This window comes from Streptococcus sp. P25B114 (genome assembly GCF_053010325.1).
The window spans coordinates 55,280-112,950 of record NZ_JBRKNW010000003.1 but is presented as its reverse complement, the minus strand read 5'-3'; the positions used below and the strand labels follow the sequence as shown (position 1 = coordinate 112,950).

Below are 57,671 nucleotides of genomic sequence, written 5' to 3'. Positions count from 1 at the left end.
ATGACTACGAATTGAAATAATTTCTCGCAAATCTTGAATTAATCTTCTTCCAAACGATATATTATTTGAAGACTGAACTCTTTTTATTGGATAATCAATCCCTTCTTTATCACGTTTATATAATCTATATGCTAACTCTTCATGAGTATGCCTATAATGCGATTCTTGAGATTGATATATCTTTTCAACATCCACAATATCTAGTTTTATCTTACCTAAATTTAAGGACTCACGAATAATTTTATCAAGAATCGTATTACGAACAATAATAATATTATTACCTTTACTATCTGAAGTATATTCTGGAAGCCAGGCGTCACCTAATACAATATCAGCTGTTTCATTAAATACATCATCTGAATAATCTGAAGCAAACGTTTTAAACCAACCTTGACCCCAGTCTTGTCCCATTAAATCAGAGATTGGAGAGATTTTTTCTACATAACGATTGTTTATATATCCATGTATCTCAATTCCATAGTCTGACGAACGTCTTCCTTCTAGTTTTTTTCTATAGTTTATATATGTAATATCACCCGGTTTAAATCCTAGCTGCCATCCTAAAAAATCCGTAAATTTACTACTTTTTTGATGACCGCACACTAAACCAATCATAAATTTCAATCTTTTGTCAATTATAGGATCTTTCTTTGAAAGCAACCTTAAAGCATATATAAAACTTGGAATTCCAATAACAGCATATCTACCTGGTGTTTCTTTAACAATTTTTAAAATATTTGAAAGTTCTACAGGGTAATATTTGGTCTTTGCACCTTCTCTAATCTCATCTAAACTATTTGAAATTTGATAGGAAAACATGACATCTGTACCATTTTTATTTTCTTTAACATGAATTACACCATCAATCAAATCATTTTCAAAGAGTTGTTTGAAAATCCAAGTACCAAAACCACCTGAACTCGCTTTCTCTCTGTAACTTCCCTCCAAAACATGACCAATATAAAGCGAAGTATAGTAACCGATTTTTTTATCAAAATTAATATCTTCTGTACTACCGAAAAGCTCTGTTGCAACTAATGACTCATTTAGATTAATGGTTGCATTGGGCGATAAGCCTTCTGTCATAATCGAATCATCCTCTTCATACACTCCAAATTCATTCAATTTTATGTCTGAATTGTAGAAGTATGAACACACTCCGCTAGCTTCATTATAGGACTTTAAGCTACTCCCATATCTAAAACACTTTTTCAAAATTTTTTCCTTTCACTATTTTATAAAACTACGCAATAATAATTTTTCTTCTGAATTTAATCCAAAAACTAACAAAAAGAATGCATACAAAATGGAGTAAAATAGAGAAAAAATTAAAAAATTATATATATTATTTATATCAAAAAATGATAAAGTTACTATTCCAGCTATCACTGGAAAAATGAGTGCTTTAAAAATATTTAAGATTTGAATCCAAAATTGTTTGATATCCAGTTTAATTATATTTTTATAATACCAATTCATTATCAAACCGTTTCCAACGATATAAGAAAGACTTGTTCCAATTGATGCGCCAATTGCACCATAATCTGGGATTAAAATGAATGAAATTGTAACATTAAAAATAGCGATTACAAAATACAACCACGATCGAAACATATGTAAATTCTTTGCTCTTTGTATTTCAATACCAATATTCTGAATTAGTGGGATTAATATCGGAAACATTAATAGTAATGCAACAAAGTAAGCATCAGCAAAATCTTCACCTGCCCAAATTTTTATAAAAAATTTTCCAACAAATAAGAATAATGAAACTACAAAAAATAATAGCATAAACTGAATTCGACCTAACTTTATAAATAGATCAGAAAACTCACTATTCGATACCCTCGCTTCCTCCATCTTATGCACTCTAGGAATATATAAAGTCGATATCGTTGTCGAAATTTGAACAAAATATGTTTGTAAATTATAACCAATATTATAAACAGCTACACTTGAACTTCCAATAAGTCGTCCTAACAAAATAGTATCTACATTATTATTAATCTGATCTACAATCAAATTGATAAAGATAAATACTGAATATTTACCTACCTCAAGAACAGTTGCTATATGTAAATTTGAAAAATCAAATTTCATATTTAGAAATTTTAATGAGTAGATTAAATAAAGTATTGAAGCCAAAATATTTGAAAAGATAAGAGAAATAATGACACCAGTAGAGGCATATCCCATAAATAACAAAGGTAAGCTAATAAATGGACTAGAAATTTGCTTAACAATTTGAATACAATTTTGCACTATGAACGACTCTGTAGCAATAACATAATTACTAAATATTAAAGTTCCAAACGAAACAAAAAGATTAAATATCAATAGGTATAGTAGAATTTTTGTTTTTTCAAGCTCCTCACTATTTAAACCAGATCCAAAAATCACTCCTAAATTTTGTGAAATGATAATTCCACAAATAGTAGCAATTGCTCCTAATATCAGAAACAGAATTAAAAAAGTTCCGTTGATTATTTTTGTAGTATTTTCTTTTATACTCTTAGAATAGAATCTAACGTATGCACTTGAAAAGCCAAAATCTAGTATCGCTAAATACGATACTATAGATTGAGCAATACTATAAATGCCGTACTCTGTAGTTCCCAATACTCTAATCATTATGGGTAAAAAACCAAAATTTATTGCCATACCAATTATCTTTGAAATGTAGGAAAGAATGACACCGAATTTTATTTGTTTAGTATCCAATTGAACTCCAATCTAGCTATTTTATTTTCTACAATCTATAATTTAAAAGCATTTTTTAGATAATCACTTGCTTTTTTTTGTTCACTTTGTAATACTTGACTAACATTTTTATTTACGAAACAACTAAAAAATGTTTCAATTTCTTCAAATTTCATCGTTTCCCATTTGCGATTTTCTAATTGAAATTTACTAAGTAGAGTTTCAATTCTTGAGTTCATTGATACACCTATATTTATTCTACCACAAACAATAAAATTCTTTTGAAAAATTATTGAAAAGACTACTCCATGAAATGAGTCTGTGAAAAAAAGATCAGTATTTTTAATATAATTAATAAATTCAATAGGAGTAATTGAGAAATACTCTACATCAGAACGATTATTTAAATTAATAATTTTACGACCTGTTTTTTGAGCAATAAAATTTATCTTTTCTTCAACCTCACTTGATATAGGTCCTAAAAAATATGTTAAAATGTAATTTGTTTGTCGAGTCAATGATTCTGATAAAATTAATTCTTCCCAGTTTTCTTTTGGCAATATCATTGTAGGATCGAGTAGAACTTCAGCATTTCTATTACTTAATTCTCTAATAATATTTTTTCCTTGCTCTTCCCTAACTGATAAATGAGAAAATTGGGCTAACCATTCTGAATATTGCTTAACAAATTCACTTGGTATACTAGATACTCCAAAACTTGCACTAAAAGCTATTTTTTTTTGATTGTCGGCAAATGTTAAAAAATCGATTTTGCTACCAAATCGAAATTCTGGATTCCAAACTTGGTCACTCCCCACAACAAAGTAATCATAATAATTATTGAAATCACTTGGAATATTATCAGGACTTATTGTGAATTGTGTCTCAGGAATATACTTGTTTGTAAAATCTTTAAATACCTCTATCCTTTCCGAGTAAATCTGTTCATAAGACTCTTTTCGTAATATTTTCTTTCCTAATTTTTTTATCTTGCTTAATAAATTATTATTTATAATAACTGGTGAATTTTTAATCGTCTCACACTCTAATCCAAGATTTGAAATGATTTTATGAACTGCATAGTTTTGGAGTCTATTCCCATAATTTGCATAATCATTGATTGTAATGATACCTATTTTTTTCAAAATTTAATCCTCCTAAATGTATCATTTATTTTTTTATTTTACTTATTACAAATAAATATACAGTTTTATTTGTTTTATAAAGTAAATAAATAAGAATATGTTTCCACTTTCTTATGGATGTTCCAATTAAATATTTATATGCTACTTTATCGAGTAAAAATAACTGCTTTGTTAAACTGTCCTCTTTAGAACTCAAATAAACATTATTAATATATGATGCTGCAATTATAAACAATCTGGTTCTTAAATAAGATCCTATCTCGGAAATATCACTGAGTTTATTTTCATAATAACAAATGTATAGATAAATCGAATCTAAAAGTTCAGATGTCAATTCCCTCCTACTTAACGTATTATCAAATAAAATTCGATTTACATATAAATTACTATCAATAATTAATGCAGTTTGTGAATTTAATACAACATCCAGCTTAAAGCAACTATCTTCACCCAATATAATATTTTCAGGGAAAAAACAATTCTCAAGAACTTTTCTCTTGTAGATAGCTCCCCAAACCAAGGATTTAATTCCACCATCTTTCAACAAACTCTTTAAAAGATTATTTCTACCAACAACTACCTCTTTTACAGTATCAAAAGACTTCACTTCCGTATTTTGGGAAGAACCAAACTCTATAAAATCTACATCATATTCTTGAAATAATGAGATTAAGGATGGAATCGCATTTTCTGCTAGAAAATCATCTGCATCAAGAAATAGTATATAATCACCCGTAACGTTCTTCAATCCAACATTCCTTGCGCTTGAAGGACCAGAATTAACTTGACAGAATAAAGCAATATTCATACAAGATGCCTGCATTTCCTTGACTAGTTCTGCACTCCCATCTGTCGATCCATCGTCAACTACAATTATTTCAATATCTTTATGTAGTTGGTTTAAAACAGACTCTAAACATTCCCTAATGTATTTTTCTTTATTAAACAGTGGGATAATAATACTAACTTTCATATTTACTAAATCCTATCCTCTTAACAATCGAATTAGTTTAACTTTCAAATTCATAATTCTTAGTCTAAAATAGTGTAAATTAAAAAAATATGTCCTCACTATTTTGAAGTTCTCCTCTGTTAGAGAATCAAGTCCTTCAATTGAATATAAACGATTTGCTGCAATAATAAATTTATCATTGTTCACAATTCCAATAGCCATTTTCCTTTTCTGAAGATGAATATAGCAGTATTCATCAGTAATCAGTTTATCTCCTTTTTTGTAAGTGCCATAAACGTGACCATTGCTAAACGAAAAGACTCTCTTTGTTTTATCAACCATATGAGTATTACTATCAAAATCATATTTGTCAATGAATAGCTTCTGACTTTTTGTATATATATCAGCTTCTAACTGTTTCTTGTAAATATTCAAATCAAAACTCTCTGCATACTTGTTTATGGAATCACCTTTTTCCTCATCAAATTTTAGGTTACGTTCAGAAAAAAAAATACTTTTTTCACCTTTCTCTTTAATCTCTTCTAAAAATAACTTATTGATTTTTTCAATATTGCGATAAAAAGTCAAATGTCCCAAATTAAATACTTTATCATATTGCTCACTTTCTAGAATGGGAGCAACTAAATTATCTAAATCACCAAAAATTAAATCAAGGTCACTATGTCCCCAATAAGTATAGCCTTCAATATATTCCGAAAAAATATAACCATATGTTGGTTTATAATCACATAATTTTTGTGGATGTGTAATTTTACACTTCTCATCGATTCTAAACTTTATCTCCTCAACTATTTTTTCAAATTTTTTGTTTATTACCTTGACATTCGAAGGATAATCAAATTCTTTTACATTATCTGTAATAATAAAGAAATCAAAGCACTTTTGATAGGAAACAGAGTTTAAGAACAATTGAAAATAGTTTGGGAATTCTCCGAAGTACGGAATGATTATACAATATTTATTCATCAATCTCTCCACATCTTTAATAATTTACTAATAAATTTTAATCCAAAAATACTAATAAGTACATAAATTAATCGATACTCTAGTTTGTTAGATTTCCACAGAATTTTCCTTATTTCTTCTAATTCGCTAATGATATCGTTATTCTCAAGTTTTATTTTGGATAATAAGTATACCGCTATAAGATACTCATAAGATAAAAATGAATACAAACTTTCCCTAATATCTTGAGCGAATGGAAAATCTATGTACTTTTTTAGTATATAAAGTAATGAATCTATATTTTTTTGGCTTATTGTATTTGTTATCGATCCTTCCCGATTACAACGATAATAATAATACACTTCATTATCTACTGAATCGAAAATCTTTGCAACATTAAATAAACGGAAAGACCACTCTAAATCCTCAGAATATAAACCTTCTTCAAAGTAAAGATTATTATCAATTAAAAAGTCTCGCCGAACTAATTTATTCCAAGCTGACCCTGGGAATTTTCTAAAACCAGATAGATATTTTAATACCTCTACTTGACTCTTTTTAAAAATATCGTCTCTATTATAATTTTCTCCAAAATCTTTAATATTATTATTCCCGTAATACTTAACTGCTCTTAAAAATATAATATCCTTAGGCGATTTTATTCTATCTATTAAGCTATCAATAACTTTTCCATTAATAAAATCATCGGAATCAATAAAGAGTATATATTCACCATTTGAAGACCTTATTCCAGCATTTCTGGCTGCCGATAAACCTTGATTAGTTTGATAAATATATTTTATATGTTTAAATCGCCTACAATAATCTAAGCAAATAGACTCACTGTCATCAGTAGAGCCATCATTAATAATAATAACTTCTATTTCAGAAGTTAAAAACTCGACTATACTATCCAGACATTCTTTTAAATATCCTTGAACATTGTAAACTGGTATTACTATAGTAATTTTTTTCAAATTTCAATCCTTCTTTTATTTGATTAATGTAAAAACAGCTCTATAAGTAAATTTTCAATAAAAATTGGTTTTGCAACCATATCCCAACCGAGACCAAAAAGGTATGATACTGAAAAATTTATCAAAAGTAGAACTATTAAAATAAAATAGTAAATATTCAATCTTCCTTGTAAAATCCTTTCCATATTTTGAACAGAAATAAGCGAAGAACAGTAAAATAGTATTAGTAAATTTCGGTAAATTCTAACAAAATTCGAACCAAAAAAATATGTTGTTATAAATAAAAAAGAAAAACACAGGAATTTAAATGCCCATTGCCTATTGACATCATCTTCAATAAATTCAAAAAGTTTTAAAAAAACAAAAAAAATTGACAATTGCATCAACATAAAAAATAATGCCTTTGAAAAGTTAAGACTCATTGCTTCATCAACAAAATAAGTATAAAAGACACCTTCACTCATAAACAAACGAGCAATATTCGGAATAAGTGGAGTTGCTATTATGATCAGGGGAAAAATTCGCCATATCAAAATCCTAAACCTATCAATCTCTATTTTGGGAATTAACAAAACTAATATATAAACAATAAAAGAGCTATGTATATAACTTGCAATTACAGTACAAATTATATAAATCAGTTTATTATTTTTCTTAAAATTCAACAAGGCATTAATACCAAAAAGTAAAATGAATAATGCCAAAGTGTTACGTTTTTGTATGACTAACTCAATTCCAGGATAAACCATTATAAATGACATTACAAGTGAAGGTAATTTTGAGTTTTTTAAGACGAAATATAAAAGTATGGGTGAGAAAGCACAAATGATTATCGAGTTAAAGCCAACAAAATCAAAATTTCTCTGATAAAACTCAAACTCTAACCAACTATATAGAAACTCTTTTGATAATGGATCAAAATGAAAATTTCTTCCATTATATAGGAACATACTTTTATAATTATTCATATCCATACCACCTGTATTAAAGGCAATATATACTGTAAGTACAAGCCATTGAAGACTAGCAACAAATTTACTCCTTGGAACAAGTAACCCCAAAAGCGTTAATAAGAAATATACTGATACTGCTATCATTTAAAAAAACTTCCTAAAAATGTAAAATACGAAAACTCAAAATTTAGATACTAAATAAATTCTGAATTGTGTCATTACAAATTTTCTTTCTATCAAAATTTTCAATCATATGCTCTCTCCCTGCCTCTCCCATTGATTGTTTTTCAGAGTTAGTTAACAAAATAAATTTTTTCATCTGTTTTTTTAGACTGTCTTTATTTCGAACCTCAAAAAGGAAGCCACTTATATCTTCAATAACTGCTTCTTTACAACCAGCAATATTACTTGTCAATATCGGTCGCCCACTTGAAGCACCCTCTAAATTGGTATTAGCCATACCCTCATGCCATGATGGAAGTATAAGAGCGTGTGATTTTCTGATAAAGGTCTGTACATCATGTTGAAAACCATGGTACTTTCCAAATCCCTTTGCTTCAAAATCTAAAAGAAGAGGTTTTAAATTTTCTTCCAAACCGCCTACAATATCTAATTTAATCATTAGGCCTTCAGAATTCAGTTCTTTCACAGCGTCTAGCAACTCAACGATACCTTTTTCTTCCATAACCCTTCCAACAAAAAGCAAGCGCGTTTCACTTTCATCGGTTGGATAAGGAAGTAACGGATACTCATCAAGATTTACTCCGGCTCCATTTAAAACATGTCCCTTGAAATCGGGTATAATATCAGATTTTACAAATACTTCTTTATTCGAGGTGTTTTCAAAGAAGACAACTGATACTCCTTTGAGAGCTACTTTGTAAAACATTACTACCATTTTCTTTAGCCAATTTTCTGTTTGGAATACCGTTCCCAAACCTGTTATATTTGCAACATATTTTAACTTCAATAGCCTAGCTATTATACCTCCATAAATAACAGGTTTAATCGTATATGAAATAACTAAATCTGGTTTAATTTTTCGTAGTAATTTATAATAGGCAATAACAGTCACTATGTCACGAAGTGGATTTATTCCTCTCCTATCAATAGGTGTATCAATAAATTGACAGCCCTTTTCAACTAACTTTTCTACTAAATCACCATGTGGCAAGGAAATAAAGACATCATTTGTCAAGAGGAGTTTTTCAATTAATTCTTTTCTGAATTTATATAATCCAACATCATTGTTCGCTAAAATTAATATTCTCATATCTTTCTTTTTTCGCTGGAATACCAATATAAGTTCCTGATTCTCTACAATCCTTAACTACTACCGCTCCAGCACCTATCATTGTGTCATTTGTAATGCTTATATTATTAACAATTGTCGCTCCAGCACCTATCCACGTATAGCTACCAATTGCGACTGTCCCTGCCACATGTGCACCAACCGATACATGTACATAGTCACCGACAATACAATCATGATCTACCGAAGAACCAGTATTAATAATACAGCCTCTACCAATACTAACATCGGAGTTAATTATCGCTCCAGCCATTACAACCGTTCCCTCTGCGATGTGCACGCGTCGCGAAATAACTGCATTCGGATGTATTAAAGTTGCTATAGACTTATCTTCAAGTTGCAATTGAAATTTTTCTCTAATTTTAGCATTACCAATAGCAATAATAAAACTACACTCAGTTAGTTTACTAATAAGAGAAGAGGTACCAATAATAGGGTAACCTGCACAGTTTCCCGTAGAAAAATCATCTAAAAAAACAATATCAGTGTAACCATTTTTTTCAGCAATATCAGCAACTACCTTACCATGACCACTAGCTCCAATAATCGCAAGTTTTTTCATTTGTTTCCTTTAAATTCTTCCATTGTTTCCGACTCAGTTGAGGAAATTCCATTTCTTTTAAATACAGCTCGGATCGTTTGAAGAATAATTCTAACATCACCAAAAAAGGTAACATTTTTTACATATTCAACATCCATCACAAATTTTTCTTCCCAACTTAAAGAATTTCGACCATTAGCTTGAGCATAGCCTGTCAATCCCGGTCTAACTTCATGTCTTCTTGCTTGCTCTTCAGAGTATAGCGGTAAGTATTTGGACAGTAACGGCCTTGGACCAACTATACTCATATCTCCCTTCAAAATATTAACGAGTTCAGGCAGCTCATCTAAACTAGTAGATCTAAGCCACTTCCCAAACGTGGTTAATCGGACTTTGTCTGGTAATAATTGACCATGCTCATCTTTTTCATCAGTCATCGTCCGAAACTTATACATTTTGAAAATCTTTTCATCTTTGCCGGGTCGTTCTTGCTTAAACAAGACTGGTGAACCTAATTTAAAATATACTAGAACACTGATCAGAGCAATGATAGGGGATAGCAAAATAATCGCTATTAAAGATAAGATAAAATCTATCAAACGTTTAAAATATTTTTCGTATAATCCTTTTTTCATTTTTTCTTAATTTCTATTCAAAACAAGCTTTTATTGTTTCAATAATAACGTTCTGCTCTTCTACAGTCATTTTATTATCACTAGGGAGACATAAGCCACGTTCAAAAAGATCTGTGCCGACATCTGAGTAGTTTCCCACAATATATGCATTGGTTTGAGCTCTACCATTTCCATTCTTTGTAATAAATGGATTCATTCTAAAAATTGGTTGTGAGTGCATTGGCTTCCAAATTGGGCGGCCTTCTGCATTAATTGTGTTCAAGGCTTCTAAAATTTCAGAAGGAGTAGTTTTTCCCTTCTCAGAAGTATAAAGAACATCATTATCAGAACGTACTTGTTTTGCCATAGCTTCTGGATTTATAGTTAAACAAGATAACCAATAATTCGGTACTGAATTAGTTGAATCAAATGGATTCATTTTGATTGGTAGACCCTTCAATCCTTCTTGGTAACGTTCATAAATAGCTTTTTTCTGAGCAATATGTTCATCTAAATAGGGCATCTGTCCACGAACAACACCTGCTATAACATTACTCATTCGATAATTGTATCCAATTTCTTCGTGTTGATACCAAGAAGCCTGTTCTCGAGCTTGTGTTGACCATTTTCTAACTTTATTGGCCGCATTCAACTCAGTAGTCAATAAAGCACCACCACTTGAACCTGTAATAATTTTATTACCATTAAAAGAAATAATAGAATGTTGACCAAAGGTTCCTGTCTGTTTTCCTCTATAAGTTGCTCCTAAGGATTCTGCTGCATCTTCGACAAGAATTGCACCGTGTTTATCACAAATAGCTTGTATCTCATCTATTTTTGCAGGTACTCCGTATAAGTGAACCAAAACAACAACTTTCACAGCTGGATAGATTTCAAATGCTTTCTCCAACGCTTCCGGGTCCATATTCCAGGTATCATACTCAGAATCAATAAAAACAGGTATCCCACCCTCGTATGTGATAGGATTCACAGTGGCTGAAAAAGTCACATCTGAGCAAAAAACATAGTCACCACTCTTTATTCCAGCCAACTTCATAGCTAAATGTAAAGCAGATGTTCCGGATGAAAGTGCGACTACTTGTTCACTGTTTGTATATTCCTTTATCATTTCTTCCAGAGCATCAATATTTGAACCAGCCGTTGTCATCCAATTGGTTTCAAAGGCTTCCTTCATGTACTCTAATTCATCACCATGCATCGTTGGTGAAGCAAGCCAAACCTTATTCTTAAAGGGTTCTACTTCTCTTGAAAAATCAAATGCCATTTTATCTTATCTCCCTCGATTACGTGTATTACTCAATCCTAAAATACTCCAAATACTGCTTAAATCGATCTTGTGCTGCTAAGCCACCATGGGAACATATTTCATCTCATCTCCAATGGTAAAGGGACATGTCCATGTTTGAGACCTTCCTTAAACAGGATCAGTCGATCAACTCGACCATTCCCATCTTGAAGAGGGTGGACAGGTTCAAAACGTACATGAAAGTGAAGACTATCCTAAAAACCAATCGTATTGGTCTCATAGATATACCATGTCTGGTCATACATCAGTTGACTTCCGTCTAACTGCTTAGAAGTGAAAGCCAGCTCTATCTGAACCTTATGGTAAAGGCTACCTTTGACACTGTTTTCTTTTCTCTCAATAACGTATGACCTACCTCATGAACGTATTTCAACCTTCCTAGAATTTAAATCCCATTTAAACTCTAGGAAAGTAAAAATAACTTTTACTTTCTTAATCCTGTCGTGCGAAGTCAATCAAGACATTTTTCAACTCGACCTTGTCCAGGGACAATAGGCGATCGATAAAGTCTTGGACTCGTTCCTTATCCTGATTGGTCACTCGACCAACGAAGATCTTTTCATGAACTTGTTCACTGATACGCTCTTCTGTTGACAAAAGCTCCTCGTAGAGCTTTTCACCAGGACGAATTCCAGACTCTACTATCTGAATCTCTTCTTCTGTGTGTCCACTGAGCTTGATGACCTTACGGGCCAAGTCCAAGATGTGTACAGGCTCACCCATGTCCAGGACAAAGACCTCGCCACCATTTGCCATATAGCCAGCCTGGATGACCAACCGACTGGCCTCCGGAATGGTCATAAAATAGCGGGTCATGCGGTAGTCCGTGACCGTCAATGGCCCACCTTTCTTGATCTGTTCCTTGAAGAGTGGAACCACACTACCCCGACTACCTAGTACATTCCCAAATCTGACAGCTACAAACTGGGTCTTACTGTCTCCGTTCAAGCCAGTTACAATCATTTCAGCCACACGTTTGGTCGCTCCCATAACATTGGGTGGATTGACCGCCTTGTCCGTCGATACCATGACAAATTTGTCAACACCTGCTTCCTTTGCAGCCTCTGCCACATTCTTGGTCCCAAAGATATTGTTTTTAACCGCTTCATGTGGATTGAACTCCATCAGAGGAACATGCTTATGTGCCGCTGCATGATAGACAACGTGGGGCTGGAATTCCTTCATGACCGAAAACATCAAGTCTCTGTCTTGGATATCGGCTATGACAGGAATGAGTTCTACTTCTGCACCATAGAGACTCACCATCTCCCGATGAATCAGATAGATCGAATTTTCTCCGTGACCTACCAAAATCAGGCGTTCAGGCTTGAACCGTGCCACCTGTCTACACAGCTCCGAACCGATAGAACCTCCGGCTCCAGTAACCAAGACCGTCTTATCCTTGAAATAACTGCGTAATTCTTCCTGATCCAAGACCACTTCAGGGCGGCCCAACAGATCTGCAATATCAATCTCCTTGAGGGAGCTAACTGAGATATTGCCCGCAACGATGTCCTCTATACTAGGCATGGAATTGACCTTAACGTTCACTGAATTACAGATCTCGACTAAGGATTCTCGCTCTTTACCGGGTAATGATGGAATAGCGATAGTGACTTGTTCAATCTCCAAATCCTTGACCAAGGCTGGTATGTCGTTGCGATTTCCGATTACCTTGACATTGCGAATATAGCTATTGAGCTTACTTGGATCCGCATCCACAATACCTACCAAATCAAAATCCAACTTGCGCTCGATTACGGTATTGATGAAAAGCTGTCCTCCGTCACCGGCACCAACAACCAGAGTACGAACTGGCCGTCGTGTATTTGACTTGGACTTAGACTTTCTATCATGGATGGCACGCCAAGTTAGACGGGGTACCACCATCAAGACAAAAGTCAAAATACTTGAAGTGAGAATAAAGCGATAGGAAAACGTTTGCCATAGGTAGAAGGATGAGAGCAAGAGAAAGCCATAAGCCATCGCTACGCTCAATCCAATCTTAAAGAGCGACTCATAGTCAGTGTAGCGTGTAATGAGTGAAAAGACTTTCAGGTAAATAGATAGGGCTAGGTAGACAATGGTCACTAGAACAAATCCAACTTTCAGCTGTTCATTCGGCATGTCTATAATAACCCCTAAAAAGAGCTTACTCAATACAAAGGATAGGGCAATCGACACGAGATCGAATCCCAATAAAATGATTCGTTTTATTGATCGTGACATATCTCTCAATTACCGATTGATTCGGTCTATTTCTTTCCGTAGTTTCCATAATTGCCATAGGCACCATAAGCACCGTATGAACCGTATTTTTCCAACTTGGTGTCAAATTTATTTAAGATAACACCAAGGAATGGAGTCCCTGTTTGCTCGAGTTGTTCTTTGACTTTTTGTAGAGCTTTCCGTTTGATTCTTCCAGCTTCTGCCACTGTCAGTACGGCATCACACTTTTGAGCAATGATGGCTGCATCAATGACCATACCAAGTGGCGGACAGTCGACGATGACATAGTCAAAATAGCGACGAAGGGTCGCAAGGAGGTTTTCGAAATTCTTGCTTTGCAAAAGAGCTGTCGGGTTAGGCGATACCTTCCCTGCCTCGATGACGGTCAAATTTGGAATGTCTGTATCACAGAGTCCTTGGGAAAGGTCCGTCGTTCCTGCCAAATAGTCCGTCAAGCCCGTAATCTTGGTTTTTGGCTTAAAGAAGCCAGACATGACGGAATTTCGAATATCGGCATCCACCAATACAGTCTTATAGCCCGCACGCGCATAGGCCACTGCTAAACTGACTGAAGTGGTTGACTTACCTTCATTGGATTGAGCAGACGTAATGGCCACTACCTTGATATTCTCCCCACTCAACTGGATGTTGGTTCGGATTGCATTGAAATACTCTTCCGTCTTCTTTAAGAATACTTTTTTATTTCCTGATGTTTCTAATACTGCCATGGTTCTCTCCTATTTCAATTTAGCTACATCTGGTACTACACCAAGCAATGGTAAGCCCATTTTTTCTTCAATGTCCTCTGGGCGTTTGATGCGATCATCCAAGACTTCTTTCACCAAAACCAAGGCTACTGCAAGAAAAGCACCAACCAGGAAGCCAAAGACAATATTGCGTTTTGTATTTGGAGTCGACGGTGTTTTTGCTGGTCGAGCCTCTTCGAGTGTTGTTACATCACTAACCTTGGTAACGTCGATGATTTTCTGGGCAGCTACTGTACGAAGGCCGTTGGCTATGCGCGCCGCTTCATTGGCATCCGCATCACGGACTGTGATCGACACGATACGTGTATCAACTGGAATGCTGACAGAAACCTTGCTGGCCAAATTTGATGTGAGTTTTAACTCTTCTGTTACCGTAGAGAGAACATCCTGAGATAGGATAATTTCCTTATAGTCTTTTACTAGATAGGTACCCGCTTGGAGTTCTTGTGCCGTCAAGTTTTGACCACTATCAGCCACCTTATTGACCACGTAGATCCGAGTGGTACTGTTATACTGTGGCGTCACTACGAAAACGGAGTAGGCAAATGCAACGGATACACCCAACAGGGCACTCAGAAGGATTAAAAACTTATTCCTCCATAGATTTTTCAATAGATACAGAACGTCAATTTCCATAACATTCGATTCTTGGTTATTCATACTGTCTCCTAAAGTTTAAAGTTTATTTTGCATAAGGGCAATTGGGTTTTCTATAAACAAGGCCTTGGCACGGTCTCGCCCGTACTCCTTCTCAATGAGTTGGAAGGCCTGGTCCATATAGGGTGGCCGACTGCTTGTATTGTGCATGTCACTTGCCACAAAGTGCACCAGTTCGTTGTCTAAGAAGTAGTGGGCCCGTTGTTTATAGGTTTTGTGCCGATCTCCAAAAAGTTTGGGTTTCAAGACACTAGTACTATTGATCTGCATATAGGCACCCATGGCGATGAGATCTGCAACTTTGCCACCTTCACCCGCCAAGGCATCGTATCGTTCGATATGGGCGAGAATGGGAGTCAAGCCCAACCGCAAGATGTCACGCACAGCTTCCTGAATTTTTTTGTAGCTAGTTGACCCGCTAAATTCAATCAAGACACTGCTAGAATTTCCATAGGTCGGTAGTTCTTTTCGTTCCAACTTTTCAATTACACCATCCGTGAAATAAATTTCCGCCCCATAAAAGAGAAACAAATCGTCCGAGATGGTTTTTGCCAGTGCTTGAACTTCTTTAAAGTGCTTAAAGATTGTCTCTTCTGGCGTTTCAAACATGCCTTTTCGGCGATGAGAGGTGGCTACGATACCGCGCACCCCTTGTTGATAGCTGAGCTTTAAGAGCTCCAAACTTTCTTCTGCAGTTTTTGGACCATCGTCCACACCAAATATGATATGTGAATGAATATCTAACATCCTATTCTCCTAACATGACTGCCTGCATAGCTGCTTTCATTTGGTTGAGGCTATCTGGATTGACCTCCATCATATACAATTGATAACCAGGCATTGCATAAGAAGGCAAGAGACCTGTACTTCCAGTACCCTGCAAGGCTTGGGATTGAACTGTGTAACTGCCACTACTTTCCATCTGGGTATTGACCAATTTCATCATGGTTTCCAAACTCATATTGGTCTGGATTGAATCTTGTAGGTTGTTGATGATGGATTGGTAATTGGTTAAATTTTCAGGTCTGCTTAATTTTTGAATGAGAGCCGCAATGACTTTCTCCTGGTTTTTTCCACGGTCATTGTCACCGCCCTGTAGCGAATAGCGTTCGCGTACAAAAATTAAAGCTTTTTCAGAATCCAAATGAATGGTTCCGACAGGGAAATCATGACTTCCTTTGGTAAAGGCCTGATCGTTGACAACATCCACTCCTCCTACGAGGTCAATTAATTTTAGGAAGGAGGTAAAGTTCACACGCGCATAGTAATGGATATCGATGTCATAGAGATTTTCCAAGGTATGCATGGAGGCTTCTACTCCGTAAATCCCTGCGTGGGTCAATTTGTCTTTTTGATTTTGCCCGCCATCTGCGATCGCAACATAGCTATCACGAGGGGTGGTGGTTAAGAGTACCTGCTTGGTTGCCTGATTGATGGTCATGATGATATTGACGTCCGAACGGGAAACGGTCGAGATTGGTCCATAGGTGTCAATGCCACTAATATAGATGTTCAGGACATCACCAGTCGGTTGGTTGACTGCTGTTTCAACTTTTTTTGTCAAGGTGAAACTATAGATCTTTTTGACCTTGGTGTCAAAGTCTGGGTCTTCCGCAGACAGGATGTCTGCAAAGACTCCGTTCAAGACCATGGCCTGACTCTCACCAGCAAGCATCTTCTGATATGCATCCAGATAGGAATCCGTTTTGGTTGGTGTCAGAGATAGGTTTTTTGTCTGAGACAGGTTGTCCAACAAGGCTTGGATATTATCACCGTCATTTCCGGTAGGCGCCAACAATTCGGTCACTTGACTGATATCCGAGACCTGGCTTTCTGCAGGAACCAGAACACTCATCTCATATTCAGAATAGGTGGCGTTTGAATTCAACTTGTTCGAAAGGTTGACGATACTCTGGACTCCATAGAGACCGACAGAACTAACGACAAGGCCTAGAATAAGCAGGAATGCGGTCACTACTTTAGCTCTTTTTCCTAAAATAAGGAACAAACAAACAAGTCCCAAGATAATGGCCAACCCAGCCAGGACCAGGTTGAGATTGCGAAAGGCAAGAATGTCATACCGAAACACTTGATACAGTAGGAAACCAACTGCTCCTGTGTAGAGGATGAGCAAGGTTAGGTTTGCCCAATGCAGCTGGTTTCTTCGGGATGATGTTTTTGTTCGACTCATGGTAATTTAACCCTTTCATTCAAAACTGTAACATTACTATTATATCACAAGTTCTGTGCCTCTTCTAACAAATTACTGCCCTAAGTTAACATTTTTGTTACAAAACACACATGTAATGGTTTTCAATTGGTCTTTCTGACAAAAACTAGATTCAATTGATCGGAAAGTTCTGCCTGATAAGAAAATCCATCAACGGTAACCTGTTGAAGAGCTGTCAATTCAGTAATCCCTTCCTTGGCCATCACAGAAACAAGGCGTCCTCTGCCCTTTTTTGAAATGGTTGAGTGTATCCTTCGTTTGCCATCCTTTTCCTCCATAAAGGTCACCCGGACTAGTTTTTTCTGAATCTGGGGAGAAAATACCTGTTCAAATTCAGAAGAAGCGAGGGAAAGGATCCAGTCTTCTTCTTCAACGACTTTGTCAAAGGTCGGTCGCCAGTATTGCTTGAGGGATTTCCCTTCCACTTTGATCCCTGCTTGAAAATCAAGCCGATGGGGAGAAATAAGGTGGTCCGGGCTGATGAGCCCATACAAGGCTGTAGCCAGGAGGACATGTTTTTTTAGATAGACCTCCTCATCTATTGTCAGGTCTCTTCGGTCCATATACCGGTACATCAATCCGTCGTACAGCAACCAGGCTGGATAGGTTTTAGCTTGCTTGGCTTCAATCCGCTTCCAGCGATCGAACTCCAATCCAGCACGGTCATAAGAGATTTTATAAAAGGAAGCTAATTCTTCCTGCTGGAATTGGCTACAGGTTTGAGCGACCGCTAAACTGGTTGGGTCCAAGGGGTGAAAGGAATGGTTATCAATAGTGGTGTTGAGTTCTTTTGCATTTGGAAGTATGATTTTCATAGTTCTAGTATACCACGAATGCTAGGGGCTGACACTTGAAAACACGCGCCACTTGTTCACAGAACAGTTTTATACTATACTAGGACCATAGATCTGTAGGGGGACAGTTGATGAGTAAATACAGGGACATCGTTGAAGACATCCTAGACGGAATCGAACGACAAGACTATAAGCGGGGAGAAAAACTACCGTCCATTCGCCAATTAAGTCTGCAGTACGAGTGCAGCAAGGATACTGTTCAAAAGGCTATGCAGGAACTTAAGTATCAAAACAAGATTTATGCGGTCGAAAAAAGTGGCTATTATGTTTTGGATGACCGTGACATTTTGGAAGAGCCCATTGATCTGGATCTGGCTGATTTTGAGGAACTGCCTTATGAGGACTTCCGTATTTGTTTACACCAAAGTTTAATTGGCCGTGAAAATTACCTCTTCAATTATTACCATCAGCAGGCCGGTTTGACAGAATTAATCACATCTGTTCAACTGCTCCTAATGGACTACCATGTCTATAGCCGAAAAGACCAATTGGTCATCACTGCTGGAAGTCAACAAGCCCTCTATATCCTGAGCCAAATGGATTTCGGTCCCGACCGAACCCATATCCTCATCGAGTCTCCTACTTATTCTCGTATGGAGGAATTGATTCGCCAACAAGGCCTGCCTTACCTGACCATTCAACGCAGTATGGAAGGGATTGACTTGGACCGACTGGAAGGTCTTTTTCAGACTGGAACGATAAAATTTTTCTATACCATTCCACGTTTGCATAACCCACTGGGGACAAGCTACGATAGAACAACCATGGAGAGGATCGTTCACCTTGCCAAGCGCTATCAGGTCTATCTCATCGAAGATGACTACTTGGCTGATTTTGATGGAAACCGTCAACTACCCTTACATTACCTTGACAAGAACGACTTTGTCGTCTATATCAAGTCATTCTCACCAACCTTATTCCCAGCTCTACGGATAGGTGCCGTTAGCCTGCCTCCCCGTCTCCTCGATGCTTTTTTAACCTATAAAGGATTGATTGACTACGATACCAACCTGATCATGCAAAAGGCACTTTCTTTGTATATCGATAATGGGATGTTCACTCGTAACACGCAGCAGCTGCGGGAGCAATCCTTAAATGAAGAAGTTCAAATACAAGATTTGATCAAAAAATATCCTCTTGCTTATCCCTATCAGGTGGTGCGTGACCAGTTAATCATTCAATTTCCAGATAATCCGAAAACTGCAAGACTTGAAGGACGATACCAGCTTATCCGTAACGGTACCTTTGCCTATCTTCTCCTCCGTCTCCATCCACATCTTGAAGACACATTAAAAGAGCTTAGCACCTTCTACAAGGACTAAGCTCTATATTCTTATTTTAAGGATAGCTTCCAGCCTTTCCATCAAGAAAACCCAGTTAGCAATGAGCTGGCAAGTCGGATGCACACCCTCTTGCTTAACCACCAACACATATTGTCCAGTGCTTCTATCTCTCATACCCCATCAATAGGCCGCCCTCTTCTGCATAGAAAGAGCAAAGGCCGGAAGTCGCAACTTCTTCGATACTAGCTTCTGGATAGGTTTCCTTAACCAAATCCGAAAATTGTTGGAAGAACTTATCGTTATTACGATGAGCCATAATGATGCGTCCGCCCTTATAGCCAGCCTTTTTCATTTCTTCCCAAGCTGCGGTGACGGATTTTTTGTGACCACGAGCCTTTTGGAGCAATTCCAACTTACCTTCGCTGCTGGCTTCACCGACCATACGGATATTGAGGAGACCAACGACAGCACCAACTAGCTTGCTGAGACGGCCATTTTTCACCAGATTGTCGACCTTAGCAAGGACAAACAATAACTTGCTATTTTCTTGATAAGTAGTGATGGCAGATACGACTTCTTCAAACTCCAAGCCTGAAGCAATCAAACGATTGATTTCCGTAACCAGTAAATCCATCTCGCCTCCAGCTGAAAGACTGTCAATCAAATGAATCTTAGCTTCTGGATGCTCTTCCAAATACATATCACGGGCAACACGAGCCGCATTAAAGGAGCCAGACAAACCACCGGTAATCGTCACAACGATAACATTTTCTGCACCTGCAAAAGCCTCCTCATAGGCCTGAGTGCTAGGACAGGCAGATGTCGCCGCCATAGAAGTTGACTGCATGACAGAGACCATCTGATCAATATCTAGACTCGCATCATCAACAAAGGTCTGGTCCCCTATCTGAATACTCAGGGGAACACTGACAAACTCCGTATCCGGCGCAAGCTGAGCTAGTTGACGGTAATCACAACCAGAGTCTGCAACAATTTTCCATTTTGACATTTTCTTATCTCTTTTCTTTTGAATGATTTAATTAGTTGACAAGGTGCTCTATCTTACTCTACAATTATATCATTAAATCATTAGTTATGAAAGCATTTCCAATCGGATGTCACAGTAGAAAGGAAGAATATGACCGAGCGTAAAATTTCACCAAAATCCTTGAAAAATCTCTATCAATCCAACAAGGAGGCCAATCAGCTGACCAAGGAATCTCTCGAGACCGCTCTGCTATTTCTCCTTGAAAAAAAGGAACTCAAGCACATTTCCGTCTCTGAATTAGTGCGCAAGGCAGGTGTTTCGCGCAACGCCTTCTACCGCAACTACAAATCCAAGGAAGAAATTTTGGAAATCTACTACGAACGGACTTCCAGCAACCTTAAAAAGAAATGGCATGATTTGCAAGATAAGGTTCAAAAAGATGGCGTCAAACAAAGTTTTGCAGATTTTGTCCAAGAACAAAAACGCAAGGCAGAGCGTAGTAAGACCCTCTCAAATGTTAGTCAGTGGATCAAGGACAAGACCAAACGAGATTAATGTCTCGTTTTTTCTTTCTCTCAAACGCAAAAAAACTTGACCAATTAGCCAAGTTTTTAAGGAGATTATGAAAAATATTTAGGATTGACTATAGTATACCCCAACTGCCAACCGTTTCCATCGGTCTTAGGACTGAAAAATACGTTGCAACCAAAAATTTTCTATATCTAATCTATTTTTTGCCTAATTTTCTAGTCTTTTTGAGGGCGGCGGCGACTGCCTTAATGATGGCATAGCGGAAGCCTGCTTTTTCCAGTGCTACCACGCCTGCGATGGTCGAGCCTCCTGGCGAGGTTACTTCCTGTCGGAGCTGGGCTGGGTGCTTGTCGCTGGATAATACCATTTGAGCAGTTCCAGCCAAGGTTTGTGCAGCCAAAATTTTCGCATCCTCCGCTGTAAGACCATTCTGCACACCCGCATCTGTCAGGGCCTCAATCATCTGATAGACGAAGGCAGGTCCGCAGCCTGCGATAGCCGTTGCAGCATCTATCAACTTCTCTGGCACTTGCTGTACCTTGCCAGATTTTTCTAAGATTTGTTCCAATAGCGGAGCGAGCTCTGGATTGACCAAGCTATAGGTTGTCATACCTTGGCCGATAGCGACAGGTGTATTGGGCATGATACGGATGAGTTTGTCTACCGACAAAAATGCTGCCAGGCTGTCAAGGGGCACACCCGCTGCCATGGAAATCCAAATGGCAGACGGATTCTGGCTAATCTGGTCCTGTAAGCCTGACAAGACTGACTGAATCAGGTGAGGCTTGACCCCAAGGAAAATGACCTCGGCCTGCTCTGCTATTTCTCCATTGGACAATAAGACACCACCCAACTGGGCCTGAAGAGCTTGGGCTTTTGCTGGGTTGTGGTTGCTGAGGAGGAGCTGGGTATCTGCTTGCTGGCTGACCGCTTGGGCCAGGGCCGCTCCCATGTTGCCCAGTCCGATAAATCCAATCTTCATCTTGTCCTCCTAACGAATGTGGCCGTCGCCTGTGATGATGTACTTGTAGGTGGTCATCTCACGCAGGCCCATTGGACCACGGGCATGCATCTTCTGGGTGGAAATACCCAGCTCACAGCCCAGACCGAACTCACCACCGTCTGTGAAGCGGGTCGAGGCATTGACATAGACTGCCGCTGAGTCCACGTAAAGTGTGAAACGTTCTGCCGTTTGGCTGTTTTCCGTCACAATGGCCTCGCTATGTCCAGTCGAGTGTTGAGCGATGTGGCTGATAGCCTCTTCCACACTTGAAACGACTTTAACTGCCAAGACATAATCCAGAAACTCTGTGTCAAAATCCTGCTCACCTGCCGGTGTGGATTGGTTGAGAAGAGCCTGAGCCTGACTGTCTGCACGCAACTCCACCTGACCAGAAAGAGCTTCTTCCAAACGAGGCAAGAATTGACTGGCAATTGCTTCGTGAACCAACAAGACTTCCGCCGCATTGCAGACTGAGGGACGACTGGTTTTGGCATTGGCCACAATCCGCAAGGCCTTGTCCAAGTCCGCATCCTTGTCCACATAGACATGGCAGATACCTGTGCCTGTTTCTATAACTGGCACAGTCGCATTTTCTACTACGGCTTGAATAAGTCCTGCACCGCCACGTGGCACCAAGAGGTCAATCTTGCCTTTGGCAGTCATCAACTCGGTCGCAGAGGCACGGCTGGTATCTTGGACTAACTCGATGACCTTAGGTGATAGGCCAACTTCTTCCAAACCTGCCTTGAGGGCTGTGACAATAGCCTGGGCCGAATGAAAAGCTTCCTTGCCACCACGCAAGATGACCGCATTACCACTCTTGATTGCCAAGGCTGCAGCATCTGAGGTCACATTTGGACGGCTTTCGTAAATCATTCCCACCAAGCCAAAGGGAATAGACTTCTTACTAATCTTCAACCCATCTGCCCGAGTGGATTCTTCCAAGACTAATCCGACAGGATCTGGCAAGGCTATCAAAGCACGAATACCCTCAGCCATTGCTTTAATCCGCTCTTCTGTCAGAAGTAATCTGTCTTGCATGACTTGGCTAATCTTGCCTTGGGCATGTTCCATATCGATAGCATTGCCTGCTAGGATTTCCTCAGTTTGGGCAACCAACTTGTCTGCCATGGCTGATAGGGCCTGGTTTTTTTGTTCAGTTGTTGCCAGGTTGATAGAGGCCTTATGGGCCAATAAACTGTCTAATAATGCTTGTGTTGTGGTCATATTTTTCTCCTATAGGCTTACCCAATCGTTGCGGTGAATAAACACACCTTCCGCTCTGCCATTTGCCAGCTGGTCCTGCAAGTCCTTGGAGGACAGCTTGACCCGCCCTTTACCAATCATACGGTGGTCTGCTTGACTGTAAACTTCCACGACCTGTCCTACTTCAAAGTCGCCTTCTAGGGCTTTGACACCAGCAGCTAACAAACTGCGGCCTTGGTGCAACATGGCCTCAACCGCACCAGCATCCACCTCAACTGCTGCATCTATCCGAGCGTAGAAGGCCATCCACTGCTTGCGTTGGTTCATGGCGTGATCGTCAGCTAAAAAGAGAGTGCCACGGTTGGCTTGAGTGACGGCTTGCAAAAGGGCTGTATCCTCCTTGGATGAGCAGATAAAGACAGGTACGCCTGACTTGGTCGCAATCTGTGCCGCCTGCAATTTGGTGGTCATGCCACCCGTTCCGTTGGACGATCCTGCTCCTGCTGCCATGGCAAATAAATCTTCCGTAATTTCCTTGATTTCAGGCAAGTGCTGGGCAGTCGGATCGCTGTTGGGATTGGCCGTGTAAAGCCCATCCACATCTGTTAAAAGCACCAAGAGGTCTGCTTTCAAAAGGGAAGCCACCTGAGCAGACAGGGTATCATTGTCTCCCACCTTAATCTCCTCAATGGCAATGGTGTCATTTTCATTGATAATGGGAATGGCCCGTTGCTTGAGCAAGACCTGCAAGGCCTGAGAGGCATTCTGATAGCGTCTGGCATCCGCAAAATCATCCTGGGTCAGCAAAATCTGAGCTGATACAATCCCGTCTTTCATCAGATTCTGCGTGTATTCCTCAATCAGCAAGCCCTGTCCAACGGCCGCAGAAGCTTGCTTCTCCGCAATTTTGGTCGGTCGCTTGTCAAAGCCCAATCTCCGAAAACCAGCAGCAATAGAGCCTGAGGTCACCAGCACAATCTGGTAACCCTTCTGGTGCAACTGAGCTAGCTGATTGGTAATCCGAGCAATCTTAATGCGGTCCAAACTGCCATTTGCTTGGGTCAGAGAGCTGGTTCCTACCTTAAATACAATCGTTTTTTCTGTCATAGCAATCTCTTTCAAAATGAGTATATTTGAAAAATTATACCATAGAATGCATGAATTTTCTATGTTCATGTTAGAAGAAAAGAGCCTTTCGGCTCACTCACTGAAAAAATAGCTCAGGGCATCCATGATTGCCGTCTCTTGCACCCCTTCTACCGGGTAGTCCTGCTCTAGAAAATCAATAACCTGTTGCCCATATTGTTTGGTCTGGAGGCGATTATCAAGGAGAAGGACAGCAGATTCTTGGCGGTCATAGCGATTGGTCCGACCAATAGCCTGCTTGAGCTTTATCATCATCATAGGTAAATGGTAATCATAAAAAGGATTTTTCCCCTCTTGAATCAGTTTCCTATTTACCTTTTGAACAAAGGAATCCTTGGGATTTTCAAACGGCAGGCGGGGAATGACTTGAATCATCTGGTCCTGGTCGGCAAAATCTGCACCTTCCCAGAAGATGCCCGTTCCCAGAAGAATTTGACATTCTCCCCGTTCAAATCGTCGTTTTAAACTGGCATCTGTCCCATGTTTATGCTGGGCTAGATAGGGCAATCCTGCCTCTTCCAATAGATCCGCTACCTCCAAGAGCAGGGAAATAGAGGTAAAGAGAACCAAAATCGGTCGTCCCAGCTCTGCTATTTCCCCCAAACGCTCGGCAATAAATCCAGCATGCTCCTCCTTGGTCAGGCTCTGAATATCCGGCAGCCCACGGGGAATAATAATCTGCTGGTTGGTGGTCAGTTGATGAGGGAGACGGTCAAACGTGACTTCCTGAAAGCCCAGCAAATCCGCCAGATTGACCTTACTACTAATGTCCAGTGTGGCACTGATACAGAAAATCTTACCCTGGGGCAGGTAGCTACTGACATCTAGCAAATCCTCCTTGGTCCCACGCAGGTAGGTCAGTCGCTTGTCGGCCAGGCGATGGTCTTCCAGCCAAAAACGCTCATAGTAGGTCAACAAATCCGTCAATTCCTGCAAATCATAATCCTGCAACTCCAGCAGATTCTGACACAACTGGTCCAAGTCTGTCCGAGTGATTTCGCGGTCAGCCTGCTTGCGGAAATCTGTCATCAGATGCTGCAGCTCAAATTGGCAGGATTCATACAAGCGCTGGTCCAGCAGGTTGCTGGTCCTGTCTTTCTTGCTCTGCAGGGTTTGCAAAAGCTGGGTCATATTGACCTGCCCAGTGGCCAAATTCTCCGCTGCCAATAGCAATTTTTGCGCTTCATCAATGACCACAAGGCGCTGGTTCATCAAGGGGTCCTGGTCCTTAAGATGGCTCAAAAAATAGGCGTGGTTGGTGATTAAGAGCCGACTGTCTACAGCCCTTCTCTGCACCTTTCTCCAGAAATCCTGGTCCCAAAAAAGGCTATCCTCCGACAACTTGCCATCATGGGCAATTTCATCAAAATAGGCCTGGTAACGCTGTTTCTGCTTGAGCTCGTCCAAGTCCCCTGTCTGCGTCTCACTAAGCCAGACCAGGACCTGCATCTTAAACTGATTGACCAGACGGTTGTCATCCTGGCGTTGCAGGGTCTGCCAATAGTTGTCTAGCTTAATAAAATGCTGGGGTGCCTTGAGGGAACTAATAGAAATGTGAAAAACTTCTGATAAGCGCTTGCCTTCCTTGGACATAATCTGTTCCTGCAAGAGCTTGGTTGGCACGGAGACCAGTAATTTTTGGTCAGTTTTAGCCAGGAGCGGCAAGAGATAACCGTAGGTCTTCCCAAGACCAGCCTGAGCCTGGATAAAATGAACCTGTTGTTCATCACTTAATCGTTCCTCAACCAAGCCTGCAAAGGCCGTTTGCTTTTTCCGCTCATAGAGACCCAGCAGTCCCAGATTGGTCACAAAATCATCCGAAAACTTGCGCGAAACCGGAACTTCAATAGATCCTTGCAAAAATAAGCCGTGGCGGTAAACCAGGTCTAACGAGACCTGCTCCGACAGCTGTGGTAGCAATTCCTCAATGACTAAGCGAGACTCGTAGAGCAGGCAATCAGATAACTGCACTAGTTGTTCCACCATGGATTTGGGCAGGGAGAGGATTTTTTCCTGGATTTTCAAGAGCAAGTTGGCTGTCGCAGTAGCATCTGCCAAGGCCGTATGGGCCTGATCCAAACCCAGGTCCAATTTATCAGAAAGATTGCCCAAGCTGTACTTGTCAATGGTAGGGAAAAAGACCTGGGATAGCTCGACAGTGTCTACCCGCGGTGTGCGGAGTTCATACCCCTCAAAAAACAAGGCTTCCGCCAGCAAATTGGCATCAAAGGTCACATTGTGGGCGACAAAAATAGCATCAGCCAGCAATTCATAAATCTGACCGGCCACCTGGCCCAGACTAGGTGCCTGGGACAATTGCTTGTCCGTAATCCCCGTCAAATCAACAATATGTTCATCCAGGGGCTCATAGGGATTGATGTCCGTTGAAAAAGTTTCGACAATCTGACCATTTTCAACAATGACAATTCCTATTTGAATAATTTTAGCATCAATACCCGTACCCGTTGCTTCCAAATCAACAACAGTATACCGATTGCTTGATTTCGTCTCTTTCATAAAAACATTATAGCATAGATAGGCCATGAAAAACAAAATCCATGAAGGATGCCCCATTTTCTGTTAGACTATTAGATAGAATAAGGAGAGAAAGCGAGCCCCCATGAAAATCCACAAATCTGTCAACCGAGTTGCCACCCAAAACACTTATTATATCGAAAACGATAGCCATCTGCTGGTGGTCGATCCAGGCAGCGATTGGAATAAAATCCAGGCCACTATCGAAAAAATTGGCAAGCCTATCACAGCCATCCTGCTTACCCACACCCACTATGACCACATCCTAAGTCTAGACATCCTGCGTGAGACCTACGGTTTTCCACCCGTTTATGTGGCCGAAAGCGAGGCTAGTTGGCTCTATACTCCGGAGATGAACCTGTCTGGTCTACCCCGTCACGATGATATGGAAAATGTCGTCTGCAAGCCCGCAGAGCAAGTTTTTCAATATCAGGAAGACTACCAGCTTGACGGCTTTCATTTCAAGGTTGTTCCTACGCCTGGCCACTCGATTGGCGGTGTTTCTTTCATTTTTCCTGAAGCCAAAGCTGTTGTCACCGGCGACGCCCTCTTCCGGGAAAACATCGGCCGCACAGACCTTCCAACCAGCAATTTTGATGATTTGATTGCCGGCATCCAGGAGCATATTTTCACCCTCCCCAACCACTACACAGTCCATCCAGGCCACGGTCAAAACACTACCGTTGCCCACGAGAAAAATTTCAATCCCTTTTTTAGATAAGCAAAAATCCTAGGAAGCCAAACTTCTTAGGATTTTTAGTATTCTTAAATTTTTAAATAGCGGTTCATTGAGATAACCGATCCGATTGAACCAATCAACACACCGATGACAACCAGCGCTCCCACCATGATGGGAACAAAGATATCAACCGGAAGTAGGGATAGGTCTTGACTAGCCAAGCTCGCATTCACGGATTTGTAAACCATTTGATAGAGGAAATAGACCAGAGCTGCTGGAAGAGCCGCTCCCAGCAAACCTACCCAAGCTCCCTCCCAGAGGAACGGACCACGGATGTAGGAATTTTTCGCTCCAACCAGTCGCATAATCTGAATTTCACGACTGCGGGAAATGATGGTAATCCGAATGGTATTGGAAATCAAGAAAATTGCTGTAAAGAGAAGCAAGGCTGCTGCAGCCAGACCCCAGGTCCGAACCATCCCAGCCAACTTAAATATACGCTCCGTCTCAACCTCTCCATCTCGAACCTCTGTCACACCGTCAATTTTGGCAATTTCAGCCGCCACAGACTTGACATATTGTGGCTCAGTCGTATCAATGATATAGGCATCATAGAGCGGATTGGCATCCCCCTGGAAGAGATTCCAGGTATCACCCAAGGTCGCTGTCAACTTCTGCAACTGCTCATCCTTGCTAGAATAAGTCACCGTCTCAACGTTTGGCAGGGCTGTGATTTTATTGTAAACAGCCTTGAAGTTAGGATTGGCAACTGTCTTACCTTCGTCATCTACAATGGTTTCAGCCTGGTCTGTCGAATTGGCCCGCAAGAATACATTGATGCGGACATTGTTTTCCAAATCCGAAGCCAACTTAGCGGTATTGATAATCACAGAAGCAAAGATTCCCACCAAGGTCAGGGTAATGGCCACAGAAGAAATCGCCGCAACCGTCATCCAACCATTTCGTTTGAGACTCTTGAGCGACTCCCATAGATGTCTAAAAAATCGTCTAATCATCGTATCCGTAGTCTCCTTCCGCTTCGTCACGAACCACTCGACCATCCTCAATCGCAATAACGCGATGACGGAGAGTGTTTACAATCTGGCTGTTGTGGGTAGCCATGAGAACTGTTGTCCCCTGCAGATTGATGCGCTCCAGCAAGCTCATGATTTCCCATGAATTTTCCGGGTCCAAGTTACCTGTCGGCTCATCCGCAATCAAGACTTTGGGATTGTTGACAATGGCACGCGCAATAGCAATCCGCTGCTGCTCACCACCTGAAAGCTCATTCGGGAAAGTACGGATCTTGTGCTTAAGTCCCACCAGGTCCAAAACTTCCATGACACGTTTTTTGATGTTACGCGGTTTTTCACCGATAACTTCCATGGCATAGGCGATATTCTCATAGACCGTTTTCTTAGGCAAGAGCTTGTAGTCCTGGAAGACAACTCCCACACTACGGCGGAGGAGGGGAACATCCTTTTTCTTGATCTTAGCAAGGTTGAAATTCCCAACCGTCAAGCTACCTTTATCCAATTTTTCTTCACGGTAGAGGAGTTTGATGAAGGTAGACTTCCCTGCTCCTGATGGTCCAACGATGTAGGCAAACTCGCCCGCATCGACATTGATGGACACACCGCGAAGAGCAGTCGTTCCGTTACTATATTTCTTGGTAACGTCCTTCATTTCAATAATACGTCTTGGAGCGGCCGGCTGATCTGAGTCTAGATAGCGACCACTCGCATTTCTTCTATTTTTCTTTTTAAAAATTCCCATAGAATTTCCTGTCTGTGACAGTCCTTTCTGTATTCTTAGCTAATCCGCCATTTGAGATAGGCATCGATGAAACCTTCAATGTCTCCATCCATGACCTTATCGACTTGAGCCACTTCAAATCCCGTCCGATGGTCTTTGACCATAGTATAAGGCGTAAAGACGTAGGAGCGGATTTGGCTTCCCCAAGTGATTTCTTTCTTGTCACCCTTGAGCGAGTCGACTTCTGCCGCCTTCTTCTCCTGCTCCAATTGATACAATTTAGCCTGCAGGAGTTTCATAGCCCGGTCACGGTTGCCATACTGGGTACGATCCACGGTTGATTGGGTCACAATTCCTGTCGGAATGTGGGTCAAACGCACACCGGTCGACACCTTGTTGACGTTCTGACCACCGGCACCACCCGATCGGAAGGTATCCATCTTGACTTCATCATCACGGATTTCAATTTCAATGGTATCGTCCAACTCAGGCATGACTTCAACAGACGTGAAGGAGGTATGGCGACGCTTGGCTGAGTCAAAGGGAGAAATCCGCACCAAACGGTGGACACCCATTTCTGACTTAAGCAACCCGTAGGCATTTGGTCCTGTGAAACTAAGCGTCACAGACTTGATACCAGCCTCGTCACCCGCTTGATAATCCAGCGTTTCGACTGTAAAACCTTTGGCATTACCATAACGCTGGTACATGCGCAAGAGCATCTCACCCCAATCCTGTGCTTCTGTTCCACCAGAGCCCGGATGGATTTCCAAGATGGCATTGTTGTGGTCATAGGGCTCTGACAGGAGCAAGGTCATCTCGTAGCTGGTCATGAGCTTGTCTAGCTCCGCCAATTTTTCAACCAATTCTTCACGAACCGACTCATCCTCCGCTAGGAAATCCAAGAGAATTTCAGCCTCGTCGTAGAGGTCAATCATCTGATGGAAATTTCCATAGGTATTTTTCAGTTCATTTAATTCTTGAGAGGTTTTCTGAGCCGCCAAATTATCATTCCAAAAATCTGGCTCCGTCATCTTATTCTCAAGAATGGCAATCTCTTCTTCCAGACCTTCTAAGTCAAAGAGACCTCCTAAATGATGTTAATTTGTTGCCAAGCTCTTCCAGCTTTTGGCGAATTTCTGCTGTATCCATAAGTACCTCGTTCAAAATTTTATCTTTTCATTATATCATAGTTGCCTAGATTTCACCAGTTCTAAGAAAGCAGCCTGCTCCGCACGCACATCCTCATGATCAGAAGTCAGACTTGCGATAAAGTCTACCAGCTCCTGATTGGGTTGCTTAACCAGCTGGCTCAGAGCCCAAATCGCTGTCGCCATGTGGATCGGATTTTGCTTCTTATCTATGATTTCAATCAGTTTGGGAATGGCAGAGCGGTCATTGGCATTGGCCAGTGCAATAATAGCATTGCGCTGGAGAATATTTTTCCCCCGCCAAGAGCCTGCAATCATGCCAAATTTTTCCTTGAATTGCCCATTGGACAAGTCCAGAAAGGGAATTAACTCCGGCTCAGCCAAATCGGGATCCACTTCTACTACAGGGGGACTGGAAATTCCCTTGTTGTAAGGACAACAAATCTGGCAAATATCGCAACCGTAGATAACGGTCTTGATTTTCTTGCGAAATTCCAAGTCCATCATGCCCTTGTCCTGAGTTTGAAAGGACAGACATCGTCGCGCATCCATGGTCGAATCTCCAATCAGGCAGGAGGTCGGACAGACCTCAACGCAGCGGTTGCAATCACCACAGTCATAATCAACTGGCTGGTCGGGTTCAATGTCTAGATTGGTCACTAATTCCCCAAGAAACATATAGGAACCAAATTCCTTGGAGATGACCAAGCCATTTTTGCCGATAAAGCCAATACCTGCCCGTCTGGCTACAGCCGTATCAACGAGGGCGCCCGTATCTACCATGGCCTTGTATTCCAAGCCCTCGGTCAGTTGTTCGATGCCACGAGCCAAGCGCTCCAACTTATCTTGGAGAATATAATGATAATCCAAGCCCCAAGAATTGGGCGTAATCTTACCGCGCTTGTACTGGGTTTTGACCGGCTTGACCGGCAAGTGACGTGGATAGGCTACAGCAATTGAGATAATGGTCTTGGCGGATTCTAAACTTAATCTTGGCCGAATCCGTTCCTCAATATTCTTATGCTCAAAACCTGTTGTTCGCCCCTCTTCGACTCCAGCCCTCAGGGATTTTTCCAAATAATCAAAATCATCCGCTGTGGTGAAGCCAATTTTAGAAATGCCAATTTCTTGGGACAATTTGATAATTTCTTCTTTGATTGTCATTATGTCTATTGTAACAAATTTAGTATATGTTTTTCAAGCTAGTAGATATAAAAATAAGTTAAAAGAATGAAGAAAATTGTAGCCAGGCCAGCAAAAATAGTCATTCTCCAGTAGGCCTTTTCCCGCCAAACAGCCGTCGCCTGGTACATGAGGTTAATCCCAATGGCTCCGCCCAGACCATTTGCCAGCAGGTCCGTGATGTCTGCCACCCCCAACAGGAGCAGGTATTGCACCACTTCAAAGCCCAGACTGGCCAGCAGAATGACAGCTAAATTTCGCTCCCACTCGGCCTTCCGAAAGATTATTTCCATGTAGAACCCAAAGGGAATAAAGCTGGCAATATTAAAAATGATTTCTGGATAATCCAGAACACCATTATAAACAGCCGTCCCAGCAAAAGGAATGAGATTGAGACTGGCATAGCCATAGCGACCGTACAAAATGGACAAATCCATCTTAAAAACGATGATCCAAATCAGCGCCAGTAGATAGATAATAAAAGAAATTCGTGCTATCTTTCTTGTCACCATGACTCCTCCCTTCAAGCTACATATCAAACCCGAGCTCACCGTTAACTTATATAAAAGTGTCCATCTGTGAACACAAGCTCTATCATTATACCACAAATAGAAGGTTCAAAAATGACACTTCTGTGACAAAATCAGCTCAAACTTTCCACACCTGTAAAGAAAGAAAACCCGGTCAGACCGAGTTTCGCTAAATATGATGCCCTTCTTGAAAGGCCTTAAATTCATAAATCTGTTTCATCAGACGCTGGTAATTGGCCTCCTTACAAGCCTTCATAATCAAAAAGCAGTCGATTAGTTTCCAGAGGTAAATCAAAGGCAAAAGTAGAAAACCAATCAAGACAAACATAAGGACAAAGGTAATGCCCATGGCAGCCAGCTTGAGAAATCCTAATTCCTTATTTCCAACATAAAAACGGTCCACTCCCAATTCACCAAAGAAAATAGCCAACAAGAGAGCCACCAGAGGATTCTTCAAGGGTACCATCATCAAAGCATTGAGAGCTGAATCGTCAAGACCAGCCAGTTCCTGCTGCAAGAGGGGCAATTTTTCACTAGGGAAAGACGAGCTGTTGTTCAAAACATAGGTTTGTGGGTAATTCATAAAAACTCCTTTCCTCTAGTTTACCACTCCCTTATGCCAACTTCAACAAAAAAACTAACCCAGTTTCCTGAGTTAGCTCATTCTATTCAAATCAGATAGCTTTTTCATCCAAGCCCATCTTGCGTTGAACAAATTTGACAATTTCAACAACAACAACCATGAGACCTGAACCAATAATTGCTACCAACCATTGAGTTGGTGTCAAGATTGAAACCTTGAAGAAGGTATTGAATCCTGGAATTACCAAAGTTGCCATCAAGAGCAAGAAGGCAGCTACGATAGACCAGTTAAAGAGTTTGTTCTTAAATGGACCAACGGTAAAGATAGATTGGTAAACAGACTTAACGTTGAAGGCATGTACCAACTGGATCAAACCAAGTGTCAAGTAAGACATGGTAAGCGCATCTGCGTGAATTTCTTCATAGGTGCTGTGTTCTGGGAATAACAAAGCATATCCGTAAACACCCAAAACAAGTACAGTTTGAAGGATACCTTGGTAAACGATAGAGCTCAAGACACCACCTGAGAAGAAGCTTGAGTTACGACCACGAGGTTTGTGCTGCATAACACCTGGCTCAGCAGGTTCAACACCAAGGGCGATAGCTGGAAGTGTATCTGTTACCAAGTTAATCCAAAGAAGATGAACTGGCTCCAATACGTCCCAACCAAAGAGGGTTGCAAGGAAGATACACAATACCTCAGCCGTGTTAGCTGACAAGAGGTACTGGATAGTCTTTTGAATGTTTGAGAAGACCTTACGTCCTTCTTCAACCGCAACGATGATGGTTGCGAAGTTGTCATCAGCAAGGACCATATCAGAAGCACCTTTCGAAACTTCCGTACCTGTGATACCCATACCGATACCGATGTCGGCAGTCTTCAATGATGGTGCATCGTTAACACCGTCACCAGTCATGGCAACAACCTTACCATCATTTTGCCAAGCCTTGACGATACGAACCTTGTGTTCTGGAGATACACGCGCGTAAACGGAGTATTGTTTGAAGACTTTTTGGAATTCTTCATCCGTCAATTCGTTGAGCTCTGCACCTGTAAATACATGGTCTTCTGTATCGTTTGGATCAATGATACCAAGACGTTTGGCAATCGCTTCGGCCGTATCTTGGTGGTCACCCGTAATCATGATTGGACGGATACCAGCTTCCTTAGCAACACGAACAGCTTCTGCTGCTTCAGGACGCTCAGGGTCAATCATACCAACCAAACCTGAGAAGACAAGGTCGTTTTCAACAACGTCAGATTCCAATTCAGGAATAGCATCAACATACTTGTATGCCATCATCAAGACACGAAGGGCTTGTTTAGCCAAGTCCTTGTTAGTGGCAAGAATGGCTTGTTTATCCGCATCGGTAATCGGACGGATTGTACCGTTTTCTTCAATTTGCGTTACACGTTTGAGCAATTGGTCTGGGGCACCTTTAACAGCTACAAAGAAGTTTCCAGCAGCTTGTTGGTGAACAGTTGACATCAATTTACGTGTTGAGTCGAATGGCAGTTCAGCCACACGAGGCTCAGAAACCAAGACTTCACGAACATCAAAGTTTTGATCCAAACCAAATTGAACAAGTGCCGTTTCAGTTGGGTCACCGATTAATTTACCAGTTGGGTCAACTTTTGTATCGTTGGCAAAGTTCATTACACGAAGCGTTGTATTGCTTGCATCCAAAGTTTCTTTTGCATCAATCAATTGACCATTTGTATAAACCTTTTCAACCGTCATTTGGTTCATGGTCAAAGTACCAGTTTTATCTGAAGCGATGATTTCTGTTGAACCAAGTGTTTCAACCGCTGGCAACTTACGGATGATAGAGTTTCGCTTAGCCAATACTTGAGTACCAAGTGAAAGAACAACTGTAACAATAGCTGGCAAACCTTCTGGAATCGCCGCAACCGCAAGGGCAACGGATGTCATAAGGGCTGGCAAGATACCTTCACCACGGACAAATACAGATACCAACATGGTGATAACTGCAATAATCAAAACGGCGTAGGTCAAGACCTTAGACAATTGGTGCAGGTTTTGCTTGAGTGGTGTGTCTGTCTCATCAGCATTTGCCAACATGCCCGCAATGTGACCAACCTCAGTAAACATACCTGTATTGGTTACCACACCAAGACCGCGACCGTAGGTCACGTTTGAGTTTTGGTAAGCCATGTTGACACGGTCACCGATTGGAGCATCTGCTTCAAGTACCTTGGAAAGATCCTTATCAACTGGAACTGACTCACCAGTAAGAGCAGCTTCCTCAATCTTCAGTGAGTTAGCTTCTAACAAACGCATATCCGCAGGTACAACATCTCCAGCTTCAAGCAAAACGATATCGCCAGGGACCAAATCTTTTGAATCTACTTCGACAACGTGGCCATCACGGAGAACACGTGCAACAGGACTAGACATATTCTTAAGGGCTTCGATTGCTGCTTCTGCCTGACCTTCTTGGTACACACCAAAGGCAGCATTCAAGACAACTACAGCCAAGATGATGATGGCATCCGTCAAACCGTGAGACCCTTCTGTAATCACTGTCAGGATTGCGGCAGCAATCAAAATAATGATCATCAAGTCCTTAAACTGATCCAAGAATTTTGCTAAGAGCGTTCTTTTTTCACCCTCATCCAATTCATTGCGACCATACTCAGCCAACCGTTTGCTGGCTTCCTGGCTTGTCAAACCTTCTGCTGAAGATTCGAGACTAGACAATACTTGTTCATCGTTTTGTGTGTAAAACAAATCACGTTTTTGTTCTTTTGACACTGTTTTTCTCCTTTTCGATCCCCTTTTTACTTAAAGAAATAAAAAAGAGACCTGTTTTATTAAAACAAGTCTCGCTATTTAAGATAGTGCCGGAAACGATTTTCGGATTGACGACACTATCACGGACAAGTCCGTTAGCTACTCCCTCGATTTGTCCTCTATTATACCAAATTTTTTTGACAGGTCAAATAGATTTACACTTGAAAACGTTTTATTTCCAAGAAATTTCCATTTGATAGGAAGCAAAGAGTTGTTGGTTCTCTAGTCCCTTCAAATCGTAAGCCAGTAAAACCGATTGATTTTCCCTATCCAGCTGGTATCCTTTGGTATGGGTCACAAAATGCTGGATACCCATGGGCGTGGGAATGGTCACGATAGCCTCACCATCCGCCAGAAAGCGCATAATGGACTTGGGATTGGAAAAGCGCGTCATGGTTAGCTCGGCCTCACCACATTTAATCGCTACTTTTTCCTTCTCGTCATTGGTATAGAGCAGATAGAGGGAACCGTCTTTTTCCTTGACATCTACCGGAAAGACCTGATCTACCACTTCTAGCTGACCGTCCAGGTCAATTTCATTTCTCAAGCGAATCTGCATATACTTTCTCCTGTTTGGCATTTTTGATAAAGGATGAGCGGAGCAACATGAGGCCTGTATAGGCTGCGATGAAAACAACCAGCACTTTCAGCTTATTTATATCGAGATTGGACAGGAAGAAGGCCGCTGTCAGAACGCCAAGCACTCCTCCCAGGATAATTCCTGGAACGCCTGGCCAATTGACACGACCAGACTGAATAAATTGTCGTGCACCTGCTGATAACATGACTGCCGCATTGAGCATCATAACAGGCAGAGCTACTGCTGGACTGATACCCATCAGGGAAAAGAAAATCAATTCCGGTGCATAATTTCCAAGGCCCATGCTAAGCAACATGCCAATGAAAAAGTCAAAGATGATGCCGACCAACAATTTCCAGCCCGTCAAACCACGAACGGCGTTATCTAGGTCAGCACCAGGATTAGTTATCATACGATAGACCATGATGCCCGCCGCCACTAGCAACAAAATCCCCAAGACACGCTGAACCTTGCGGGTATCCCAATCTTGACTCACCCGTGCACCAACCGAGGCTCCTGCAAAGGCTGCTATCGCGAGAGGTACTAGGGTGGTCATTTCCACCTCAACAATAGTGATGAAAATTAAGGCCTCTATCAAAATTGGAATAATGTGGGCCGTAGTCATAGTTGCTGGAATTTTCCGGTCGTCCTGGATGATTTTGGTCGCCTTGAGGAGACTGGTGGTCGTCGCAAAGGTTCCAATACCCAAGGTATCCAACAAGTCCGTCACAAAGCCAATACCAAACCCTGTCCAAAAGCGGTCTGTTATGGATATTTTATGCTTGCAGATATGGGAAAAAATCAAATAAAGTATGTAAATAATCAAGCCCATCAGCAAGAACTGAATGGCACGCAAAATAAGTTGATCTGTCATTCCTCCATTATACTCAAAAACTGCACCGGGGTACATCTCAATATCCTTGTAGTGCCTCAAATTGAAGAAAAAAATCTATTTTTTTGCTATAATGAAGGTTATGATTGAAAAAGTTTTTCGTGATCCGGTTCATAACTACGTCCATGTGGACCATGAACTTATCTACAAACTAATTAACAGCAAAGAATTTCAACGACTGCGCCGCATCAAGCAATTGGGAACCACTTCCTATACCTTCCATGGTGGTGAGCACAGCCGTTTTTCCCACTGTCTCGGTGCCTATGAAATTGCCAGACGGATTACCCAAAAATTTGAAGACAAGTATGCCGAACTCTGGGACTCGTCTGATTCTCTCCTGACCATGGTGGCTGCTCTCTTGCATGATGTGGGCCACGGGGCTTATTCCCACACTTTTGAGCGCCTCTTTGATACCGACCATGAGGAAATGACCTGCGCCATCATTAGCAGTCAAGAAACAGAAATAAACAGCATTCTGAGGCAGGTAGCCCCTGATTTTCCAGATAAAGTAGCCAGCGTTATCAACCATACCTATCCCAATAAACAGGTGGTCCAGTTGATTTCCAGCCAGATTGATGTGGACAGAATGGACTACCTCCTTCGGGATTCCTACTTCACAGGAACCAACTATGGGGAATTCGATTTGACCCGCATTCTCCGAGTTATTCGTCCAACTGAAAATGGCATTGCCTTTAAGGAGTCGGGAATGCATGCGGTGGAAGACTATGTCCTCAGCCGTTACCAGATGTATATGCAGGTCTACTTCCACCCAGCCAGCCGCTCTATGGAGGTCCTGCTGCAAAACCTGCTCAACCGTGCTAAATTGCTCTATACTAGCGAGCAGGATTTCTTTGCCAGAACCTCTCCACGACTGCTGCCATTTTTCGAACATCGCATTACCCTAGCAGACTACTTGTCCTTGGACGACGGGGTTATGAATACCTATTTCCAGTCTTGGGTTGACGGACCAGACCGCATTTTGTCGGACCTGGCCCAGCGCTATATCAATCGTAAGGTCTTCAAGTCCATTACCTTTAAGGCCGAGCAAGAGGCTCAATTAGACTCTCTTCGCAGCCTGGTGGCCGATGTAGGCTTTGACCCCGAATACTATACAGCTATCCACCATAATTTTGACCTGCCTTACGATATCTACAGGCCCAATGCCGAGAAAAAACGGACCCAGATTGAAATCCACCGCAAGGATGAGATTTTGGTAGAACTATCTGCCCTCTCTCCTATCGTCGCTGCCCTATCTGGAACCATTCATGGCGACAGCCGTTTCTATTTCCCCAAGGAAATGCTGGATGAGTCTGGGATTTTCTCCCAGCAAACAGCGGCATTTATCAGCCATGTTCACAATGATCAATTTGTAATTGGAGACCAACATGACCATTAAACTAGTTGCTATCGACATCGACGGCACCCTCTTAAACAGCCAACACGAAATCACACCTGAGGTCTTCCAGGCTATTCAGGATGCTAAAAAAGCAGGTGTCAAAATTGTTATCGCCACAGGACGACCTATTTCTGGTGTCCGTGCAATCCTAGACCAGCTCAACCTGACAGAGGCTGGTGATTACGTAATCACCTTCAACGGTGGCTTAGTCCAGGATGCAGCTACCGGCGAAGATATTGTCAAAGACACGCTTTCATACGATGATTATTTGGATATTGAACTGGCTGCCCGCAAGCTCAACTTGCCTATGCATGCAAGCACCAAGGAAGGCATGTACACTGCTAACCGCAATATCGGCATGTACACTGTCTATGAGGCCATGTTGGTGAGCTCGCCGGTCTTTTATAGAACCTCAGAGGAAATGGTGGGCAAGGAAATCATCAAATGCATGATGGTCGATGAGGCTGAAGTACTAGATGCTGCTATTCCACAACTACCTAGCAACCTGACAGATAAGTACAATGTCGCAAAATCAGCCCCATTTTACTTAGAAATCACACCTAAGACAGTCAATAAGGGCCAGGCCATTATTCAGCTGGCTGCTAAATTAGGCCTGACTATGGATCAGACCATGGCCATCGGCGACCAGGAAAACGACCGTTCTATGCTAGAGGTGGTTGGCAGTCCTGTTGTCATGGAAAATGGCAACTCCGAATTGAAAAAAATCGCCAAGTACATTACCAAATCAAATGATGATAGCGGTGTGGCACATGCTATTAGAAAGTGGGTACTAAACTAATGAATTACACATATAAACCAGGAATCTCAGCTCAAGAGCATGACGATTTTGTAAAAAAAAGTGATCAAACTAACCTATTTCAAAGTAGTTCTTGGGCTAAGATTAAAGACAATTGGGGCAATGAGCGACTTGGTTTTTACAAGGATGGTCAACTAGTTGCCTGTGCCAGCATTCTCATTCGTCCTCTCCCACTTGGATTTAGCATGCTCTATATCCCACGTGGTCCCATCATGGATTATACAAACAAAGAACTTGTATCTTTCGTTCTCAAAACGCTCAAGAAATTTGGTAAAAGCAAACGTGCTCTTTTTGTCAAATTTGATCCTTACATCTTACTTAGCCACCGTCAGATCAATCAAGAACCTATCGCTAATACACAAGCACAAGCACAAGCACAAGCACAAGCAATCGTAACAAACCTACAAGAAGCTGGCTGCGAATGGATCGGACTCACAACTGATATGGCTGAAAATATTCAACCTCGCTTTCAAGCAAATATTCTTAAAGAGTATTTTTCTGATGATCAATTATCAAAAAGTACCAAACAAGTTGTTCGTACATCTTTGAACAAAGGTGTACAAGTCAGTTTTGGTCACTTGGAATTTCTCGATCAGTTTTCGGAATTAATGAAAAAAACAGAGAACAGAAAATCCATCTCTCTTCGAGGAAGAGAATACTATAAAAAATTGTTAGAAACCTATCCAGATTCATCTTATATCACACTGGCTCAATTGGATTTAGAAAAACGGCAAGAAGCTCTTCTTTTTCAGAAACAAAAATTAGAAGAAGAAATGGCAAGATTCACAGAAAAAACAAAGGCCAGTAAAGTTAAAAATCATCAACAAGAACTCGATCGTATACTGGATGAACTCTCATTTTTGGAGACAAAACTGCTAACTGGTCAAAAAATAGTAAGCCTTGCTGGCACTTTAACGATTGTTTTTGAACAAGCATCTGAAAACCTTTATGCAGGTTTGGATGAAGAATTCCGCCGTTATCAACCGGCAATCATCACCTGGTATGAAACAGCTAAACACTCCTTCTCTCGTGGAGCTAAATACCACAATATGGGAGGGATAGAAAACAACCTTGACGGTGGTCTTTTTAACTATAAATCCAAATTTAATCCTGTAATCGAGGAATTTATAGGAGAATTCAACCTTCCAGTCAACACTCTCCTCTATAAACTATCCAGCAAATTATACACATTAAGAAAACAATTAAGGAATAAGAACTGATGTCACTAATCGAATTAAGAGCCGAAGAATTCTCAGAGATTATTCAAGTAGCTAGTGAAAAATCATTTCTGCAATCTATCGAAATGGCTAATTTACTAAAAAAGAGAGGAATGAACACTCATTTTTTAGCATACCGCACAAATAACCAATACAAGATTGCCGCACTCGTTTTCAGTAAAGCAATGACTGGTGGTCTCTATATGGAGCTCAACTCTGGACCAGTTTGCCTTGATGAGGACTACCTCCAGGAATTCTATCGTGCATTAAAGGATTATGCACGTAAAAATGGTGTTTTGGAACTGGTTGTCAAGCCCTATCAAACTTATCAAACTTTTGACACAAACGGCGAAGCAATCTCACCCGAGAAAACAGAGATAATTTCGACCTTAACAGATATCGGGTATCAGCATGATGGTCTTCAAACTGGTTATCCTGGAGGTGAGCCAGACTGGCACTATGTCAAAGATTTGACCGGCATAACACAAGAAAATTTAATCCAATCCTTTAGTAAAAAAGGTCGTCCCTTAATCAAAAAAGCACAGACCTTTGGGATTCAGTTAAGACGATTAGAGCGGAATGACTTGCACCTTTTCAAAGAAATTACCAGCTCAACATCGGAACGCCGTGAGTACAGTGATAAAACATTGGATTACTATGAACATTTTTACGATAGCTTTGGTCAACAGGCAGAATTTATGGTTGCTAGCTTAAATTTCCAGGAATACTATAAGCACCTTGAAAAAGATCAAAAGAAACTAGCAGACAAACTCTCAACTTTACAAGCGAAACTTGAAAGTCAGCCTCAATCCAAAAAATATCAAAATCAAATCAATGAGTTTTCCCAACAGTATGATACCTTTACGACAAGAATGCAGGAAGCTAAAGATTTTATAACCAAATATGGTCAACAAGACGTCATCTTAGCAGGAAGTTTATTCATCTATACTCCCCAGGAGGCTGTCTATCTCTTCAGCGGTTCCTACACGGAGTTTAATAAATTCTATGCTCCTGCACTACTTCAAGAACACGTTATGTTAGAAGCCATTAAACGAGGAATTTCATTCTATAACTTCCTAGGAATTACTGGTATTTTCGATGGCTCTGACGGAGTTCTTCGCTTCAAGCAAAATTTTAATGGATACATAGTTCATAAAACTGGAACCTTCCGCTATTATCCAAGACCTATTCGGTATCGTATCATTCAGATTATCAAAAAAATTATCGGCAGAAAGTAGTAAGAAACAATGACCTTAACAATCATTTCAGCAGAAACTTTTCAAAAGCATATTGATCATGCTGAATATCAGTTCTTTGAACAGTCTCCAGAGATGGCTCTACTTTTAGAAAAAAGAGGCTATGATGTCAAAATAGTTGGCTATGAGGTTGATGGTGATGTAAAAGTTTCCGGAATTTTATTTAGCACCTCGGTTGCAGGTGGTCTCCGTATGGAACTATCTAGAGGCCCAATCATAACTGACAGGACCTACATCAAGAACTTTTATCAAGCCTTGCAAGAATTTGCAAAACAGCACAACGCCATTGAATTAGTGGTTAAACCATATCTAACCTATCAAAACTTTGATACAGATGGAAACCCCATCAACGAACCAGATTCAACCGTTATCACTAACTTGACAAGCCTTGGTTACGAACACCTTGGCTTACAAACTGGTTATAATAGTGGAGATTGGTACTACATCAAAGACCTAACAGGCTTGACACAGGATACTCTCTTCAAGTCCTTCAGTAAAAAAGGTAAACCACTTGTTAAAAAAGCTAAAACATTTGGTATGAAAATCCAAAAATTAGGACGAGAGCAACTGGCACTTTTCAAGGAAATTACCTCAGCTACCTCTGACCGTCGTGAATTTGATGACAAGCCTCTTGAATACTATGAGTCTCTCTTCGATAGCTTTGGTGAAAAGGCAGAATATTTAGTCGTGACTTTAAATTTCCAGGATTATTGGCAAAATCTCTCTCGTGACCAAGAAAAATTGAAAGAAAAAATTGACCGTCTTGCCTCAGATTTAGAACAAAATCCTAATTCTGAGAAAAAACAGAATCAACACAGAGAGCTTTCTAGCCAATACGATACATTTGAAGTGAGAAAACAAGAAGCGCAAGAGTTTATCAATCGTTATGGGCAAAAAGATGTTCCTCTCTGTGCCAGTCTTTTTGTCTATCTCGATAGAGAAGCCTATTACTTATTCAGTGGCTCTTATCCAGAATTTAATAAATTTTACGCACCTGCTCTCCTTCAAGAGCATGTCATGTTGGAAGCTATTAAACGCGGTATCACTTCTTACAACTTTCTAGGAATTACCGGTCAGTTCGATGGTTCCGATGGAGTGCTTCGCTTTAAGCAAAATTTTAATGGCTACATTGTGCGGAAAATGGGAACCTTCCTCTATTATCCTAGACCAATCAGATATAAAACTATAAGGTTGATAAAAAAAATCAGGGACCATCTTAAAGAGAGACTATTTACTATACAAAAATCATGAGGCTGGATAAAAATCTATCTCCTGTTTAAGTCAAAAACTGTGATAGAACTCTTCTTAATGAGTCGAATTCCCCCAGTCTAATTTCCAACCCAGCTTTAGTTTTAATCATTGATTTTTCCTCATAATAATTGGAAAGACAAATTATATAGCATCGAAAGATGTTACACAATAGAATAAAAAAGCAATTACAAATAAAATCAAGGGAGTAGGAAAAAAGATGACCAAACAATACAGAGTTCGGCAACAAATCTTTATTTCTAGTTGTTGAGCTAAACAGTCTGTGGATAGACTGTTGCACTCCCACTTAAAGAATATTTCCAGGAAAAAGCGGTCTGTCTCCTTGCTTATTTAGATTGCAAAGAGTATACCACTTCACTGAAAGAACAAATTACCATTCATCAACAAACTATCAATGACTTATCAGCAAAAGAGCAGACTAAAAAAGTTAAGGGAGCCATTCTAGACACCACTGCTAAATTAAACAGTGCGGTCAATCGACTAACTAACTTCGAAAACTTATCTATTTCTCAAGAAAGTCTGCCACTCTCATCCATACTATTTATCATTTATGGAAATGAAGTAGTTTCATTTGTTGGTGGCAATTATGAACAATATCTTAACTTCGGTGGTGCTACCCTCTTAAATTCTAGTATGATTACTTACGCTTTTGAAAATCATTTTGAAAGATACAACTTTTATGGAACAATTGAAACCGATCAAGCTCAATCTGGCTCAGGAAATTTCAAGTTTAAACGCCAATTTAATGGTCAACTGGAACAATTCGTCGGTGGATTTACAGTCTATTTAAATCCCCTATTAAAAATAATTAATCAATTCAAACAATAATGACCTTATGTTGTATAAGTCTACAGACAATAGAAAAATTTTACTTCTATATTTAGAAGACTTAATCTATTTTCTACTATTTTTATTGCTGAAAGTAAATAAAGGAGAAACATGAATCTTAAAATAATTTCCGAAGAAACTTTTTACCAACATATCCAACAAGCAGAATTGCAATTCTATGAACAATCTCCTCAAATGGCTCGCCACTTAGCAAAAAGAGGCTACGACGTCAAGATTGTAGGTTATGAGGTTGAGGGAGATGTGAAAGTTTCCGGTGTTCTATTTAGTAGCACTATTGCAGGGGGGCTTCATATGGAATTACACAACGGTCCAGTCTTTACCGATCCTCGTTATTTGAAAGACTTCTTTCAGGAATTGAAACAATTTGCCAAAAAACTTAATGTACTCGAGCTAGTAGTAAAACCCTTTACAACTTATCAAACTTTTGATAGTTATGGCAATCCAACCTGCGAACCACGAGATCTAATCATCAAGGATTTAATTGATTTGGGCTATCAACATCAAGGATTACAAGAGGGATTTGATAGTGGAGACTGGTACTATCTGAAAGATCTATCTGCTGTAACTGTTGATACACTTACAGCATCCTTTAGTAAAAATGGTATTCGACAAGCTAAAAAGGGGCATGAGCTAGGTATTAAAATAAAAAGCATCTCAAGAGATGAACTTGATTTATTTCATACCATTACATCCGCTACTTCTAAACGTCAAGGATTCGAGGATAAGGATCTCGAATATTATAAAGTTATTTTCGATACTTGGGGAGAAGAGGGAGCTGATTTTCTTGTAACAACTATTAATTTCCAAGAATACAAAGAAAAAATTTCAGAAATTATAAACCAATTGCAAGCTGAAATCAAACCAGTGGAAGCCCAGCTGAGTGAGACCCCTGACAAATCAAAGTTAAAAACTAGATTAAACACTCTCCAAATACAAATAGAAGCCCAGCAAAAAAAATTAAGTGAAGCGGAGAGGCTGGTAGAACGATATGGCAATCAAGAAACTTACCTATCCGCTGGATTATTCGTATATCTTGATAAAGAAGCTTACTATCTTCATGGGGGATCCTATCCAGAATTCAGCTCATTCCCTGCTCCTACACTTTTGCAAGAGTATGTTATGAAGAAAGCAATAACCAAAGGAATATATACATATAATTTTCTCTGTTTTAGTGGCCTATTTGATGGAAAAGACGGCGTCCTTCGCTTTAAACAGAATTTTAATGGCTATATCATGAGAACTCCTGGCGTTTTTACCTACCTTCCAAGACCTTATAAGTATCAGTTCTATCAATTGATCAAAAAATTTTTGCGACGCTCGTAACTTCTTAGTAGAAAAAATTGAGAAACACATGACACAAACACAAAATCAGCTTACACAAAAAGATCAAATGCTACGTGGAACATTTTGGTCCACTATCAGTGATTTCATCAGTAGATTACTTGGAGCACTGTATATTATTCCATGGTATTATTGGATGGGCCAATTTGCAAATGAAGCAAATGCCCTCTTTTCCATGGGTTATAATATTTATGCAACCATCCTACTTTTTTCAACATCAGGTATAAATGTCGCGCTTTCTAAACAAATTGCGCGCTACAGTGTACAGAATCAAACCGAAACAATTGCAGCATTGATAAATGGCTTTTTGAAACTAATGGTTGTCTCTGGCCTCTTCTTTTCCACCTTGATGTACTTCACTTCTCCACTATTATCTGAAGGTATGGGACTCGGGCACGATTTAGTTCCAATTCTCCATAGTCTATGCCTTTCAGTCCTTGTATTCCCAGCAATGTCAACGATTCGTGGGATATTTCAGGGCTATGCCAATTTGAAACCAAATGCACTTAGTCAAATTTGGGAACAAATTATTCGCGTCATCTGGATGTTACTGACCACATATATGATTATGCAGGTGGGCAATGGAGACTATAAAGTTGCAGTTATGCAATCAACATTGGCAGCATTTATTGGTATGGTCGCCAGTGTTATCGTATTGCTTTATTTCCTAAAAAAAGAAGGACTTTTTCACCTTCTAAAAAAACCAAAAACGTCCACATTGGAAATTGATGTTACATCCTTAGTAATTGAAACCTTTAAAGAAGCTATTCCATTTATCATTATCGGATCTGCTATCCAAGCCTACCAGTTGATTGATCAAATGACCTATATACGAGTGATGGAATCCGTAACAAACTTTGATGTCAAACGGTTAATGGTTCTCTACTCCTATATGTCGGCCAATCCCAATAAAATTGTCATGATTTTAATTTCAATTGTCAATTCAATAGGTGGTATTAGCATCCCACTTTTAACAGCTAATTTCTTGAAAAAAGATCACGAAGCTTCTGCTAGTTTATTGCAACACAATATAAAATTGATGAATCTATTCATCATCCCAGCTCTTACTGGTGCCCTGCTCCTTTCAAATGAACTGTATACTATTTTCTATTCCCAACCGGAATCGATCGCCCTGCAATTATTCAACCATGCACTAATTCAGACATTATTCTTATCCGTGTATGGACTTTTATCACCAACTCTATTAGCATTTTTCGAAGGCAAACGAGCGATTAGTTACTTCCTTATTGGTTTCATCGTAAAACTTATTTTACAGATTCCATTCATCTACCTATTTCATTCAAATGGTCCACTTGCAGCAACTAGTTTGGCTACCTTAACCGCCATCATTCTTATGTATCGCCGTATCCACCAGTTGGTGGGACTTGATCAAAGCCTACTCATAAAACACCTTATCCAAGTTCTATTTGCCACAATCCTAATGGGAACACTTGTCTTCCTTGGGAGAATTGGCCTGGATTTATTCCTAATCGGTACTGGAAAACTAACCATGTTGATTAAACTAGTGCTCTTATCTGGTATTGGTGTTCTTACTTACGGCTACCTAACTCTAAGATCACAGATTCTTGATGATATTCTTGGGACGAAGGCAAATTCTCTACGAAGAAAATTCAACATTACACCCAAATAATAAAAATAGGATTTCCCACCATCACGTCGTAGGAAATCCTATTTTTTATTTTATTAAAAATTTAATAATGCTAAGAAGCTTTCCGCTTCAAGTGACGCACCACCAACGAGGGCACCGTCAACGTCTGGACACGCCATGTATTCAGCAACGTTTGATGGGTTTACAGAACCACCATATTGAACACGAACCTTGTCAGCCACTTCTTGACCGAAGTCAGCAGCAACAACGTCACGAACTGCTTTACACATATTTTGTGCATCGTCTTTAGTAGCTGATTTACCAGTACCGATTGCCCAGATTGGCTCATAAGCAATCACAAGTGATGCTACCTGTTCAGCAGTCAAGTCTTTCAAAGCTGCAGAAACTTGAGCACCTACAAATTCAACTGCTTTACCAGCTTCGTATGTTTCAAGTGACTCGCCACAGCAGATGATTGGTGTCAAACCATTACGGAAGATAGCGTGTGCTTTCTTGTTGATGTCTTCATCTGTTTCATGGAAGTAATCACGACGTTCTGAGTGACCAATAACCACATAGTTAACACCCATTTCAGCCAATACTTTTGGAGATGTTTCACCAGTGAAGGCACCAGCATCTTCAAAGTAGCAGTTTTGAGCAGCAACTTTCAATTCAGAATTCTTAGCGAACCACAAAAGAGCGTTCAAATCAACAGCAGGAGCTGCGATAGCTGCTTCAATTTTGTCGCCTGCTGGCAATTTACCTGCAATTGCCTCAACGAAAGCTTGTGCTTCTTGAGGGTTTTTGTTCATTTTCCAGTTACCGGCAATGATTGGTTTACGTGACATTTCACATACCTCTTCTATTTTATTTTACAAGGTCCATTATAGCATAAACTTTGCTAATATTAAAGAATTTCTGTGCATTTTATGAATGCTTACAGAAAAACTCTCTGTCCAAGGACAGAGAGTTCCAATTAAGTTGTCTGACTATAATTGTTATATCTGGGAACGTAATCGAATTAAGCTTCGATTTCTGTAACCATACCTGAACCAACAGTACGTCCACCTTCACGGATAGAGAAAGTAGTACCTTGTTCAACGGCGATTGGGTGGATCAATTCAACGTCGATAGTTACGTTATCACCAGGCATTACCATTTCAGTACCTTCTGGCAATTTGATTGAACCAGTTACGTCAGTTGTACGGAAGTAGAACTGTGGACGGTAGTTGTCGAAGAATGGAGTGTGACGTCCACCTTCTTCTTTAGTAAGGATGTAAACTTCACCTTTGAATTTAGTGTGTGGGTTGATAGAACCTGGTTTAGAGATAACTTGACCACGTTCGATTTCATCACGTTGAACACCACGAAGAAGCACACCAACGTTATCGCCGGCAAGACCTTCGTCAAGTTGTTTACGGAACATTTCAACACCAGTAACAACTGCTTTAGATTTTTCTTCTTGAAGACCAACGATTTCGATTTCGTCGTTGACACGAACTGTACCACGGTCGATACGTCCTGAAGCTACAGTACCACGACCAGTGATTGAGAATACGTCCTCGACTGGAAGCAACAATGGTTTATCAGTGTCGCGTTCTGGTTCTGGAATGTACTCATCAACAGTGTTCATCAATTCCATAACGATGTCTTCGTACTTAGAGTCACCTTCAAGGGCTTTAAGAGCTGAACCTTGGATAACTGGAAGATCATCACCTGGGAAATCGTATTCTGAAAGAAGGTCACGGATTTCCATTTCAACCAACTCAAGCAATTCTTCATCGTCAACCAAGTCAACTTTGTTCATGAAGACGATAAGGTGTTTAACACCAACCTGACGTGAAAGAAGGATGTGCTCACGAGTTTGTGGCATTGGACCGTCAGTTGAAGCTACTACAAGGATTGCACCGTCCATTTGGGCAGCACCAGTGATCATGTTTTTAACGTAGTCCGCGTGTCCTGGAGCGTCGATATGCGCATAGTGACGTTTTTCAGTTTCATACTCAACGTGTGCAGTGTTGATAGTGATACCGCGCTCGCGTTCTTCTGGAGCAGCATCGATAGACGCATAGTCTTTTGGTTGGTTAACTGATGAAGGCAAGCGACGTGCCAATACAGTTGTGATAGCTGCAGTCAAAGTAGTTTTACCGTGGTCAACGTGTCCAATTGTACCAATGTTAACGTGGGGTTTACTACGATCGTATTTTTCTTTTGCCATTTTGGTAAAAGCCTCCAATAAAATATATTTTATAGATAGACAGTAGGCAATACGGTCTAACTTTACCTTACTATTCTATCAAATTGTAGCAGAAATGCAAGCATTTTCTATTTTTTTTGTGATTTATTCCATGTAGAGCTGATAATAGGGCTGATTTTGGATGGAAGCACCGATGCTTGAGGATGCAATCCAAGTTTGATTTTCTAAGGAAACAAAGTTTTCTGCCGGTCCTGTCAGGATGACACCAGCAAATTCTAGCTTGTCAATTTCCTCCTGCTTGGTGAAGTCTGTATCGCCGAATTTAGCAATGTAGTCTTCTACATCATTGAGAGGAAATCGGTCAAAACTTCCCTTATCTTTTTTTGAGAGTTCAATATATTCCTTCATCATCTGAATACCAGACTTGAACTCCACCTGGTGTTCTGCTGGAATATCAGCTGGAAAACTTCTCAGACTCTGCTCTTTGAAGCCGAACAGCTCATCCGGGGTCACCAAGGTACGGTCCCTATGACAGGTCCCAATCCAGTACCAATTTTGCTTAAGATTTTCTGGGATCATCTGCTTAATCTGACCCAGTGTGTACTTCTTATCAAATCGAATGGCAACTTCTACCAGCTGACCGTCCATGTCCTTTAGATATTTGAGCTGATTCTTTTCTCCCCATTCCGTAAAAGTGGGAAGCTTGGTATTGCTTGAATAATCATAGAGAAAATCTAAACTAGCCCCTGGGGAGTTCTGAGTAGGGTCATAGTGCATACTAAAGAGGGTAAAGTAGACTTCCCTTTGACCAAAAGAAATAGGGACACCAGCTATATCCTTGCTCAAATTATAGTAGATTTTACCTGAAAGAAATCCCGTTTCTTGTATTTTTATCCCGTCATGGCGAATGTTGGGATAGGCGATTTCTGTCAGCAAATTGTACCGTTCTCGCTCGCTATTAATGCGTGCACCGTAAATCATTTTAACCATCCAAGAACCAATAAAAAGAAAAACAAAACCAATGAGCAGGGATAAGCTGATTGTTTTTAGCAGGTGTTTCCTTCTACTCTTCTTGGTTACAATTTCAAAAGTCTTCATAGTGATACCCCTTTTCTGTCAAGGTCTTGGCCAATTGTTTCCGCCCTCTGTGGAGATTGATTTTAACTAAGCCTTGAGATTGACCTAAAATTTTGGCAATCTCCTTGGTTGTCATCTCCTGAAAATAGTAGAGGTCCAAGACTAGCTGATACTTGCTCGGCAGCTCTGCTATTGCCCGATAGAGCGGCTCATAAGACCTGTCGTCAAATTTTGTCCAACCATTTTGGTGGAAAAATTCCTTCTGTAAGATGTCATGATAATATTTGTCCCGCCTGTATTTGTCAATGTAAGCTCGGACAGCCGATCGATAGAGCCAGGCCCTGAGTTTCTCGAAAGGAAGGACAATATCGGAGGTGAGAATTTTGACCAGAACATCCTGGGCAATATCCTGGCTATCTGCAGGATTGGCGCCTGACTGTTGCAGATAGTAGGAAATTTCCTCAGCTATAGCAATGACTTCTTTTTCATAATCATCTAGTTTGATACTGCTCCCCTCCCTTCACTAATATAACGAATGAATCTGCAATCGGTTACACAACTTTTCTATATCCATTATACATTTTTTGACAAGCAAAAAACAACCTCCGCAGAAGTTGTTTTCGTCTCTTATCCTGAATTTCGGAGGCCTGTCGCCACACCGTTGATGGTGATGTGAATCAGGCTTTCCTGCTCTTTGCTGAGCTCCCCACGACGGAGGCGGTTAATGAGCTCAATTTGGATATAGTTAAGAATATTGAAGTAAGGCATGCGGTAGTCCAGACTGGCCTTGAGGAAAGGCAGTTCGTCTAGCAACTCTTCATGTTGCTCAATAGACAAAATCATGTCTTTAGTCAGTTGCCACTCATCTAAAATGGCATGGAAGATATTACGAACTTCCTCTGTCTCACACATTTTGGCGTATTCAAAGGCGATGTTCATGTTGGACTTAGATAAGACCATGTCTACATTTGACAAGAGTGAACGGAAGAAAGGCCAGCTCTCGTACATTTTTTGTAGTTTAGCTAGATTTTCAGGCGCCTTGTCAATATAGCGTTTGAAACTAGAACCAACACCATACCAACCTGGCAGCATGACACGGTTTTGTGACCAAGAGAATACCCAAGGAATGGCACGGAGCCCACCGATTTCGGTAATGGTCTTACGGGCTGCTGGACGAGAACCGATATTCAAACTGGAAATCTCACGGATTGGCGTCGCGGCAAAGAAGTAATCGTAGAAATGAGGATTATTGAAGACCAGGTCGCGGTAAATAGTATAGCTATCCGCCACAATCTCATCCATGGTTTCACGGTAGCCACCAATTTCATCCGGATCCGTAATCATCTGCGTTACCATACGATCCAGCGTTGCAGACACCAGCATTTCCAAATTGTAGTAAGCTGCGTCCTTGTTACCATATTTATTACCAATCACCTCGCCCTGCTCGGTCAAACGGATACAGTCTTTGATAGAACCGAATGGCTGGGAGGTAATGGCATCATATGATGGACCACCACCACGACCAACCGTACCACCGCGGCCATGGAAGAAGGTAATCTTGACACCATTTTCTTGACCGATTTGGGTCAATTCATTCTGGGCCTTGTAGAGGGTCCAGCCTGATGACAGATAACCACCGTCTTTATTGGAATCCGAATAGCCCAACATGATTTCCTGGTAATATTTATTGCCAGCAATCCAGCGTTTGGTCAGGTCTAATTTCAGATAATCACGCATGGTAGCAGCAGCATTGTCCAAATCTTCAATGGTTTCAAAGAGTGGAACAATCTGAACACGGGCCTTGTCGACATCAACCAGACCAACCTCCTTGAGCAAGACTGCCAATTCTAGCAAGTCTGATACGCTCTCTGAGTGGGAAATGATGTGCTGTTTGATGACCTCTTCACCTAGCTTATCCTTGAGTTCACGCGCTGTAGCAAAGATTGCCAACTCTTTTTCCAACTGCTCTGACTTGGCTACATGGGTTGCTGACAGGATGCGTGGGTCTGTTTCCAATTGTTTGAGGAGCACATGGCACTTAGCCTCTTCTGACAGGCTTGAATAATCTTCAACGATCCGTGCAGATGCTAGGAGCTCTGCTACACTTGCTTCTAAGATAGATGAATCCTGACGCATGTCGATGCTGGCCAAGTAGAAGCCGAAGGCTTCAATCGCTTCTAAAATCTCTGTCAAATCTCCCTTAATCAGTGCCGCTGTTTTATTTTCTTTCAGGGATTTCTTGATAGCCAGCAGGTCAGCCTTGAAAGCAGCAACGTTTTCATAGCGATCATCAGTTGGTTTGTTGTGCACGAGGTAATCACGCGTGTTTGCCAACTTCATCTGGATATAATGGAAGGCACGGCGGTAGGGTTCGTTTTCACGATAGACAGACTGATCCTGTGACAAATCAGCCAATTGCTGAACTGCCGGACTGACCTTGACAATAGTGGTCGACAGTGAGAAATTACGGTAGAGCTTGTAAAGCTGCTCATCGTAATAGTTCATAATCACTTGGCACTGGGTCAGGGCTGATAATTTCAAGGTTTCGGCCGTCACAAATGGGTTTCCGTCACGATCACCACCAATCCACATACCCATGGTAATAGGACGCGGATTATCCAACTCAATGCCCTTCTCGGCAGCCAGACGCTTGTACTCTCCTTGGAGCTTGGTCACTGCCTTAATGAAGGAGGAATTGTAATACTCCATGACATTGGTAATTTCATTGGTAACCTTGAGTTTCTTCTCCCGTGTCATATCCGTCTGCATGATGATTTCGATATAAAGACGCAGTTGGTCTTCCCACTTGGTCCGGTTCATCAAGCCCAATTTGACATCGCGGTAACGACGGAGCAATTCGTGGATATGCTTGGTCAAATCCAGCATGGACTGGCGTTGAACCTGAGTTGGGTGGGCCGTCAAGACAGGAACGACATTGAGTTTTTCAAGGATTTCAGCCGCATCTTCATGTTTGGACACCATATCAATTATTGTGGACATTTTTCCTAGATAATCATGACCAATATTATTCTGATGGTTGATTTCATAGGCCAAGTCCACATCTTCAGAGATGTTAATCAAGAGAGGTAAGACAGCGAAATAGCGAGAAATCACAGCCAATTCGTCATTATTTAACTGGCCGATAATATCAATCAAGGCTTGGTAGTCATCCTCATGCGAGAGCTGAGAAAGCTCCAAAATCTTCTGAAAGGTATCTGCAGACATCATCTGTCCAGCTACCTCTTCAAGGATAGTGGTCAGGATAGCAACTTCTTCCTTGATAGCATCCTTGTTGTTGTAGTTTTCTAACTTCTGAATTTTCATATTTCTCCCTAACTTTCTGTTTTAGCCATGGTCTGCTCTATTTCCTCTTCCCAGAGCTCCCGTTTCTCATTTGCATCAACATTTAAAACAAAGGCAATTCCTATAGAAATAACCAACAAGCTATTCCCCCCTTGTGATAGGAAGGGGAAGGTCACTCCCGTAGCAGGAATCAAGCCGGAAATACCACCGACATTGACAAAGGTCTGAATCAGCATCATCCCTGCTACTCCCAAAGCCATCATGGAATTGAAGGGGCGTCTAGCCCGGATACCCACCACAATAATTCTCAATATCAAAAAGAATAAGAGGGCGAGAATCAGGGAGGCTCCGACAAAGCCTAATTCTTCGATGACAATGGAAAAGACAAAGTCTGTATGGGCTTCTGGCAGATAGCCATTTTTCTCAATAGAATTTCCCAAGCCTCTGCCCAGCCAACCGCCATTACTCATGGCGTAGTAAGAATTGGTCAGCTGCAAACCTGATTCTGTCGCGTTTTCAAAGGGATTGAAGTAGGCTGAGAAGCGACGGGCAATATAGCCAAAGACGGGAATCCGTGCCACCAAATCAACCCCTAAAATCCGAATGGAGCCCAACAAAATGGTTGCTCCCAGGACCAAGCCCATCAGGACTGTTGAGAACCAGCGATAAGCCACACCACTGACCGTTACCATGACCAAAATAATCAAAACTACAATCGTAGCATTCCCCAAATCGGGTAGGCTTGCTACCAACCCCAGGAAAAACAGGCTGACAATCCGCCAATCATTAAAGGCCTTGGGCATCCAGCTTCCCTTAATCAAGGCCTGGTAATCATAAACCTGGATATCCCTCTGCATAGCGGAAAATCGTGCCGCCAGGTACCAGACAATCAATAATTTCAAGTATTCCGCCGGTTGGAGACCGATGATCCCCCCCGGTCCCAAGCGAATCCAACCGTGGGCACCATTGACCGGATCAAAGAAATGCGACGCGACCAACATGGCTACTTCCAAGAGGAGAAATAAGCGAATCAGCCCCCTCTTCTTCAGGACCGTCAATTTCATCCGGTAGATGATAGACATGGCTACCAAACTCAGAATCCAGAAAAGTCCCTGGCTAATGACCATGCTAAAAGGATTTCCGCCCTTTTGTATTTGTAGGGCACTGGTTGTTGAATAGACAATAATCAAGCCAATCACTGAAAGAATCAGATAGGGCAAGAGAATAGAATAGTTCAGCAAATGCCGTTTATCAATCTTCATTGGTCCTCCTATAAAAAACAAGTTCTATGCTGTATATTATTTCTATTATAGCATAGTTTCATCAAAAAACGAGAGAATAGCCAAGCAGATTCAAAAATAAGGAACATTATTCTGTTCACTCAATTTTAATAAAATATACTGGCCTATTTCTCTGCAAAATCAGGAATGTCAATTGACCATTTTCACAACTATAATTTGTTTTTCAAAGCATATAAAAAGCCAGAGGCAATCCTCTGACCTAGTTTGTTTAAGTGCTCTAGCTATTTGAGTTTATTGAAAGCTTTCAAGGTAGAATTCAACATCGTCGCCTTCTTGTAGAATTTGTTCTGCAGCACCTTTTTCTGCCAAGCTACCATTGACCTTATACATCCAGTAGGTATTGCTGGCTGGATCCTGACTTTTTCCGTCGATGACCGTAACCATGCCGTTTTCTTCCTCGATATCGTAGTACTCTTCCAGGACATCCATGACAGAATCACCAGCTTCAAATCGGACATTTTCGGTAGAATTCTGACCATCAGTCGTAATCCTCAAAGTGGCCTCAAGTAGCTGACTGGTTTCCTCTACCTGACTGCTAGCTGTAGGCTGGTTACTCGTTGTCGAACACCCTAGCAAAACCAAGACAGATAGGACACTAACACAAATTCTTAGTAACCGTTTCATTTTATAAACCTCCGAAAAATCCCGTCAATAATTGGGTAAAATAAGGCAGTTGATACTGCATGGGCCACATCAAAACTCAAGCCATTTAGCCAATAGACCCATGGATTGACCCCAAATTGTAGGGCTGACAGAAGACTAATGACCAATCCATATAGAAAAGTGACTACAGCAGCTAACAACATAGGTATGAGGACTGAATTCCAAGAGCTCAACCGCAGGCCGGACCATACCCATTTCCACACTAGCATGATAGCTGCAAAACTGAGAATCTGCCACAAAACAACTATCCCAAACCCCATATAAATAGCCGTCCCAAACATGGTCAAAGCCATGATGAGGAAAGCATCTGCCATGGGCAAAAAAAGGCTGGAGACTAAAAATATAGCTGTAATGGGCTTGATATTAGCAAAAGGAAAAAAGGCAAATCGAAGTGCTATGCAAACGCTGGCTAAGATAGCAATTCTACTAATTTTCTGGGTAGTCATGCAACTCCTACTTCATTTTTAGGACCTGTATTCTCATGCAAGAAACTTGTTGGACAAATTCGCAACGGAGAAAGGTTCCGCCCTTTAATGACAGGTTCTTATATCCATTAGTAGCATACCCCAATAGCCAGGATATGTCAAGCGGATGAAAGTTAGCTATTTCCTGCATAAATGAGACTATTTTTTTTGATTTTTCCAGATCTTTGAGTTAAAATAAAAAAGATGAGAAAGAGAATTAAACCTATCATTGTGATTGTTTTCTTTGCTCTATTCACTTCCTTGATTCTCTTGACTCGGACCATGGCTATCCAAGCTGAAAAACGGGCGGCAGCAATTCAAGAAGCCCAAATAGAAAAAGAAGCAAAGAAGATCACAAGCGCAAGCTCTACCTATGTCATAGAGAATGCTTTAGAAATGAAGCCAATCATTGACGTTTCCGCATGGCAACGACCTGAGGATATCGACTACGATACGCTCAGCGAACAGATTTCTGGAGCTATTATCCGGATTCAGAGTGGTTCCCATACAAAGAAAGAAAACTCTGCCACCGATAAAAATGGAATTGACAAGTCCTATAAGCAGCATATTGAAGAATTTCAAAAGCGGGGAGTTCCCATCGCTGTCTATGCTTATGTGACAGGAAATTCTATAGAAGCCATGAAAAAAGAAGCCCAATCCTTCTACAAGCTGTCTTCGCCTTACAAGCCAACCTTCTATTGGATGGACGTTGAGGAAAAGACCATGGGCGATATGGATGCCGGCGTCGAGGCTTTTAGACAGGAGTTGGTAGACCTTGGTGCTAAAAATATTGGACTCTATATTGGCACCTATTTTATGGATGAACATAGCATCACAGTAGATAAGTTTGATGCCCTGTGGATTCCAACCTATGGGACGGACTCGGGTTACTACAATGCCGCTCCCAACACTGATTTGCCCTACGACCTTCACCAATATACTTCACGAGGTTACTTGAATGGCTTTAAATACCATCTGGACCTCAACCTCATCACTAGCTTAAAAGACCCTAACGAGGTCTATCAAAAGCTCTTTACCGTTCCTGAGTAACAACTAAATAATTTCACAAAGGAGTGCTTCGGCTGAGATCGCATCTGCGAAATCCTCGAACCTGATCTAGGTAAGACTAGCGTAGGGATTGTGTTTTATGGATAGCATAAAAAACCAAACCTCCTTTCATTGCAACCATAAAGGAGGTTTTTATGTCCCATACTAAATTACGTACCCTAGCTGAAGTAGCCATCTTCTCTGCCATTGCCCTGGTCTTTGACAAACTACCGCTCTTCACTATGCCTCAAGGTGGATCGGTTTCCTTGGTCATGCTGCCCATTCTCTTTCTGGCACTCAGACATGGCCTGGCTATCGGTGTGCTAGCAGGTGGAATTGTCGGTACCATCCAACTCTTCTACGGCGGCTACTTCCTCAATCCCTTCCAGGTCTTTCTGGATTACGCCCTATCCTATGCTGGAATTGGGTTGGCAGGGCTATTTACAAGACCTTTTAAAGCCAGTAAGACCAGCACAAGTGCAATCAGCTGGATTGGACTAGCCAGTCTACATGGAGGCAGCATTCGTTTCCTAGCCAACTTCCTGGCCGGAATCATCTTCTATGCTGACTACGCTACACCTGGTATGCCTGTCTGGCTCTACTCTCTTCAATACAATCTCAGCTATATTCTGCCATCGACCCTGATTGCAGCAGGTCTGTTGATTGTTCTCTACAAATCAAGACCTGCCTTCTTTAAGGTAAAATCATCCTAAGTCTGTCCGTTTTGGCAGGCTTTTTTCGACGAAATTCGGTCTATGTGCTATAATGGGTCCATTACATAA

General features: G+C 40.8%; 50 protein-coding genes, 3 pseudogenes and 1 riboswitch (1 of these 54 cut by a window edge). Of the genes and pseudogenes, 13 read left to right on the top strand and 40 right to left on the bottom strand.

The genetic code is table 11. From position 1 onward, the window contains the following. The 18 genes and pseudogenes from ACVC7T_RS02540 to yaaA form a co-directional block, all read right to left on the bottom strand. Nucleotides 1–1,086: the 5' portion of a Coenzyme F420 hydrogenase/dehydrogenase, beta subunit C-terminal domain gene (locus ACVC7T_RS02540; RefSeq protein ID WP_447262422.1), read on the bottom strand. The gene continues 114 nt to the left of window position 1, outside the view; the window shows 1,086 of its 1,200 coding nt (coding positions 1–1,086); the start codon lies at nucleotides 1,084–1,086; its stop codon lies beyond the left edge, outside the window. A gap of 144 nt (nucleotides 1,087–1,230) precedes the next feature. Next, nucleotides 1,231–2,721: a lipopolysaccharide biosynthesis protein gene (locus ACVC7T_RS02535; protein ID WP_447262421.1), complete on the bottom strand. Its 1,491-nt coding sequence runs from the start codon at nucleotides 2,719–2,721 to the stop codon at nucleotides 1,231–1,233. A gap of 35 nt (nucleotides 2,722–2,756) precedes the next feature. Then, nucleotides 2,757–3,845, bottom strand: a complete 1,089-nt coding sequence (locus ACVC7T_RS02530) for a polysaccharide pyruvyl transferase family protein (protein ID WP_447262420.1) — start codon at nucleotides 3,843–3,845, stop codon at nucleotides 2,757–2,759. Nucleotides 3,846–3,870: 25 nt separating this feature from the next. Continuing rightward, complete coding sequence (locus tag ACVC7T_RS02525; protein WP_447262419.1) at nucleotides 3,871–4,818, bottom strand: glycosyltransferase family 2 protein; 948 nt, start codon at nucleotides 4,816–4,818, stop codon at nucleotides 3,871–3,873. A gap of 12 nt (nucleotides 4,819–4,830) precedes the next feature. Further along, nucleotides 4,831–5,784 carry a DUF6625 family protein gene (locus ACVC7T_RS02520; protein ID WP_447262418.1) on the bottom strand — a complete coding sequence of 318 codons (954 nt, stop codon included), beginning with the start codon at nucleotides 5,782–5,784 and terminating at the stop codon, nucleotides 4,831–4,833. After that, nucleotides 5,784–6,740, bottom strand: a complete 957-nt coding sequence (locus tag ACVC7T_RS02515; protein ID WP_447262417.1) for a glycosyltransferase family 2 protein — start codon at nucleotides 6,738–6,740, stop codon at nucleotides 5,784–5,786. The genes ACVC7T_RS02520 and ACVC7T_RS02515 overlap by 1 nt, the downstream gene beginning before the upstream one ends. Before the next feature lie 23 nt (nucleotides 6,741–6,763). Further along, nucleotides 6,764–7,837 (bottom strand): EpsG family protein, encoded by a 1,074-nt coding sequence (locus ACVC7T_RS02510; protein ID WP_447262416.1) that lies wholly within the window; start codon nucleotides 7,835–7,837, stop codon nucleotides 6,764–6,766. A 43-nt stretch (nucleotides 7,838–7,880) separates the two neighbouring features. Continuing rightward, nucleotides 7,881–8,966 (bottom strand): glycosyltransferase family 4 protein, encoded by a 1,086-nt coding sequence (locus tag ACVC7T_RS02505; protein ID WP_447262415.1) that lies wholly within the window; start codon nucleotides 8,964–8,966, stop codon nucleotides 7,881–7,883. Next, entirely contained in the window at nucleotides 8,938–9,567 is a 630-nt protein-coding gene (locus tag ACVC7T_RS02500; RefSeq protein WP_447262414.1) for an acetyltransferase, read from the bottom strand. Before ACVC7T_RS02500 ends, ACVC7T_RS02505 begins: the two co-directional genes overlap by 29 nt. After that, a complete protein-coding gene (locus ACVC7T_RS02495) occupies nucleotides 9,564–10,181 on the bottom strand; it encodes a sugar transferase (RefSeq protein WP_447262413.1) in 618 nt (205 codons plus the stop codon). The genes ACVC7T_RS02500 and ACVC7T_RS02495 overlap by 4 nt, the downstream gene beginning before the upstream one ends. A gap of 13 nt (nucleotides 10,182–10,194) precedes the next feature. Beyond that, complete coding sequence (locus tag ACVC7T_RS02490; protein ID WP_447262412.1) at nucleotides 10,195–11,445, bottom strand: DegT/DnrJ/EryC1/StrS family aminotransferase; 1,251 nt, start codon at nucleotides 11,443–11,445, stop codon at nucleotides 10,195–10,197. A gap of 101 nt (nucleotides 11,446–11,546) precedes the next feature. Beyond that, a pseudogene (locus ACVC7T_RS02485) lies at nucleotides 11,547–11,639 on the bottom strand (Fic family protein); the annotation flags it as partial. A gap of 280 nt (nucleotides 11,640–11,919) precedes the next feature. After that, entirely contained in the window at nucleotides 11,920–13,716 is a 1,797-nt protein-coding gene (locus ACVC7T_RS02480) for a polysaccharide biosynthesis protein (RefSeq protein ID WP_447262411.1), read from the bottom strand. A 26-nt stretch (nucleotides 13,717–13,742) separates the two neighbouring features. Continuing rightward, the gene (locus ACVC7T_RS02475) at nucleotides 13,743–14,444 is read right to left on the bottom strand and encodes a tyrosine-protein kinase (RefSeq protein WP_257117993.1); all 702 of its coding nucleotides are present in this window, start codon (nucleotides 14,442–14,444) and stop codon (nucleotides 13,743–13,745) included. A 9-nt stretch (nucleotides 14,445–14,453) separates the two neighbouring features. Continuing rightward, nucleotides 14,454–15,143, bottom strand: coding sequence for a YveK family protein (locus ACVC7T_RS02470; RefSeq protein WP_447262410.1), 690 nt, complete (start codon nucleotides 15,141–15,143; stop codon nucleotides 14,454–14,456). A 15-nt stretch (nucleotides 15,144–15,158) separates the two neighbouring features. Continuing rightward, nucleotides 15,159–15,887, bottom strand: a complete 729-nt coding sequence (locus ACVC7T_RS02465) for a CpsB/CapC family capsule biosynthesis tyrosine phosphatase (RefSeq protein ID WP_447262409.1) — start codon at nucleotides 15,885–15,887, stop codon at nucleotides 15,159–15,161. A 1-nt stretch (nucleotide 15,888) separates the two neighbouring features. Then, nucleotides 15,889–17,331: an LCP family glycopolymer transferase CpsA gene (cpsA, locus tag ACVC7T_RS02460; protein WP_447262408.1), complete on the bottom strand. Its 1,443-nt coding sequence runs from the start codon at nucleotides 17,329–17,331 to the stop codon at nucleotides 15,889–15,891. Between the two features lie 122 nt (nucleotides 17,332–17,453). Beyond that, the gene (gene yaaA, locus ACVC7T_RS02455; RefSeq protein ID WP_447262407.1) at nucleotides 17,454–18,185 is read right to left on the bottom strand and encodes a peroxide stress protein YaaA; all 732 of its coding nucleotides are present in this window, start codon (nucleotides 18,183–18,185) and stop codon (nucleotides 17,454–17,456) included. Between the two features lie 110 nt (nucleotides 18,186–18,295). Between yaaA and ACVC7T_RS02450 the strand changes: the two genes are divergently transcribed. Next, nucleotides 18,296–19,546: an aminotransferase-like domain-containing protein gene (locus ACVC7T_RS02450; RefSeq protein WP_447262406.1), complete on the top strand. Its 1,251-nt coding sequence runs from the start codon at nucleotides 18,296–18,298 to the stop codon at nucleotides 19,544–19,546. Between the two features lie 124 nt (nucleotides 19,547–19,670). Here the strand turns inward: ACVC7T_RS02450 and ACVC7T_RS02445 are convergent, their stop codons facing one another. Continuing rightward, the gene (locus ACVC7T_RS02445) at nucleotides 19,671–20,516 is read right to left on the bottom strand and encodes a DegV family protein (protein WP_447262405.1); all 846 of its coding nucleotides are present in this window, start codon (nucleotides 20,514–20,516) and stop codon (nucleotides 19,671–19,673) included. A 129-nt stretch (nucleotides 20,517–20,645) separates the two neighbouring features. Here ACVC7T_RS02445 and ACVC7T_RS02440 point away from each other — a divergent pair. Beyond that, nucleotides 20,646–20,868: pseudogene (locus tag ACVC7T_RS02440) on the top strand (TetR/AcrR family transcriptional regulator); the annotation flags it as partial. Between the two features lie 354 nt (nucleotides 20,869–21,222). On the opposite strand, the gene proC reads toward ACVC7T_RS02440, so the two are convergent. The 4 genes from proC to ACVC7T_RS02420 form a co-directional block, all read right to left on the bottom strand. Beyond that, nucleotides 21,223–22,008 (bottom strand): pyrroline-5-carboxylate reductase, encoded by a 786-nt coding sequence (proC, locus tag ACVC7T_RS02435; protein WP_447262404.1) that lies wholly within the window; start codon nucleotides 22,006–22,008, stop codon nucleotides 21,223–21,225. A 9-nt stretch (nucleotides 22,009–22,017) separates the two neighbouring features. Continuing rightward, nucleotides 22,018–23,256, bottom strand: coding sequence for a glutamate-5-semialdehyde dehydrogenase (locus ACVC7T_RS02430; RefSeq protein ID WP_447262403.1), 1,239 nt, complete (start codon nucleotides 23,254–23,256; stop codon nucleotides 22,018–22,020). Nucleotides 23,257–23,265: 9 nt separating this feature from the next. Further along, on the bottom strand, nucleotides 23,266–24,342 hold the full coding sequence (gene proB, locus ACVC7T_RS02425; protein WP_257104135.1) for a glutamate 5-kinase: 1,077 nt from the start codon (nucleotides 24,340–24,342) through the stop codon (nucleotides 23,266–23,268). A 93-nt stretch (nucleotides 24,343–24,435) separates the two neighbouring features. Then, the gene (locus ACVC7T_RS02420) at nucleotides 24,436–26,898 is read right to left on the bottom strand and encodes a bifunctional DnaQ family exonuclease/ATP-dependent helicase (RefSeq protein WP_447262402.1); all 2,463 of its coding nucleotides are present in this window, start codon (nucleotides 26,896–26,898) and stop codon (nucleotides 24,436–24,438) included. A gap of 103 nt (nucleotides 26,899–27,001) precedes the next feature. Here ACVC7T_RS02420 and ACVC7T_RS02415 point away from each other — a divergent pair, with 103 nt between their 5' ends. After that, on the top strand, nucleotides 27,002–27,637 hold the full coding sequence (locus tag ACVC7T_RS02415) for an MBL fold metallo-hydrolase (protein WP_394735704.1): 636 nt from the start codon (nucleotides 27,002–27,004) through the stop codon (nucleotides 27,635–27,637). A 44-nt stretch (nucleotides 27,638–27,681) separates the two neighbouring features. On the opposite strand, the gene ftsX is transcribed toward ACVC7T_RS02415, so the two are convergent. From ftsX to ACVC7T_RS02370, 9 genes are all read right to left on the bottom strand, one after another. Continuing rightward, nucleotides 27,682–28,611, bottom strand: a complete 930-nt coding sequence (gene ftsX, locus ACVC7T_RS02410; protein WP_105110304.1) for a permease-like cell division protein FtsX — start codon at nucleotides 28,609–28,611, stop codon at nucleotides 27,682–27,684. Then, nucleotides 28,604–29,281 carry a cell division ATP-binding protein FtsE gene (gene ftsE, locus ACVC7T_RS02405; protein ID WP_105110314.1) on the bottom strand — a complete coding sequence of 226 codons (678 nt, stop codon included), beginning with the start codon at nucleotides 29,279–29,281 and terminating at the stop codon, nucleotides 28,604–28,606. The genes ftsX and ftsE overlap by 8 nt, the downstream gene beginning before the upstream one ends. A gap of 125 nt (nucleotides 29,282–29,406) precedes the next feature. After that, nucleotides 29,407–30,502 (bottom strand): peptide chain release factor 2 gene (prfB, locus tag ACVC7T_RS02400; RefSeq protein WP_105110303.1). Its coding sequence is split into 2 segments (ribosomal slippage): nucleotides 29,407–30,429 and nucleotides 30,431–30,502, totalling 1,095 coding nucleotides; the frame shifts between segments, so codons are not numbered across the junction. Between the two features lie 35 nt (nucleotides 30,503–30,537). Beyond that, a complete protein-coding gene (queG, locus tag ACVC7T_RS02395; protein ID WP_257118005.1) occupies nucleotides 30,538–31,665 on the bottom strand; it encodes a tRNA epoxyqueuosine(34) reductase QueG in 1,128 nt (375 codons plus the stop codon). A 38-nt stretch (nucleotides 31,666–31,703) separates the two neighbouring features. Then, entirely contained in the window at nucleotides 31,704–32,195 is a 492-nt protein-coding gene (locus ACVC7T_RS02390; protein ID WP_105123102.1) for a VanZ family protein, read from the bottom strand. Nucleotides 32,196–32,382: 187 nt separating this feature from the next. Then, a complete protein-coding gene (locus ACVC7T_RS02385; protein ID WP_105110300.1) occupies nucleotides 32,383–32,796 on the bottom strand; it encodes a TM2 domain-containing protein in 414 nt (137 codons plus the stop codon). A 91-nt stretch (nucleotides 32,797–32,887) separates the two neighbouring features. Further along, nucleotides 32,888–35,572 (bottom strand): cation-translocating P-type ATPase, encoded by a 2,685-nt coding sequence (locus ACVC7T_RS02380; RefSeq protein ID WP_447262401.1) that lies wholly within the window; start codon nucleotides 35,570–35,572, stop codon nucleotides 32,888–32,890. Between the two features lie 211 nt (nucleotides 35,573–35,783). Continuing rightward, on the bottom strand, nucleotides 35,784–36,170 hold the full coding sequence (locus ACVC7T_RS02375; RefSeq protein ID WP_105123100.1) for a DUF1934 domain-containing protein: 387 nt from the start codon (nucleotides 36,168–36,170) through the stop codon (nucleotides 35,784–35,786). Then, nucleotides 36,148–37,065 carry a TSUP family transporter gene (locus ACVC7T_RS02370; protein WP_105161094.1) on the bottom strand — a complete coding sequence of 306 codons (918 nt, stop codon included), beginning with the start codon at nucleotides 37,063–37,065 and terminating at the stop codon, nucleotides 36,148–36,150. The genes ACVC7T_RS02375 and ACVC7T_RS02370 overlap by 23 nt, the downstream gene beginning before the upstream one ends. A 100-nt stretch (nucleotides 37,066–37,165) precedes the next feature. On the opposite strand from ACVC7T_RS02370, the gene ACVC7T_RS02365 reads away from it, so the two are divergent. From ACVC7T_RS02365 to ACVC7T_RS02330, 8 genes and pseudogenes are all read left to right on the top strand, one after another. Next, nucleotides 37,166–38,479: an HD domain-containing protein gene (locus tag ACVC7T_RS02365; RefSeq protein WP_105110297.1), complete on the top strand. Its 1,314-nt coding sequence runs from the start codon at nucleotides 37,166–37,168 to the stop codon at nucleotides 38,477–38,479. Next, complete coding sequence (gene yidA, locus ACVC7T_RS02360; RefSeq protein ID WP_447262400.1) at nucleotides 38,469–39,278, top strand: sugar-phosphatase; 810 nt, start codon at nucleotides 38,469–38,471, stop codon at nucleotides 39,276–39,278. Before ACVC7T_RS02365 ends, yidA begins: the two co-directional genes overlap by 11 nt. Then, nucleotides 39,278–40,516, top strand: coding sequence for an aminoacyltransferase (locus ACVC7T_RS02355; protein ID WP_105161086.1), 1,239 nt, complete (start codon nucleotides 39,278–39,280; stop codon nucleotides 40,514–40,516). Before yidA ends, ACVC7T_RS02355 begins: the two co-directional genes overlap by 1 nt. Then, nucleotides 40,516–41,751 carry an aminoacyltransferase gene (locus ACVC7T_RS02350; protein WP_105110294.1) on the top strand — a complete coding sequence of 412 codons (1,236 nt, stop codon included), beginning with the start codon at nucleotides 40,516–40,518 and terminating at the stop codon, nucleotides 41,749–41,751. The genes ACVC7T_RS02355 and ACVC7T_RS02350 overlap by 1 nt, the downstream gene beginning before the upstream one ends. A 9-nt stretch (nucleotides 41,752–41,760) precedes the next feature. Continuing rightward, complete coding sequence (locus ACVC7T_RS02345; RefSeq protein WP_105110293.1) at nucleotides 41,761–43,020, top strand: aminoacyltransferase; 1,260 nt, start codon at nucleotides 41,761–41,763, stop codon at nucleotides 43,018–43,020. 366 nt (nucleotides 43,021–43,386) lie between these two features. Further along, nucleotides 43,387–43,866, top strand: a pseudogene (locus ACVC7T_RS02340) (peptidoglycan bridge formation glycyltransferase FemA/FemB family protein); the annotation flags it as partial. 111 nt (nucleotides 43,867–43,977) lie between these two features. Continuing rightward, complete coding sequence (locus tag ACVC7T_RS02335; RefSeq protein WP_105110291.1) at nucleotides 43,978–45,210, top strand: peptidoglycan bridge formation glycyltransferase FemA/FemB family protein; 1,233 nt, start codon at nucleotides 43,978–43,980, stop codon at nucleotides 45,208–45,210. Between the two features lie 28 nt (nucleotides 45,211–45,238). After that, nucleotides 45,239–46,879, top strand: coding sequence for a putative polysaccharide biosynthesis protein (locus ACVC7T_RS02330; protein WP_105123093.1), 1,641 nt, complete (start codon nucleotides 45,239–45,241; stop codon nucleotides 46,877–46,879). 53 nt (nucleotides 46,880–46,932) lie between these two features. On the opposite strand, the gene tpiA is transcribed toward ACVC7T_RS02330, so the two are convergent. The 8 genes from tpiA to ACVC7T_RS02290 form a co-directional block, all read right to left on the bottom strand. Beyond that, entirely contained in the window at nucleotides 46,933–47,685 is a 753-nt protein-coding gene (gene tpiA / locus ACVC7T_RS02325; RefSeq protein WP_105161087.1) for a triose-phosphate isomerase, read from the bottom strand. A gap of 173 nt (nucleotides 47,686–47,858) precedes the next feature. Further along, entirely contained in the window at nucleotides 47,859–49,055 is a 1,197-nt protein-coding gene (tuf, locus tag ACVC7T_RS02320; protein ID WP_012775011.1) for an elongation factor Tu, read from the bottom strand. 123 nt (nucleotides 49,056–49,178) lie between these two features. Then, nucleotides 49,179–50,132, bottom strand: coding sequence for an anti sigma factor C-terminal domain-containing protein (locus ACVC7T_RS02315; protein WP_105123092.1), 954 nt, complete (start codon nucleotides 50,130–50,132; stop codon nucleotides 49,179–49,181). Further along, entirely contained in the window at nucleotides 50,119–50,616 is a 498-nt protein-coding gene (locus tag ACVC7T_RS02310; RefSeq protein WP_447262431.1) for an RNA polymerase sigma factor, read from the bottom strand. Before ACVC7T_RS02310 ends, ACVC7T_RS02315 begins: the two co-directional genes overlap by 14 nt. A 122-nt stretch (nucleotides 50,617–50,738) precedes the next feature. Then, nucleotides 50,739–53,435, bottom strand: coding sequence for a phosphoenolpyruvate carboxylase (gene ppc, locus ACVC7T_RS02305; protein WP_447262399.1), 2,697 nt, complete (start codon nucleotides 53,433–53,435; stop codon nucleotides 50,739–50,741). An 8-nt stretch (nucleotides 53,436–53,443) separates the two neighbouring features. Further along, entirely contained in the window at nucleotides 53,444–54,676 is a 1,233-nt protein-coding gene (locus tag ACVC7T_RS02300) for an FtsW/RodA/SpoVE family cell cycle protein (RefSeq protein ID WP_105110288.1), read from the bottom strand. Between the two features lie 270 nt (nucleotides 54,677–54,946). Beyond that, nucleotides 54,947–55,339, bottom strand: coding sequence for a DUF4430 domain-containing protein (locus ACVC7T_RS02295; protein WP_105123088.1), 393 nt, complete (start codon nucleotides 55,337–55,339; stop codon nucleotides 54,947–54,949). Further along, nucleotides 55,336–55,824, bottom strand: a complete 489-nt coding sequence (locus ACVC7T_RS02290; protein WP_105161091.1) for a hypothetical protein — start codon at nucleotides 55,822–55,824, stop codon at nucleotides 55,336–55,338. Before ACVC7T_RS02290 ends, ACVC7T_RS02295 begins: the two co-directional genes overlap by 4 nt. A 222-nt stretch (nucleotides 55,825–56,046) precedes the next feature. Here ACVC7T_RS02290 and ACVC7T_RS02285 point away from each other — a divergent pair, with 222 nt between their 5' ends. Together ACVC7T_RS02285 and thiT are read left to right on the top strand one after the other, a co-directional pair. Further along, nucleotides 56,047–56,892: a glycoside hydrolase family 25 protein gene (locus ACVC7T_RS02285; RefSeq protein ID WP_105123086.1), complete on the top strand. Its 846-nt coding sequence runs from the start codon at nucleotides 56,047–56,049 to the stop codon at nucleotides 56,890–56,892. Between the two features lie 9 nt (nucleotides 56,893–56,901). Further along, nucleotides 56,902–56,997: riboswitch (TPP riboswitch) on the top strand. Between the two features lie 47 nt (nucleotides 56,998–57,044). Next, nucleotides 57,045–57,602: an energy-coupled thiamine transporter ThiT gene (gene thiT, locus ACVC7T_RS02280; protein WP_105160547.1), complete on the top strand. Its 558-nt coding sequence runs from the start codon at nucleotides 57,045–57,047 to the stop codon at nucleotides 57,600–57,602. Nucleotides 57,603–57,671: the final 69 nt, after the last annotated feature.

Excerpts from the sequence above, each read along its gene's own strand:
- ACVC7T_RS02525 (WP_447262419.1), bottom strand. The coding sequence starts at position 4,818 with ATGAAAGTTAGTATTATTATCCCACTGTTTAATAAAGAAAAATACATT.
- ACVC7T_RS02520 (WP_447262418.1), bottom strand. The coding sequence starts at position 5,784 with ATGAATAAATATTGTATAATCATTCCGTACTTCGGAGAATTCCCAAAC.
- ACVC7T_RS02510 (WP_447262416.1), bottom strand. The coding sequence starts at position 7,837 with ATGATAGCAGTATCAGTATATTTCTTATTAACGCTTTTGGGGTTACTT.
- ACVC7T_RS02505 (WP_447262415.1), bottom strand. The coding sequence starts at position 8,966 with ATGAGAATATTAATTTTAGCGAACAATGATGTTGGATTATATAAATTC.
- ACVC7T_RS02500 (WP_447262414.1), bottom strand. The coding sequence starts at position 9,567 with ATGAAAAAACTTGCGATTATTGGAGCTAGTGGTCATGGTAAGGTAGTT.
- ACVC7T_RS02495 (WP_447262413.1), bottom strand. The coding sequence starts at position 10,181 with ATGAAAAAAGGATTATACGAAAAATATTTTAAACGTTTGATAGATTTT.
- ACVC7T_RS02490 (WP_447262412.1), bottom strand. The coding sequence starts at position 11,445 with ATGGCATTTGATTTTTCAAGAGAAGTAGAACCCTTTAAGAATAAGGTT.
- ACVC7T_RS02480 (WP_447262411.1), bottom strand. The coding sequence starts at position 13,716 with ATGTCACGATCAATAAAACGAATCATTTTATTGGGATTCGATCTCGTG.
- ACVC7T_RS02475 (WP_257117993.1), bottom strand. The coding sequence starts at position 14,444 with ATGGCAGTATTAGAAACATCAGGAAATAAAAAAGTATTCTTAAAGAAG.
- ACVC7T_RS02470 (WP_447262410.1), bottom strand. The coding sequence starts at position 15,143 with ATGAATAACCAAGAATCGAATGTTATGGAAATTGACGTTCTGTATCTA.
- ACVC7T_RS02465 (WP_447262409.1), bottom strand. The coding sequence starts at position 15,887 with ATGTTAGATATTCATTCACATATCATATTTGGTGTGGACGATGGTCCA.
- cpsA (WP_447262408.1), bottom strand. The coding sequence starts at position 17,331 with ATGAGTCGAACAAAAACATCATCCCGAAGAAACCAGCTGCATTGGGCA.
- yaaA (WP_447262407.1), bottom strand. The coding sequence starts at position 18,185 with ATGAAAATCATACTTCCAAATGCAAAAGAACTCAACACCACTATTGAT.
- ACVC7T_RS02450 (WP_447262406.1), top strand. The coding sequence starts at position 18,296 with ATGAGTAAATACAGGGACATCGTTGAAGACATCCTAGACGGAATCGAA.
- ACVC7T_RS02445 (WP_447262405.1), bottom strand. The coding sequence starts at position 20,516 with ATGTCAAAATGGAAAATTGTTGCAGACTCTGGTTGTGATTACCGTCAA.
- proC (WP_447262404.1), bottom strand. The coding sequence starts at position 22,008 with ATGAAGATTGGATTTATCGGACTGGGCAACATGGGAGCGGCCCTGGCC.
- ACVC7T_RS02430 (WP_447262403.1), bottom strand. The coding sequence starts at position 23,256 with ATGACCACAACACAAGCATTATTAGACAGTTTATTGGCCCATAAGGCC.
- proB (WP_257104135.1), bottom strand. The coding sequence starts at position 24,342 with ATGACAGAAAAAACGATTGTATTTAAGGTAGGAACCAGCTCTCTGACC.
- ACVC7T_RS02420 (WP_447262402.1), bottom strand. The coding sequence starts at position 26,898 with ATGAAAGAGACGAAATCAAGCAATCGGTATACTGTTGTTGATTTGGAA.
- ACVC7T_RS02415 (WP_394735704.1), top strand. The coding sequence starts at position 27,002 with ATGAAAATCCACAAATCTGTCAACCGAGTTGCCACCCAAAACACTTAT.
- ftsX (WP_105110304.1), bottom strand. The coding sequence starts at position 28,611 with ATGATTAGACGATTTTTTAGACATCTATGGGAGTCGCTCAAGAGTCTC.
- ftsE (WP_105110314.1), bottom strand. The coding sequence starts at position 29,281 with ATGAAGGACGTTACCAAGAAATATAGTAACGGAACGACTGCTCTTCGC.
- queG (WP_257118005.1), bottom strand. The coding sequence starts at position 31,665 with ATGACAATCAAAGAAGAAATTATCAAATTGTCCCAAGAAATTGGCATT.
- ACVC7T_RS02390 (WP_105123102.1), bottom strand. The coding sequence starts at position 32,195 with ATGGTGACAAGAAAGATAGCACGAATTTCTTTTATTATCTATCTACTG.
- ACVC7T_RS02385 (WP_105110300.1), bottom strand. The coding sequence starts at position 32,796 with ATGAATTACCCACAAACCTATGTTTTGAACAACAGCTCGTCTTTCCCT.
- ACVC7T_RS02375 (WP_105123100.1), bottom strand. The coding sequence starts at position 36,170 with ATGCAGATTCGCTTGAGAAATGAAATTGACCTGGACGGTCAGCTAGAA.
- ACVC7T_RS02370 (WP_105161094.1), bottom strand. The coding sequence starts at position 37,065 with ATGACAGATCAACTTATTTTGCGTGCCATTCAGTTCTTGCTGATGGGC.
- ACVC7T_RS02365 (WP_105110297.1), top strand. The coding sequence starts at position 37,166 with ATGATTGAAAAAGTTTTTCGTGATCCGGTTCATAACTACGTCCATGTG.
- yidA (WP_447262400.1), top strand. The coding sequence starts at position 38,469 with ATGACCATTAAACTAGTTGCTATCGACATCGACGGCACCCTCTTAAAC.
- ACVC7T_RS02355 (WP_105161086.1), top strand. The coding sequence starts at position 39,278 with ATGAATTACACATATAAACCAGGAATCTCAGCTCAAGAGCATGACGAT.
- ACVC7T_RS02350 (WP_105110294.1), top strand. The coding sequence starts at position 40,516 with ATGTCACTAATCGAATTAAGAGCCGAAGAATTCTCAGAGATTATTCAA.
- ACVC7T_RS02345 (WP_105110293.1), top strand. The coding sequence starts at position 41,761 with ATGACCTTAACAATCATTTCAGCAGAAACTTTTCAAAAGCATATTGAT.
- ACVC7T_RS02335 (WP_105110291.1), top strand. The coding sequence starts at position 43,978 with ATGAATCTTAAAATAATTTCCGAAGAAACTTTTTACCAACATATCCAA.
- ACVC7T_RS02330 (WP_105123093.1), top strand. The coding sequence starts at position 45,239 with ATGACACAAACACAAAATCAGCTTACACAAAAAGATCAAATGCTACGT.
- tpiA (WP_105161087.1), bottom strand. The coding sequence starts at position 47,685 with ATGTCACGTAAACCAATCATTGCCGGTAACTGGAAAATGAACAAAAAC.
- tuf (WP_012775011.1), bottom strand. The coding sequence starts at position 49,055 with ATGGCAAAAGAAAAATACGATCGTAGTAAACCCCACGTTAACATTGGT.
- ACVC7T_RS02315 (WP_105123092.1), bottom strand. The coding sequence starts at position 50,132 with ATGAAGACTTTTGAAATTGTAACCAAGAAGAGTAGAAGGAAACACCTG.
- ppc (WP_447262399.1), bottom strand. The coding sequence starts at position 53,435 with ATGAAAATTCAGAAGTTAGAAAACTACAACAACAAGGATGCTATCAAG.
- ACVC7T_RS02300 (WP_105110288.1), bottom strand. The coding sequence starts at position 54,676 with ATGAAGATTGATAAACGGCATTTGCTGAACTATTCTATTCTCTTGCCC.
- ACVC7T_RS02295 (WP_105123088.1), bottom strand. The coding sequence starts at position 55,339 with ATGAAACGGTTACTAAGAATTTGTGTTAGTGTCCTATCTGTCTTGGTT.
- ACVC7T_RS02290 (WP_105161091.1), bottom strand. The coding sequence starts at position 55,824 with ATGACTACCCAGAAAATTAGTAGAATTGCTATCTTAGCCAGCGTTTGC.
- ACVC7T_RS02285 (WP_105123086.1), top strand. The coding sequence starts at position 56,047 with ATGAGAAAGAGAATTAAACCTATCATTGTGATTGTTTTCTTTGCTCTA.
- thiT (WP_105160547.1), top strand. The coding sequence starts at position 57,045 with ATGTCCCATACTAAATTACGTACCCTAGCTGAAGTAGCCATCTTCTCT.